Annotated in this window: 39 protein-coding genes, 2 tRNA genes and 1 pseudogene; 24 read left to right on the forward strand and 18 right to left on the reverse strand. The window is 71.4% G+C overall.

Annotated elements, in window-relative coordinates; all coding sequences use genetic code 11:
* The coding region (locus PPSIR1_RS28250; protein WP_006974619.1) for a serine/threonine-protein kinase at positions 1-1,455 on the reverse strand (1,455 nt) is incomplete at its 3' end.
* A gap of 167 nt (positions 1,456-1,622) precedes the next feature.
* On the opposite strand from PPSIR1_RS28250, the gene PPSIR1_RS48360 reads away from it, so the two are divergent.
* Both PPSIR1_RS48360 and PPSIR1_RS28260 read left to right on the forward strand, forming a co-directional pair.
* Positions 1,623-3,110 carry a sensor histidine kinase gene (locus PPSIR1_RS48360; protein ID WP_006974620.1) on the forward strand — a complete coding sequence of 496 codons (1,488 nt, stop codon included), beginning with the start codon at positions 1,623-1,625 and terminating at the stop codon, positions 3,108-3,110.
* 5 nt (positions 3,111-3,115) lie between these two features.
* A complete protein-coding gene (locus PPSIR1_RS28260; RefSeq protein ID WP_045116917.1) occupies positions 3,116-4,492 on the forward strand; it encodes a sigma-54-dependent transcriptional regulator in 1,377 nt (458 codons plus the stop codon).
* A gap of 4 nt (positions 4,493-4,496) precedes the next feature.
* Here the strand turns inward: PPSIR1_RS28260 and PPSIR1_RS49610 are convergent, their stop codons facing one another.
* From PPSIR1_RS49610 to PPSIR1_RS28280, 4 genes are all read right to left on the reverse strand, one after another.
* Positions 4,497-5,816, reverse strand: coding sequence for a hypothetical protein (locus PPSIR1_RS49610; RefSeq protein WP_006974622.1), 1,320 nt, complete (start codon positions 5,814-5,816; stop codon positions 4,497-4,499).
* Positions 5,817-5,855: 39 nt separating this feature from the next.
* Complete coding sequence (locus tag PPSIR1_RS44060; protein WP_053335437.1) at positions 5,856-6,644, reverse strand: STAS domain-containing protein; 789 nt, start codon at positions 6,642-6,644, stop codon at positions 5,856-5,858.
* Between the two features lie 57 nt (positions 6,645-6,701).
* Positions 6,702-7,220: a hypothetical protein gene (locus PPSIR1_RS28275; RefSeq protein WP_006974624.1), complete on the reverse strand. Its 519-nt coding sequence runs from the start codon at positions 7,218-7,220 to the stop codon at positions 6,702-6,704.
* A 112-nt stretch (positions 7,221-7,332) separates the two neighbouring features.
* Entirely contained in the window at positions 7,333-9,777 is a 2,445-nt protein-coding gene (locus PPSIR1_RS28280; protein ID WP_086001766.1) for a protein kinase domain-containing protein, read from the reverse strand.
* A 105-nt stretch (positions 9,778-9,882) separates the two neighbouring features.
* Between PPSIR1_RS28280 and PPSIR1_RS28285 the strand changes: the two genes are divergently transcribed.
* Positions 9,883-10,791, forward strand: a complete 909-nt coding sequence (locus PPSIR1_RS28285; RefSeq protein WP_006974626.1) for an Fpg/Nei family DNA glycosylase — start codon at positions 9,883-9,885, stop codon at positions 10,789-10,791.
* Positions 10,792-11,107: 316 nt separating this feature from the next.
* Positions 11,108-15,133, forward strand: a complete 4,026-nt coding sequence (locus tag PPSIR1_RS28290) for a thrombospondin type 3 repeat-containing protein (RefSeq protein ID WP_232296561.1) — start codon at positions 11,108-11,110, stop codon at positions 15,131-15,133.
* Between the two features lie 46 nt (positions 15,134-15,179).
* On the opposite strand, the gene PPSIR1_RS28295 is transcribed toward PPSIR1_RS28290, so the two are convergent.
* The 3 genes from PPSIR1_RS28295 to PPSIR1_RS28305 all read right to left on the reverse strand — a co-directional run bounded on the left by PPSIR1_RS28295 (position 15,180) and on the right by PPSIR1_RS28305 (position 16,689).
* Positions 15,180-15,252, reverse strand: a tRNA-Ala gene (locus tag PPSIR1_RS28295).
* A gap of 32 nt (positions 15,253-15,284) precedes the next feature.
* Positions 15,285-15,357: transfer RNA gene (locus PPSIR1_RS28300), tRNA-Met, on the reverse strand.
* A gap of 9 nt (positions 15,358-15,366) precedes the next feature.
* Positions 15,367-16,689, reverse strand: a complete 1,323-nt coding sequence (locus tag PPSIR1_RS28305; RefSeq protein WP_006974628.1) for an SDR family NAD(P)-dependent oxidoreductase — start codon at positions 16,687-16,689, stop codon at positions 15,367-15,369.
* 40 nt (positions 16,690-16,729) lie between these two features.
* Between PPSIR1_RS28305 and PPSIR1_RS28310 the strand changes: the two genes are divergently transcribed.
* On the forward strand, positions 16,730-17,884 hold the full coding sequence (locus tag PPSIR1_RS28310) for a hypothetical protein (protein WP_157596065.1): 1,155 nt from the start codon (positions 16,730-16,732) through the stop codon (positions 17,882-17,884).
* A gap of 4 nt (positions 17,885-17,888) precedes the next feature.
* Here the strand turns inward: PPSIR1_RS28310 and PPSIR1_RS28315 are convergent, their stop codons facing one another.
* Together PPSIR1_RS28315 and PPSIR1_RS44065 are read right to left on the reverse strand one after the other, a co-directional pair.
* Positions 17,889-18,473, reverse strand: coding sequence for a GNAT family N-acetyltransferase (locus PPSIR1_RS28315; protein ID WP_006974630.1), 585 nt, complete (start codon positions 18,471-18,473; stop codon positions 17,889-17,891).
* Between the two features lies 1 nt (position 18,474).
* On the reverse strand, positions 18,475-20,871 hold the full coding sequence (locus PPSIR1_RS44065) for a protein kinase domain-containing protein (protein ID WP_006974631.1): 2,397 nt from the start codon (positions 20,869-20,871) through the stop codon (positions 18,475-18,477).
* 60 nt (positions 20,872-20,931) lie between these two features.
* On the opposite strand from PPSIR1_RS44065, the gene PPSIR1_RS28325 reads away from it, so the two are divergent.
* Positions 20,932-21,615: a hypothetical protein gene (locus tag PPSIR1_RS28325; protein WP_157596066.1), complete on the forward strand. Its 684-nt coding sequence runs from the start codon at positions 20,932-20,934 to the stop codon at positions 21,613-21,615.
* 16 nt (positions 21,616-21,631) lie between these two features.
* On the opposite strand, the gene PPSIR1_RS44070 is transcribed toward PPSIR1_RS28325, so the two are convergent.
* The 3 genes from PPSIR1_RS44070 to PPSIR1_RS28340 are packed head-to-tail and all read right to left on the reverse strand — an operon-like array spanning position 21,632 to position 25,309.
* Positions 21,632-22,579, reverse strand: a complete 948-nt coding sequence (locus tag PPSIR1_RS44070; RefSeq protein WP_053335438.1) for a phosphatase domain-containing protein — start codon at positions 22,577-22,579, stop codon at positions 21,632-21,634.
* 26 nt (positions 22,580-22,605) lie between these two features.
* Positions 22,606-23,658, reverse strand: a complete 1,053-nt coding sequence (locus PPSIR1_RS28335; protein ID WP_006974634.1) for an NAD(P)H-dependent glycerol-3-phosphate dehydrogenase — start codon at positions 23,656-23,658, stop codon at positions 22,606-22,608.
* Positions 23,651-25,309 carry a 1-acyl-sn-glycerol-3-phosphate acyltransferase gene (locus PPSIR1_RS28340; protein ID WP_006974635.1) on the reverse strand — a complete coding sequence of 553 codons (1,659 nt, stop codon included), beginning with the start codon at positions 25,307-25,309 and terminating at the stop codon, positions 23,651-23,653. Before PPSIR1_RS28340 ends, PPSIR1_RS28335 begins: the two co-directional genes overlap by 8 nt.
* A gap of 363 nt (positions 25,310-25,672) precedes the next feature.
* Here PPSIR1_RS28340 and PPSIR1_RS28345 point away from each other — a divergent pair, with 363 nt between their 5' ends.
* Positions 25,673-26,167: a hypothetical protein gene (locus PPSIR1_RS28345; RefSeq protein WP_157596067.1), complete on the forward strand. Its 495-nt coding sequence runs from the start codon at positions 25,673-25,675 to the stop codon at positions 26,165-26,167.
* 65 nt (positions 26,168-26,232) lie between these two features.
* On the forward strand, positions 26,233-27,078 hold the full coding sequence (locus tag PPSIR1_RS28350) for a hypothetical protein (RefSeq protein WP_157596068.1): 846 nt from the start codon (positions 26,233-26,235) through the stop codon (positions 27,076-27,078).
* 61 nt (positions 27,079-27,139) lie between these two features.
* Here PPSIR1_RS28350 and PPSIR1_RS28355 read toward each other — a convergent pair whose 3' ends face one another.
* The gene (locus PPSIR1_RS28355) at positions 27,140-28,078 is read right to left on the reverse strand and encodes a hypothetical protein (RefSeq protein WP_006974638.1); all 939 of its coding nucleotides are present in this window, start codon (positions 28,076-28,078) and stop codon (positions 27,140-27,142) included.
* 118 nt (positions 28,079-28,196) lie between these two features.
* Here PPSIR1_RS28355 and PPSIR1_RS28360 point away from each other — a divergent pair, with 118 nt between their 5' ends.
* Positions 28,197-29,300 carry a hypothetical protein gene (locus PPSIR1_RS28360; protein ID WP_006974639.1) on the forward strand — a complete coding sequence of 368 codons (1,104 nt, stop codon included), beginning with the start codon at positions 28,197-28,199 and terminating at the stop codon, positions 29,298-29,300.
* Here the strand turns inward: PPSIR1_RS28360 and PPSIR1_RS44075 are convergent.
* The gene (locus tag PPSIR1_RS44075) at positions 29,287-29,943 is read right to left on the reverse strand and encodes an RNA polymerase sigma factor (protein WP_006974640.1); all 657 of its coding nucleotides are present in this window, start codon (positions 29,941-29,943) and stop codon (positions 29,287-29,289) included. The two genes, PPSIR1_RS28360 and PPSIR1_RS44075, sit on opposite strands and share 14 nt — an antisense overlap.
* 79 nt (positions 29,944-30,022) lie before the next feature.
* Between PPSIR1_RS44075 and PPSIR1_RS28370 the strand changes: the two genes are divergently transcribed.
* The 3 genes from PPSIR1_RS28370 to PPSIR1_RS44080 are packed head-to-tail and all read left to right on the forward strand — an operon-like array spanning position 30,023 to position 34,843.
* A complete protein-coding gene (locus tag PPSIR1_RS28370) occupies positions 30,023-32,905 on the forward strand; it encodes a serine/threonine-protein kinase (RefSeq protein ID WP_006974641.1) in 2,883 nt (960 codons plus the stop codon).
* A 34-nt stretch (positions 32,906-32,939) separates the two neighbouring features.
* Positions 32,940-34,268 carry a hypothetical protein gene (locus tag PPSIR1_RS28375; protein WP_006974642.1) on the forward strand — a complete coding sequence of 443 codons (1,329 nt, stop codon included), beginning with the start codon at positions 32,940-32,942 and terminating at the stop codon, positions 34,266-34,268.
* A 17-nt stretch (positions 34,269-34,285) separates the two neighbouring features.
* On the forward strand, positions 34,286-34,843 hold the full coding sequence (locus PPSIR1_RS44080; RefSeq protein WP_157596069.1) for a DUF3750 domain-containing protein: 558 nt from the start codon (positions 34,286-34,288) through the stop codon (positions 34,841-34,843).
* Here the strand turns inward: PPSIR1_RS44080 and PPSIR1_RS28390 are convergent.
* Positions 34,814-37,495, reverse strand: a complete 2,682-nt coding sequence (locus tag PPSIR1_RS28390) for an MMPL family transporter (RefSeq protein WP_006974644.1) — start codon at positions 37,493-37,495, stop codon at positions 34,814-34,816. The genes PPSIR1_RS44080 and PPSIR1_RS28390 overlap by 30 nt on opposite strands.
* A 113-nt stretch (positions 37,496-37,608) precedes the next feature.
* Complete coding sequence (locus tag PPSIR1_RS28395; RefSeq protein ID WP_006974645.1) at positions 37,609-38,061, reverse strand: J domain-containing protein; 453 nt, start codon at positions 38,059-38,061, stop codon at positions 37,609-37,611.
* A gap of 210 nt (positions 38,062-38,271) precedes the next feature.
* Between PPSIR1_RS28395 and PPSIR1_RS28400 the strand changes: the two genes are divergently transcribed.
* The 7 genes from PPSIR1_RS28400 to PPSIR1_RS44085 all read left to right on the forward strand — a co-directional run bounded on the left by PPSIR1_RS28400 (position 38,272) and on the right by PPSIR1_RS44085 (position 47,556).
* The gene (locus tag PPSIR1_RS28400; protein ID WP_157596070.1) at positions 38,272-39,474 is read left to right on the forward strand and encodes a fibrinogen-like YCDxxxxGGGW domain-containing protein; all 1,203 of its coding nucleotides are present in this window, start codon (positions 38,272-38,274) and stop codon (positions 39,472-39,474) included.
* A 58-nt stretch (positions 39,475-39,532) separates the two neighbouring features.
* Complete coding sequence (locus PPSIR1_RS28405; protein ID WP_086001770.1) at positions 39,533-40,792, forward strand: FG-GAP repeat domain-containing protein; 1,260 nt, start codon at positions 39,533-39,535, stop codon at positions 40,790-40,792.
* Positions 40,793-40,977: 185 nt separating this feature from the next.
* Positions 40,978-41,220: a hypothetical protein gene (locus PPSIR1_RS28410; RefSeq protein WP_006974648.1), complete on the forward strand. Its 243-nt coding sequence runs from the start codon at positions 40,978-40,980 to the stop codon at positions 41,218-41,220.
* 10 nt (positions 41,221-41,230) lie between these two features.
* Positions 41,231-42,358, forward strand: a complete 1,128-nt coding sequence (locus PPSIR1_RS28415; protein ID WP_006974649.1) for a hypothetical protein — start codon at positions 41,231-41,233, stop codon at positions 42,356-42,358.
* Between the two features lie 62 nt (positions 42,359-42,420).
* Positions 42,421-42,972 (forward strand): hypothetical protein, encoded by a 552-nt coding sequence (locus PPSIR1_RS28420; protein ID WP_006974650.1) that lies wholly within the window; start codon positions 42,421-42,423, stop codon positions 42,970-42,972.
* Between the two features lie 10 nt (positions 42,973-42,982).
* Positions 42,983-44,380 carry a TRM11 family SAM-dependent methyltransferase gene (locus PPSIR1_RS28425; RefSeq protein WP_006974651.1) on the forward strand — a complete coding sequence of 466 codons (1,398 nt, stop codon included), beginning with the start codon at positions 42,983-42,985 and terminating at the stop codon, positions 44,378-44,380.
* A 428-nt stretch (positions 44,381-44,808) separates the two neighbouring features.
* Positions 44,809-47,556: a serine/threonine-protein kinase gene (locus PPSIR1_RS44085; protein WP_157596071.1), complete on the forward strand. Its 2,748-nt coding sequence runs from the start codon at positions 44,809-44,811 to the stop codon at positions 47,554-47,556.
* Between the two features lie 228 nt (positions 47,557-47,784).
* On the opposite strand, the gene PPSIR1_RS28435 is transcribed toward PPSIR1_RS44085, so the two are convergent.
* Positions 47,785-49,170, reverse strand: coding sequence for a hypothetical protein (locus tag PPSIR1_RS28435; RefSeq protein ID WP_006974653.1), 1,386 nt, complete (start codon positions 49,168-49,170; stop codon positions 47,785-47,787).
* 198 nt (positions 49,171-49,368) lie between these two features.
* On the opposite strand from PPSIR1_RS28435, the gene PPSIR1_RS44090 reads away from it, so the two are divergent.
* The 5 genes and pseudogenes from PPSIR1_RS44090 to PPSIR1_RS28460 all read left to right on the forward strand — a co-directional run.
* On the forward strand, positions 49,369-50,112 hold the full coding sequence (locus PPSIR1_RS44090; RefSeq protein WP_006974654.1) for a TetR/AcrR family transcriptional regulator: 744 nt from the start codon (positions 49,369-49,371) through the stop codon (positions 50,110-50,112).
* Positions 50,109-50,912, forward strand: a complete 804-nt coding sequence (locus PPSIR1_RS28445) for an outer membrane lipoprotein-sorting protein (RefSeq protein WP_006974655.1) — start codon at positions 50,109-50,111, stop codon at positions 50,910-50,912. The genes PPSIR1_RS44090 and PPSIR1_RS28445 overlap by 4 nt, the downstream gene beginning before the upstream one ends.
* A gap of 30 nt (positions 50,913-50,942) precedes the next feature.
* Complete coding sequence (locus PPSIR1_RS28450; protein WP_006974656.1) at positions 50,943-52,208, forward strand: ABC transporter permease; 1,266 nt, start codon at positions 50,943-50,945, stop codon at positions 52,206-52,208.
* Between the two features lie 18 nt (positions 52,209-52,226).
* Entirely contained in the window at positions 52,227-53,486 is a 1,260-nt protein-coding gene (locus tag PPSIR1_RS28455; protein WP_045116915.1) for an ABC transporter permease, read from the forward strand.
* A 40-nt stretch (positions 53,487-53,526) separates the two neighbouring features.
* Positions 53,527-53,996: pseudogene (locus PPSIR1_RS28460) on the forward strand (ABC transporter permease); the annotation flags it as partial.

The following is a 53,996-nucleotide window of genomic DNA, read 5'->3' on the forward strand; positions in this document are numbered from 1 at the left end:
GTAGACCGCGAGGGCGTCGACGACGGCGTCGATGCCCTTGTAGGGCACGGACTCGCGCTCGAGGCAGCGGCCGCGCAGCACCGCGAGCCCCGGCGCCTCGGCGCGGGCTTGGTCCAAAAAGCGCAGCACCAGCGCCGACTTGCCCAGGCCGCTGTCGCCGCGGATGTGCACGGCCACTGGTTCGAGGCGAGAGCGGATCGTGGCCAGGGCATCGCGGAGCACGGCGAGCTCGGCCTCGCGTCCGACGAAGGGCGCCTGGTTGCCGCTCGCTGCCCGCGGCGCGCTGGCGCTCGCCGGGCTCGGCGAGCCCGCGACACCCAGGGCCGCGAGCCAGGCCTCGGCTTTGGGCCGCTCGCCGGGCGCCGGGCTCAGGGCGCGGCGGCACAGGTCTTCGAGGGCCTCGAAGGTCTTCGAGCTCGGCGCGCTCTCGTGCAGGCGCTCGCGCAAGCTGGGGACGCTGCCGTGGCGCTTGTCGATGAGGATGTCGAGGATCTGGCCGCGGAAGGGCAGGGTGCCCGTGAGGCACTCGAAGAGCATCACGCCGACGGCGTAGTAGTCGACGGGGGGCCCGTGGTTGGCCTCGCCCGCCTGCTCCGGGGCCATGTAGGCCGGGGTGCCCATGATCTGCCCGTCGCGGGTCATGCCCTCGTCGCTGGACGGGTGGCTGGGCTGGGCGAGCTCGGAGATCAGCCCAAAGTCGAGGATGACGACCCGGCCCTCCCGCGTGATCAGCACGTTCGAGGGCTTGAGGTCGCGGTGCACGAAGCCCGCGCGATGCAGATGTCGCACGCCCGTGATCAGCTGCCGCAGGGCCCGGTTCAGCCGGACCAGGTTGGGCAGCTGGCCGTTGCCCACGCCCTGGCGCACGTAGTCGACGAAGGCCACGCCCTCGACGACCTCCATGGTGAAGAAGGCGCGGCCGTCGGGCATGACCACGAGCTCCTCGAGGGCCACGAGGTTGTCGTGGCGGACGTCGGCGAGGGCCCGAAACTCGCGCTTGAAGCGGTACAGGCGCGCGGCGTGGGTCTGGGACAGGACCTTGAGGGCGAAGCGCCGCTGGTCGCTGAGGCGCTGAGCGAGGAACACCTCACCCATCCCGCCCGCGCCCAGGCGCCGATCGATCCGATAGCCCCCGAGGGTCGCGCCCGGGCCCACGCGCCGGGGTGGGCTGCCCATGAGCTCGATGCCCTCGATGGTGCTCTCGGGGGGGGCTTCGAGGGTCTCCTGGGAGTCGTAGCCCGCTGGCGGCCCGCCGTCGACGAAGTCCAAGCTGGCGCCGGGGGCCGGCTCTGCCTCGGCGTCGGGGTCCGCTCCCGGGTTGGCGTCGAGGGTCGAGCCCAGCGCACCCGATCCGTCACCCGGGGCCGCGTCGACGGTCTCCCCCGCGTCGTCAGCCTCACCGCGGGCCCTGGACGGCCTCGTCCGCGGGGAGAGCCTGTTCGAGGGCTCGGGCATCGGTGGACCAGTGTACCCGGCGCAGGTCGGCGACGGTGTAGTCGTGTGTGCGGAATAGTGAACTGCAGAAACTGCATGTCATCCTCGCAGGCGCCGCTAGAATGGGCTCTGTCGGCCCGGGAATGCCCATGTAGTCATGGCAAGCTTTTTGCTCTGTACATCCGTAGATGCGATCGGGTTCGGCCGACAGCGACGCCAGCGAGGCGAGGGAGGGCACCGGCGCACCGGGTGTCGAGCTCGAAGCGCCCTCGGCCCAGCGCGTTCGGGTCGGCTTCCTCGTCGCCAGCGTGGGCATGGCGGCCTTGCTCTTGTTCGTGGCCGTGTCGACGTGGATGAGCGCCCGGGAGCTCGGGGACGCCGTGAGCGTGGGCCAAGCTTCGATCATCCGCGCCGAGATCATGCGCGGGGTGCCGCCGGGGCAGGCCGTCGACGAGCAGCTGCTCGAGGACACGCTGCGCGATCACGCCGACCTCGGGGTGTCCCACGTCGGCCTCTACGCCCTCGGCGGCGAGCTGGAGATCGGCGTGGGTGAGCCGGTGGCGAGCATCGACCGGGACGCGATCCGTCGCGTGAGTCGGGACCGGCGGGAGACCTTTCAGCTCGGCCAGCGGACCGTCGTGCGCATGGCCTTTCCCTTGCCGCCGCACATGCGCAACCGTCAGGGCTCTCGCCCGGACCGAGCGGGCCCCGAGGACGGGCAAGGGCCCGGTCGACCTCCCGGAGCGGGAGGCCCTGGTCGTGGCGGTCCCGGTCGTGGCGGTCCTGGTCCGGGCCCTGGCTTTGGCGGGGGGCCGCCCTTTCAGGGGCCGGGCCCCGGGGGGCACCTGGTCATCGAGTTCGAGCCCCGCCTCGCCCACGTGCTCCGCGTCCGGGCCAACCGCAGCCTGGCCGTCGGCATCGCCGGCGCCCTGCTCATGTTGCTCGCCGCCGTCGGCCTGTGGCGACTGTCCCTGAGCGTCGAGCTGAGCGAGCGCCGCTCCGCCCAGCAGCGTCAGCTCGCGGCCCTCGGCGAGATGTCGGCCGTCATCGCCCACGAGCTGCGCAACCCGCTGGCCTCGCTCAAGGGCCACGCCCAGCTCCTCGAGGAGCGCCTCGATCGCCTCGAGGTCGACGAGCGCACGCGCAGGAAGGTCGCCCGGGTCATCCACGAGGCCCAGCGCCTCGAGGAGCTCAGCTCCGGCCTGCTGACCTTCGTGCGCCTCGGCGAGATCGAGCCCAGCTCGGTCGCGCTCGAGACCCTCGTGTCCGAGGCCCTCGCGGGCCTCGACGCGGCCCGCGTCGAGGTCGACCTGCGCCGCGCCCCCGAGCGCTGGCCCCTCGACGCCGGGCGCATGCAGCAGGTGCTCGGCAACATCATCGACAACGGCCTGCAGGCCAGCGCCGAGGACCAAGGACGCGTCGACGTCCGCGTGTTCGTCGAGCGCGGCCGCTGTGTGTTCGAGGTCCGCGACCGCGGACCGGGAGTTCCGCTCGATGCTCGCGAGCGTATTTTTGAGCCATTCCACACTACCCGTACGCGAGGCACCGGTCTCGGCCTGGCGGTCAGCCGACGCATCGTCGAACTCCACGGAGGCACGATCGGCGTCACTGACCACCCCGAGGGCGGGGCGGTGTTTCGCGTAGCCATCCCCAGGCACGTGCGAGAGGAGACGTGACGAACATGGCAAGGATACTGGTAACCGACGACGAAGAGGGCATCCGCGAGTTCATCGCCGAGGTGCTCGAGGACGAGGGCTACGATGTCGAGGTCGCAGGCGACGGCGAGGAGGCCCAGGGCAAGCTGCGGCGCTCGGGCTTCTCGCTGGTGCTCACGGACCTCAAGATGCCGCGCATGGACGGCATGGCCCTGGTCCGGTGGCTGCGCTCGGAGCAGCCCGAGGTCGAGATCGTGGTCATGACCGCCCACGGCAGCGTCGACAGTGCGGTCGAGGCGATGAAGCTGGGGGTCTACGACTACCTGCAAAAGCCGCTGTCGAGCCCGGCGGAGCTGCGGCTCATCGCCGAGCGGGCGCTCGAGCGTCGGCGCCTCCGGGCCCTGCGCGAGGTCGTGTCCGAGGGCGTCGACGAGACCTCCCTGAGCTTCGGGGCGCCGGCGATGCGCCCGGTGGTCGCGGCCCTCGACAAGGTCGCGGTGACCGACGCGACGGTGCTGCTGCACGGCGAGAGCGGGACCGGCAAGGAGGTCGCCGCGCGGGCCCTGCACGCGGCCAGCCGCCGCCGCTCCGGCCCCTTCGTCGCGGTCAACTGCGCCGCGCTCTCGCCCACGCTGCTCGAGAGCGAGCTCTTTGGCCACGAAAAGGGCGCGTTCACGGGGGCCGCGGCCCGGCGCCGCGGCAAGATCGAGCTCGCCGCCGGCGGGACCTTCTTCCTCGACGAGATCGGCGAGCTCGACCTCAACTTGCAGGCGAAGTTGCTCCGCGTCCTGCAAGAGCGGGAGTTCGAGCGCGTCGGCGGCAACCAGACCCTGCGCGCCGAGGTCCGCTGGGTCGCCGCGACCAACTGCGACCTGCAGCAGATGATGCGAGAGGGCCGCTTCCGCGAGGACCTCTACCACCGCCTCTCGGTCTTCCCCGTCCACCTGCCGCCGCTGCGCGAGCGCCGGGAGGACATCGTGCCGCTGGCCGAGCGCCTGCTCCTGCGCGTCGCCGGGGATCTCGGCCGCCCGGGCCTGCGCCTGGATCCGGCGTCCCACGCCGCGCTCATGAACGCCGACTGGCCCGGCAACGTGCGCGAGCTGGCCAACACCCTCGAGCGCGCGGCGATCCTCGCCGACGGCGACGTCGTCGGCTCGGACGTGCTGTTCACCCTCCCGGGTCAGACCACCAGCTCGGTGTCGAGCATGGGCGCCGGGGCGGTCGCGCCGACCAACGGCTCGATCGTGTCCCTCGACGAGACCCACTCGCTGACCGAGCTCGAGCGCCTGGCGATCATCGCGGCGCTGCGTCGCCACGACGGCAACCGGCGCAAGGCCGCGGAGGAGCTGGGCATCGGGCTGCGGACCCTCTACGACAAGATCAAGCGCTATTCTTTGAACTGAGGGTTCACAGGGAGAAGGCGGCCAGCCAGGGCTGTTGCTCGAAGCGGCCGCCGACGAACACCAGCCCCGAGCCCGCGCCCAGGGTGCTCGGGCTGGCCGCGTCGCCGGGCGCGGTCAGGTGGAAGAGCTCGGGCTCCGGCCCGCCCCCGCCCTCGCCGAGCTCGTACTTGGCGACGACGACGCCCGCGTAGCCGGGGATGGTCGCGAACAGGGCCCCGGCCCCGTCGAAGATCAGCGGCCGCGCGGTCAGGCTGGGGATCCCCGGCAGGTCGCTCCGGGTCCACAGCGGGGCCCCCTGGGCGTCGCACAGGCTGACCGCGAGGGTGTAGTCGTCGCTCTCGCCCTCGCTCAGGATGGCCGCGGCGACCCGGTCTCCCCGCGTCGAGATCCACGGGCCCATGGTGAAGCCGCTGCCCAGGCTCGTCTGGGTGGCGACCAGGCCCTGGTCGTCGAGGGCCAGCGCGTAGCCGGCAGAGTTCGGCTCGACCAGGGCGCTGCTCGTGGCCAGCAGCCCGCCCTGTCCGTCTTCCCCGACCAGGGCGATCGAGGTCAGCTGGGTCGGCGGGGTGTCCGGCGCTCCCCCGTGGACGTCCGCGACGAGGGCCAGCTCGGCGCCCTGTCCGTCGTAGCGCGCCCAAAAGCCGCGCTGGTCGACGCTCCGGCCCGAGACGTAGACCTCGTCTTGGCCAGGCGCGCACTCGATTCCGCCGATCTCGTCGAACTCGGCGAGGCCTGGGGCGATGGCCTCGGACCACAGCGTCTCGCCGTCGACGTCGAGCTTGGTCAAGCGGGGAAAGACCTCGCTCCCGGGGCCCTCGTAGGGGAAGCCCAGGAAGTAGGTCTGCCCGGCCTCGTTGACGCACACGCGCTGCGGGATGTCGACGACGTCGCGGGACCACAGCAGCTCCCCGGACGCGCTGACGCGGTGCACCCAGCCGTCGAGGCCGCCCTCTTCGCCGGCGTCGACCTGGGCGACGAGCAGGTCCGTGTTCGGGGCGACGTCGAGGTCGCGCACGCTTCCGCCCTCGTCGCTGGGGAGCTCGAGGACCCAGACCGCCTCTTCCAGGTCGGGGCCGCCGGTGTCGGTGGAGTCGGAGTCCGTGTCAGTGGAGTCGGAGTCGGAGTCGGTGGAGTCGGTGTCGGTGTCGGAGTCGGTGGAGTCGGTGTCGGTCGAGTGGGTGTCCGAGCTCGCCGCTTCGTCGGTGCCAGGCTCGCCGTCGACACAGGCGGTCATGCTCACGCTCGCGTTGAGGCAGAGCCCGAGGGCGATGAACCACGAGCGAGGAGTCGCGGCGGGGGCGAGGCGAGCGGGGCAGATGGGCACGTAGTGGTTGTGCCACGGAGGCGAGGGTCGATCATCCCGTCAGCGTCGCTGGGCGCGGGCGAGGCCCTCTTGGAGGTTCGCGCAGGTCGTCAGCTGGCCCAGGTCGACGTTCAGGCTGACGATGGCCCGGGCGTTTTGCGGCGAGATGCCGACGAGGATCACCTGGGCTCCGAGCAGCCGGGCGCAGCGGGTCAGGCGGATCACCAGCTCGGCGCCGTCGGTGTCGAACATGGGCACGCCGGCGATGTCGAGGATGACCGAGCGGGTCTTCGCGCGGGAAATCTCGGCGAGCAAGCGCTCGGTCAGCAGCTCGGCCCGGAAGCGATCGAAGGTCCCGACGAGGGGCACGAGCAGCACCCCGGGGGCGACGGGGGCGATGGGCGTCGAGACCTCGCGGATCCGCTCGAGCAGGGCGGTCTTGTCGGCGAGGGCGATCTTCAGCTCGGCGAGCTGGAACTCGGCCCGGGCGATGTCGCGTTGGGCGCTCTGGTGCTCGAGGTCGTGCTCGCGCTCGACGACGAAGCGGGTCGTGCACACGCCGAAGAACTCGAAGCACCATTGCTCCACGGACGCGCGGGCGGCGTCGCTGGCCGCGTCGAGCACGGCCTGGCGGAGCTTGGACACGAAAAAGCGCAGGTCCGAGAAGCTCATGTCCGCAGGCTCGATCTCGGTGAACACGGCCTCCACGGCCTCACGCATGGCGCTGCGTTGGTCGGCCTCGACGTCGCGCTCGAGGGCCTCGACGGTCGCTTCGACGAGGGCCTGGCAGGCCGCCTCTCCGGCGGAGGAAAAGGCGCTCGCGCGGCGCCTGGCGAGCCGGGCGCTCACGCTCCCGATCAGCTCCTCGCGGGCCGATGTCAAAAGCGGCGGCCGCTGCATGGGGGTTCACCAGCTCACGCGGTAGACGCAGGTGCTCGGGCGTCCGTCACCTGGATCCTGGCAGCCTCCGGCGGCGTGCTCGATGAGCGGCTTGACGCCGAAGCGCGAGCAGGCCCCGGCGATCACGCCGAGGTTGAGGGAGCAGGGGCCCCAGGCCGAGTTCTCGATGACCGCGGCGTGCTCGTCCTCGAATTCGCAGGTGAAGCCGCCGACGTCGGGGCCGCGGGCGTTGAGCTTGAACCACGCGTCGAGGGAGCCCAGCAGCACTTCCACGCTGTTGATCTGCGGGGGGAAGAGCGCGGACTCGATCATGCTCCGCCCGATCTCGGTGAGCGCAGCCTTCCCGAGCTCGCGCTCGATTCGATAGAAGAACGCCACCGCCCACTCGTAGTCGTACCAGGTCTCGGGATCGATGCTCTCGATGTTCGCGTCGGCGAGGATCTTGTCGACGATGCCCTGATTGTCGGCGAGGGCGACGATGAACGTTGCGAGAGCGGCTCCACTTTGCTCGTTTTTCTCACCCACGATTTCAATGTATCAAGAATCGCGGGACGGGTGCCGTGAACGCGCGGTGAAATTCAACCGTGCATGACCACGGAAGCGACTCGGGCCCTGACCGACCCCGAGTTTGGGGGCCTCAACCTGCGGCCGAGAGCGCGCCGTCGTCCTTGGCCTGGGCCTCGGCGAGGGTCTCGAGCACCCGGGCGGCCTCGCGGGCGCTCGGGCGGGCCTCGGGATCGAGGGCCAGGCAGCCTTCGATGAGCTGCGCGAGGGCCTCGTCGACGTCGCGGACGATCAGCGGGCTCATGTCGAGGAGGTCGGCGCTCTCGCCCCTGCGCAGGCTCAGGGCCACGGGCACGGCGAAGGGGCGGATGCCGGCGAGGGTCTCGAAGGCGACGACGCCGAAGCTGAACATGTCCGAGGCGAGGGTCGTGGTGGGCGCTCCGAGGGCCAGCTCCGGGGCGATGTAGTGCGGGGTCCCGGCGAGCACCCCCGTGCGGGTCAGGCTGAGGCTCGACGACAGGCTCCCCCCGCTGGAGGCGGGGCTCGAGGTCTCGCTCATCGTCGCTTCTTCGGACTCGTCCGCGGGCTCGCTCCCGTCCGCCGCCGCGTCAGGCTCGAGCGGATCGGGGTCCGCGAGCTCCCTGGCGGTGTCGGCATCTGGCGAGGACGTGCCCGCTGGCCGGCGCAGCTCGGGGAGCTCCGAGGTGCCCAGGCGAGAGATGCCAAAGTCTGCGATCTTGGCGTGGGCCTGCCCCCGCTCGGCGGACTCCTCGGTGGTGCGCAGGAGAATGTTCTCGGGCTTGAGGTCCCGGTGCGCGACGCTGGCGGCGTGCAGGGCGACGAGGCCCCGGGCGACCTGGGCCAGGACCGAGGTGGCCTCCTTGGCCGGGAGCACCCCCCGAGCCAGGCGCTTGCGCAGGCTCTCGCCCTCGACGAGCTCGAGGATCACGTACATGAAGCCCTGGGTCGACACGTCGATGTCGCGGACGCGGACCACGTTGGGGTCGACGATCTTGCTGGCGATGTGGGCCTCGCGGGCGAGGCGGGCGAGGGTCGTCCCGCTGCTCTCGCTGGCGATCTTCATCGCCCAGCGGGACTCGTCGCTGAGCCGGGCGACCTCGTAGACCATGCCCATGGCCCCGGACCCGAGCACCCGCTCGATGCGGTAGCGCTCGTTGACCTCGGTCCCCGGGAGCAGGATCTGGCGGCTGTTCTCGGCGCCCTCGACGAGGGCCAGGGCGGTGAACAGCTGGGCCGAGCGGTCGGCGATCTGGGCGCGCAGGTCCTCGTTGAGGGCGGCGGTCCGCGAGCGCTCGAGCTCCAGGGCCTCGAGCTGCTCGCCGAGCTCGACGTTGAGGGCGTCGGACTCGCGCAGCGAGCGGATGTGGCTGCGGCTGAGCAGCAGCGACAGGAACAGGGCGAAGGCGGCCAGGCCCAGGCCCGCCGGGCGCACGCCGCCGAGGGGGTCGACGAAGCCGAGCCAGCAGCTCAGGTCGGCCCAGGTGCCCAGGCTCAGCCCGACCCACGCGGCCAGCAGCAAGCCCACGTCGCCGTGGCGCTCGACCTCGCCGCGTCGCCACAGCCGGACGAGGATCACCATCTGGTAGACGCTGGTCACCGCGACCGCCACGACCACCGCCGGGGCGCTGATGGTCGTGGCCACGAAGGGCCCGGGGACGAGGACGGCCACGACCGCCGCGAGGGCGAGGAGGCCCAGCAGCCAGCGCGGCGGCTCGCTCAGCCCGGCGGTCCGCAGACAGCTCGGGTCGAAGTGGGTGTGGGTGAAGAACAGCGAGGCCGTCAGCGCGGCGAGCAGGCCGAGCTCGACGAGCACCGTGTCGAGGGGGCCCAGCCAGGTGGTCAGGCCGGAGGTGAAGGCCGGGTAGACGGTGGCGCTGAGGGCCTGGATGCCGAACCACATGTACGGGCGACGGCGGCGATCGAGGGAGTAGATCAGCAGGCAGGTCAGGCCGATCTGGGTGAGCAGCCCGACGGCGAGCCAGGAGCCGCGAATGTTGACGGCCTCGATGGTGCGCGCCCGCGGATCGGGGGCGCCCGCGGGGAGCAGCATGGGTTTGTTGGTCAGCCACGCGCTCTGGGACCAGCCATGCTCGATCCGCAGCGCGAGCTCGAGCTCGCCGTCTTCGCTGAGCCGCGCCGGCACGCGCCAGCGTCGGGGGTGGGCGACGCGGTAGCCCGCGTAGCGCTGGTCGGGGTGGAGGCGCTCGCCGTCGGCCTCGACCTCGAGCTGGGCCTGGAGCAGGGGGATGCTCAGATCGAGGGCCTGGCCGCGGAGCTCGGGGGGCAAGGACACGTGGGCGCGCAGGGTGTAGCGCGTCCGCGGCTCGACCTGGTCCTCGAACCACGCCGGGAGCTCGATCGTCTGGACTGATTGGACTGACTGGACTGATTGGCCCTGGCGCCCGGCGTCGAGTTCGAACGCGTCGATCGTCTGGCTGGGACCCTGCACGCATGCGGTGCCGAGCGCGAGCAGGATCAGCAGCCACGGCCACAACCATTGGCGCAGCCTCCGGGGGGACGCCAAGCGCGGCGCCGAGGAGGGTCCACCGCCAACCATCGAAGGATCAGCATATCACTGGCAACCATTGCCGACAGGCTCGATTGAGAGCCAAGGGGCGTGGTGTGCTCGATCCCTCTACTGACTCGAAGGTAGACTGGGCCCGTGCCGGAGCTCCCCGACATCACCCTCTACGTCGAGCACCTGCGTCGGCGCGTCGTGGGCGAGACCCTGAGCCGGCTCCAGATCCTGCACCCCTTCGTGCTCCGCTCCGTCGAGCCGAGCCTCGGCAGCCTCGCGGGCAAGCGCGCGACCGGGGTCTCGCGCCTCGGCAAGCGCGTGGTGCTCACGCTCGAGGGCGAGGTCCATGTCGTCATCCACCTGATGATCGCAGGACGCCTGCACTGGAAGGCGCCGGGGGCGAAGCTGGGGAGCAAGCGCACCCTGCTCGCGGCGCACTTTGACCACGGCGCGCTGACCCTGACCGAGGCGGGCAGCAAGCGACGGGCGTCGGTGCACCTCGCCCTCGGCGCGGAGGGGTTGGCCGCGCACGACCCGGGCGGCGTCGACGTGTTCGAGGCGAGCAGCTCGGAATTCGGCGCGGCGATCCAGGCCCGCAACCACACCCTCAAGCGCGCGCTCACGGATCCGCGCATCCTCGACGGCATCGGCAACGCCTACTCCGACGAGATTCTGCACGCGGCCAAGCTCTCGCCCATCAAGTGGACCTCGCGGCTGAGCGCGGCCGAGATCGAGGCCCTGCACGCGGCGTGCAAGTCCTGCCTCGAGGCCTCGACGGCGCGCTTGCGCGAGGACTTCGGCGAGGGCTTCCCGAGCAAGGTCACGGCCTTTCGCGCCGACATGGCGGTGCACGGCAAGTACGGCGAACCCTGCCCCGAGTGTGGGGATCCGGTGCAGCGAATCGTCTACGCCTCGCGCGAGACCAACTACTGCGCGACCTGCCAGACCGGGGGCAAGCTGCTCGCCGACCGCAGCCTGTCGCGCCTGCTGGCCAAGGACTGGCCCAAGAGCCTCGAAGCCCTCGAGGCCTTCAAGGACGAGCGCCGGCGCTAGAGCGCCGATCGGTGCGCTAGCAGTCGCCCACCCCGGCCACGCCGGGACCCATGATCCAGGAAAGCGTCGTCCACGGACTCAGCTGGCGTTGAACCCGTGGGCGGCTGCCTTTCTCGGTAGGACATCGGAGAAGTCCTCACGACACCTCGCTTGGTCTTTTCGCCGAGCTCTTTGTCGCCAAAACTTGCGGTGGGATCCACCACAGCGGCGCTTTGGCTCCGCGATCTCGACGAAAATCCACGGCGCGAGGAGCCGCGATGACTTCTCCGATGCCCTGCTAGCTGGCGCGAACACCCGAGTGTGCGACACTGGGGTCATGCGGCGGTGCTCGGGGGGGCGTCTGGGCTGGGGCAGAGCCGGCAACACTCGGCGCGGGTCCCTGGTCTACACGGCCCTGGGCCTGAGCGGGGTGGCGCTGTCCCTGGTCGGCTGCGTGTCCGACAGCCAGTGCGGCATCTGTGATCCCAAGCGCCTGGTGCTCCACAGCCTGTCCGGGCCCAACTACCGCGGCGAGCTGGTCCACTCGCTCAGCGAGGGCACGGGCGAGGTGCGCTACTTCGTCGACGACATCGGCGACTGCCTCGAGCGCCCCGAGGCCCTCGAGTCCGAGCGCGGGCCCGAGGAGTACTGCAAGCTCTCGCCGCTGATCACCGCCGAGGGCGTGCAGTTCGTGTTCAACAACCTCCTCGACGGCGACTCCGTCGAGTCGATCCGGCGGCGCCTCGACGACCCCGCGCAGCTCGAGGTCTACGACTGGAAGGTCGGCGTCGCCCACATCGAGGGGCCGATCACCCGCTACAACGGCGACTTCGACCCCGGCGACTCCGAGGGCTTTGCGAGCGTGCCTCGGGCGGTCAACCTCAGCTGCATCGACAACCTGCGCGCGGAGGGCATCGACTTCGACGCCCAGGTCCTGGCCGAGAACCCGGAGATCTGCGACGGCACCTTCGTCCACGGGGGTCGACGCCTGCCCCGGCGGGTCGAGCCCGAGGGCGTGATGGGCTCCTTCCGCGGGCAGACCGACTGGCGCGCGCAGGGCTGCGAGGCGCCCCTCGAGGGCCCCGACACCTGCTGCTCGCCCTGCGACTTTGCGACCTCCGTGGACGTCGCGCGCTACGGGGTCGATAGCCTGGGCCACGCGCGCACGCCCTACACGGCGATCGAGTGCGACACCGCGGCGGTGTTCCAGAGCTGCCGGAATTTCTCGCCCTCCGTCGACCGCAGCGCCGAGATCCAGCGCTACGCCTACGAGTGGCTCGGCGAGGCGCGGGTCTGGAACATGCCGCTGGCCGACGCCGTGCGCGAGACCCATCCGGACGACCGCCCCGAGGGGATGTTCGAGGGCCCGAGCTGCACCAGCTACGAGGACTGCCCGGCGGGGGAGGTCTGCGTGGGCGAGACGGAGGACGGCGAAGCCTGCGAGGTGCCGAACCCGAACTGCGGCGACAACGTGGGCCACTGCGAGCCCGAGTGGTTCGTGGACTGCGAGTACGCGTGGGACGACGCCGAGCTGCCGGTGTGCGTCGACACCCGCTTCGACGTCCGGGCCGCGGGCGCGTGCCGGGTCGTGAGCGCGGAGTTTTTGGCCTGTCCGCCCGACGCAGACTGCGAGAAGGTCGACGCGGGCTCGCGCCTGTCCCTGTGCGACGTCGATCCCTCCGACGGCTTCCTGAGCGTCGACGAGTGCTGCAAGGAGGAGCTGGGCCACGAGCCGGGGCTGCGCTGCGACCCGCTCATGCAGCCGGCGGTCGAGGCCGTGGCCCGCTACGACCGCCGCGCGGACCTGCCCCGGGAGGTGCGCGAGTGCTTTTGCGGGGAGCCCAGCGAGCAGCCCTCGATCTGCGCGGACGCGATCGAGGTCGGCTGCACCGCGCCCTGGGGGGCGCTCGAGCGCGCGGACGGGGACAGCAACGAGGGCCACTACCTCGGGCGCTTCGTGACCCGCGAGGGCGGGGTGGCCTACGACCCGGCGCTCAAGGCCGTGCTCTACGAGCCCGCGGATCTGGGCAACACCCGGCGGGCGCTCGTCGAGGCCTGCGCCGAGCAGCGCGGGGACGTGGGCCCGCTGACCGCCCTCGACGGCTGGCGCATGCACGACGAGGGGCCCGTCGAGACCGCGGAGAACTTCGACCGCGGGCTGTGCTCGGCCTCGGACTACGCCGTCGTGTTCGCCGCCGAGGGCGAGCAGATCGTCGACAAGCTCGGCAACACCCTGGCCAGCTCCGTGCCCGTGGGCGCCGACGGCCCGCGCCTGCGCTACCCCTTCTCGACCCCCGAGTTCCACGTCGTCCCCGACAGCGGGACGCCCGTGGACGAGCAGATCATCAGCGCGTGCGAGGACTTCAGCCTGCGCCTGTCCAACAAGTACGCCCTCGCGCCCCGGAACCTGCGCAAGCTGGCGATCGTGGCCCTCGAGCGCGACGCGACGCCGGGGGCCGTCGACGCCGAGGGCGTGCCCTGCTCGGTCAGCGAGTCGCCCGCGTGCTGGGTCGAGGGCCACGTGGTCGCGGGCGGGCAGGGGTGCAGCGACTCCCCGGAGCTCGTCGGCGAGGACGCGCCGCCGTGCCTGCGCGTCGACGTGTCGGGGCAGGGCGAGGGGGTGGTCCGGGTGAGCGCCGACCGGCCGGGCTTCCCGACCTGGCTCAGCGAGGCCAGCGAGGAGCCGGACCAGTTCGGCCGGCCGCGCACGGGTCGCTACCGCCTGCGCGTGCCGGGCCTCGAGGGCTTCGACTCCTGGGCCGAGCTCGCGGCGGTGCTCGACCAGGCCGACGCCAACCCAGACGCCGCGGCCGCGGCCGAGCTCGCCTACGCGTCCGCCTTTCACGACGTGTGCGGCATGCCGCTGATCGGCGCCGGGGCCTCGGGCTACCGGGACCACCGCATCGACTTCGTCATCGACCCGCCCAGCTGCGGCCGCGACCCGGACCAGGACGGCGTCGACCTGGCCTGCGACAACGCGAGCGGGCAGGCCAACGCCGACCAGCGCGACTCGGACGCGGACGGCATCGGCGACGTCGCGGATCCGTGCCCGCTGGGCGGGGGCTACGCCAACCCCGAGGGCAACGCCGACACCGACGACGACGGGATCGGCAACGCCTGCGACAGCTGCGGGCGGGCGACCACGCTCTACAACTACGGCGACTTCGAGCCGGCGGATCCGCGCCTGTTGGTGCGCGGGAACCCAAACCAGTCGGACTACGACGGCGACGGCATCGGCGACGTCTGTGACAACTGCCCGGCGGTCGCCAACTGCAGCGGCTTTGGCCCGGGCCAGCCCTACGTGTTCGGCGCGGCCATCAACGTGTTCGCCGACGACTGCCAGATCGACGCGAACGAGGACATGATCGGCGACGCCTGCCAAGTCGGCGTGGACGAGCCCGGCGTCGGCGCGCAGATCCTCGGCCACGCCGCGGGCCCGGTGGGCTTCGCCAACGACGACGACTTCGACCAGGACGGCCTGAGCAACCTCGTCGACCTGTGTCCGCGCCTGCCCGTGGACATCCAGCCGTGCTCCGACGCCGAGCCCTGCCCCCCGGGGCGCAGCTGCTCCGACCCCCTGGGCGGCGTCTGCAACCACCTCGACAGCGACGGCGACCAGAGCGGGGACGCCTGCGACACCTGCCCCTCGGTGTTCAACCCCGTGCAGGGGGTCCCCGGCGGCCCGGAGCTCGACGACCCCGACGAGGACTTCGTCGGTACGCCTTGCGAGCGCGGCGAGGACTGCCGCGAGGCCGACTCGCCGCGGGGCCTGGCGTTCATGGCCGTCGCGGTCGAGGGGACCTGCTGCACGACGACCTACCCGGGCGACGGCGTCTACGTCGAGCACGAGGACGGCAGCTGGGGCTGCGAGGGGCTGTGCGACCCCTACGGCTTCCCGGTGGTCCGCGGCTGCGCGGACGTGGCCAACCCCGACCTGGACGTGCCCGACGGGGTCCACTGCCGCCCGCTGCCCGACGCCCTCGAGTCGGCGCCCGGGGTGTTCGAGCTCCCGCCGGGCTGCGCCGAGGCCCTCGAATTCTACGGCATGTGCGACCCCGGCGACCCCGGCTGCGCCCCGGCCCAGGCCAACCCGCGCTTCGTGGTCGAGGCCGGCGACGACCCAGGCTCGGTGTGGCGCTACCTGTGCAGCCTGCCCACGCCCGACCAGGACTTCGACGGGATCGGGGACGCCTGCGACCTGTGCCCGCTGGCCTTCGACCCCGACAACCGCGTGGGCGAGAGCTTTGGCAACGTCGAGCTCGGCTACTACTGCTCCGGGGCGTTCGCGTGGGCGGAGCTGTGCGTGGACGAGAGCGAAGGGGAGACGGGCACGGACACCGACACGGATTCAGGGTCCGACTGAGCCGATTGATCTGATTGATCTGATTGATCTGATTGATCAGGACGAAGAGCGGGGACCGGAGTCGAACCGGCTTCCTCCGCCTTGCAGAGGCGGCGCATCGTCCGTTGTGCTACCCCGCTCGAGTGGGAGGAGTGTAGCGTAGCGGGTCGACAGGCGAGAGTCGGGTTCGAACCGACGTCCTCCGCAGGATGAGTGCGGCGCATCGTCCACTGTGCTACCTCGCCGCGTCGAGCTTACCAGGGGACCTCGGCGTAGTCCTTGAGCAGCACGCCCCAGATCGGGCGGCCGGCGAGGCCGCGGGCCACGGGGTCGAGGATGCGGGCGGCGGCGTCGTCCATGTCGAGGGGCGGGTGGAAGCCTTCGGCCTCGGCCTTGGCCCGGGCGGCGGCGGGCCCTTCGTGGCTGACCCAGCCAGGGTCGACGCTGACCATGTAGATGCCGCGCTCGGCGTAGTCGTGGGCCGAAGTCCGGGTGATCATGTTGAGCCCGGCCTTGGCCATGTTGGTGTGGGGGTGGCGGACGAGCTTGGTGGTCCGGCGAAACTGGCCCTCGACGGCGGTGACGTTGACGACGTAGCGGTCGGGGAAGGGCGAGCGCAGCAGGGCGGGCTCGAGGCGGCTGCACAGCAAGGCGGGGACGATGGCGTTGACGACCTGGGTCTCGACCATCTCGACGGGCGGGACCTCGGCCAGGCGCATGACCCAGCTGTGCTCGCGGCGTAGATCGATGGCCAGGTCGACGCCCTCGAGGCTGCGGCCGAGGGCAGGGCGGGAGCCGCTGTCCGGGGCCCCCCAGCGCTCGACGGCGAAGCCCGGCGTATCTGGAGGCCGCGGGCCAGGGAGCGCCGTCGCTGCGGCTCGGGCCTCCGCGGCGTACAGGGCCGCGTAGTGCTCGGGCCCGTGCCACACCGTCTGCGCAGCGTTGTTGATCAGCAGGTCGAGGTGCCCCGACGCGGGGTCGCGCCAGGCCTCGATGGCCCGCATCACGTCGTCGAGGCGGCGAAAGTCGAGGCCGTGGATGGTCAGCCGCTCGCCCCAGCTCGCGGCGTCGGGCTCGGCGGCATAGCGCTGGGCCGCGTCCGCGGGGAAGCGCGTGGTCACGGCGACCTCGGCTCCCGCCCGCAGGCAGCGCAGGGCGGTCGCGTAGCCGATCTTGACCCGCCCGCCGGTGATCAGCACGCGGCGCCCGGCGAGCGACACGGGCAGCTCGCGCATGGCCTGGGAGGCGTCGCCGCAGCGCGGACACAGCGAGCGGTAGTAGCCGTGGAGCTCGCGGTAGGGCTGCTTGCAGACGTAGCAGGCGCGCTCGCGCAGGGTCTGAGCGGGGGCCGGGGCCGGGGCCTCGCCCGCTCCGGCCTGGCCGGTCTGTTCGCGCAGCGCCCGATCGTGGGCGGCCGTCGCTCGGCGTCGGGCGGCCTTGCGTCGCTTCTTGGCGTGCTTGCGCAGGTGCGCCGCCGCGTTCTCGAGGGCGAGAAAGCGCGGGTCGTTGGGCTCGAGCTCGCGGCTGCGCTCGAGCAGCTCGAGGCAGGTGGCGAGCTCGTCGTCCGTCAGGCTCACCGCCCGATTGTATCCGAGCGCCGGCCCTCCATTGCGAGCGATGAGCCGTTTTGGCCCCCTCGGCGGACGTCGAGCTGTGCCCTCGACGACGCGCTCGCTCTTGCTCTCGTGCCTCGCCGTGGCGGCGTGCACGGCCCCGCCGCCCCAGCCGCTGTCGCTGTCGAGCGCCCCCGCGGTCGTCGACGACGCGCCGCGCTTCGACTACCGCCACACCCCCGAGGCCGCGCCGCAGCCCGAGCCACCCCTGGGCCACGTCGGCCCCAACGGCCAGTGCCCCCGGCTGCGGGTGTTCAGCGATGCCGAAGATCTGTGCCGGCGCGGGATCCTGGCCGACATCCCCCTGGGCCGCTGCGGGCGGCTGGGCGACGCGGCGACGGGCTCGGACGTGAGCGCGAGCAAGCGCAGCACCCGAGCCCTGGGTGGGCGGGCCGAGCTCTTCGTCCGCCACTGGGTGCGCTCGGACGACCGCGACGACGTCTACCTGGCCCTGCGCGGCGACAACGGCTACGTGCTGCTCGGGCAAGTCGCCGAGTTCTACTCGCAGTTCAACGACGCCCCCGAGTTCCGCCGCTTCCGCGGGGACGCAGACAGCCTCGAGATCGTCACGCGCCAGCTGTGGTGGTTCGCCGGGCCGGACGATGGCGAGGTGACCCTGGACAGGCGCCTGACCTTTGCCCGCGACGCCGAGGGGGCGATCCGCCGCGACCACGCGTGCCCGGACCTCGCCCTCGATCTGCCCCCGCCGCCCCTCGACTGCGAGGCCGTCCGCGCCTTCGACTGGAGCGCGCTGCCGCGGGCCGAGGCGGTCGAGTGGGACAGCACCTACGAGGGGGAGGCGCTCTTGGGCAGGGCCCTGGGCGAGCTCGGTCTGACCTGGCGGGACATCGACGAGTACGGGGACCCGCCGCGCGCGCGGGAGACCCGGGTCCAGTACCAATCGCTGACGGTGATCCAGCCGAAGCCCCGGGGTCGCTGGGTGCTGATGCGCGAGCAGCTGCCACTGCTGACCAGCTCGCGCGAGGTGCGGATCGGCGAGGGCCCGGGGGGCTACTACGCGCGCAGCTGGGAGGGGAAGCGCGAGCGGATCCACCGCCTGGATCTCACGACGGCCACGGCCGACCCCGTGCTCCCCGGGGCCTGCGGCGAGCTCGAGGATGAGGATGAGGATGAAGGGGAGGTCGAGGTGGTCGAGTAGGCGCTCAGGCGCGCTCCCACTCTGCCCGCAGCAGCCCAAACCAGTCGATGTCGACCGCGCGCCCGCGGATCACCACGAAGCGACGCAGCCGGCCCTCGTGCCGCATGCCCACGGCCTCGGCCAGCCGCCGCGAGGCCGCGTTGTCGGCGGTGCTGTGGCACTCGACCTTGGCCAGGCTCGGCCAGGTCTCGAAGGCGTGGTCGAGGGTCGCGCGCACGGCCTCGCGGGCGTAGCCCTGGCCCCAGCGGTCGGGGTCGAGGGCGTAGCCGAGGTCGGCCTTGTAGTTGGGCGCGTCGAGGCTCAGGCGCACGCTGCCGATGGGCGCGTCGCTGGGGTCGTTGGCGAGGCACAGGGCCCAGGTCGCGTCGACGCTCCAGTCGGCCAGGCGCAGCCGGGCGAGGCGCTCCTCGGCGTCGTCGCGGGTGTAGGCGCCTGTCTCGGGCAGGGGCAGGGGCAGGTGGCGGGCGAAGCCGGGCTTGCGCGAGTAGGCGAGCACGGCCTCGACGTCGCCGAGCCCAAAGGGCCGTAGGCGCAGCCGCGCGGTGCTCCGCTCGCGCTCGAGCTCGCTCGCAAACAGGGCCTCGCTCATCTCACTCGCTCGTCGTCATGGTCCGCACGAGGGTCGAGTAGACCTCGCGCCAGGCGAGCTCGACCTCGGGGGTGAAGTCCTCGCCGAGGTAGCGCTGCAGGGTCGCCAGCAGGGCGCCGCCGACGTGCTTGTAGTCGCTCAGGGTCGCACCGTAGTCGACGTGGCGCTGGCCGAGCTCGCGGACCGTGGCCTCGATGGCCGCGAAGTCGTCGAGGCCGCGGACGGCGAGGGCCAGGGTGTCCATGAGCATCTGCTGCTGCCGCGCCATGTCGGTGTGCTCGAACAGCTCGATGGCGGCGGGGTGGCGCTCGAACAGGTCGTCGTAGAAGTCCTGGGCGAAGGCCGGGGCCTTGCCGCCGAGGCGATCGAAGCTGCTCTGGACCAGGAACACGACGTCGCTCTTGGCGAAGTCGAGGACCTCGACGAAGGTCACGGACTTGGCCCCGATCTGGGCGTGGAGCTCGGCCCCGAGCTCGAGCTCGAGGCCCTCGATGGCGGCCACGGGCGCGAGCACCTGGCCGCGGTGGGCGAGGGTGCAGGCCTCCCGGGCCTGGCGCACGGCGGCGCCCATGAGCACGCGATCGCGGGTCGCGGGGTCGGCCGAGGCCTCGGGCGTGGTCGCCTCGAGCAAGGTGCCCGTGCCCACGCCCACGGTCACGCCGACCTGGGCGCCGAAGTGCTTGATGACGTAGGGGTTGAGGGCCCGGATCCGCGCCGGCGTGCGCAGGGCGACGCGGACGGCCCGGCGCATGCCCTCGAGGTCGGGCTCGAAGGCGGCGACGACGGTCGTGCCCTCGATGCCCGCGAGCCGCCCCCCGTTGATGGCCACGAGCTCCTGGAGCGGAGCGATGGCCCGCTCGAGCACGTGCACGGCGTCGTCGGGGAAGCCCTCGGCGAGGACCTCGTCGATGCCGTCGAGGCGCAGGGCGAGCACGTTCGCCGAGCACGAGCTGGCCACGCGGCTCTGGGTCGAGCGGCGCATGTCGGCCATGTTGGCCTCGTTGGGATCGCTGACCAGGCGCCGGACCATGCACGGCCCGAGGACCCGGGCCTGGCAGGCCAAGCGGGTGCTCGCCGGCCACTGCCGCCGCTCGGCGATGCGCTGCTCGAGGGGCGGGCGGGGGCTGAGGTTGTCGCGGCCCTGGAGCACGACCACGCGGCAGGTCGAGCAGCGCGCGTTGCCGCCGCAGGCGTGGAAGTGGGGGATGCCGGCGTTGAGCGAGACGTCGAGCAGGGTGTCGCCCTCGGGGGCCGAGGCGACCACGCGCTCGCCGGGCTCGCGGAAGCTGACCCGGTGGGTGAGCGCCGGGGTCTTGGGCGCGAGGCTGTTCGAGCCCTGGGCGGGCATGGTCGTCTGGGCCTGGGTGAAGCTCGGGACGTCGCGGGCCTCCGTCGAGGCCCCGCGCACGGGGGCGTGGGTCTCGAAGCCGTCCCAGTCGAGCTCGTCGCCGGTGTCGAGGGCGTCGGCGATGGCCTTGGACAGCTGGGCCGTGGGCGCGACGGTGTTCACGCCCGCGCGGCGCAGGACCTTGTCGAGGGCCCGCCCCGCGGCGCGTGCGTCGGGGAAGCGCAGCGAGGGCTCGCGCTCGACGCAGGCCGCGAACCAGTCGTCGAAGCCCTCGGGCAGCAACCCGCTGCGCCCAAACTCGCTCGCGCGCTCCGTGGCCGTGGGCAGGGGATCGACGAGCATCTCGCGCCACAGCCGAGGCATGCCCGAGCCCTCGACGGTGGCCAGCCAAAAGGGATAGCCGACGAGCATGCGGAACACGACCAGGCCCAGGGACCAGACGTCGGCGGCCGGGGTGATGTCGGCGCTCGACTGGCTCTGCTCCGGGGCCATGTAGCCTGGGGTGCCCACGGCCAAGGTCGCGGCGCGGATGCGCGTGCGCAGCTTGGCGATGCCGAAGTCGAGGATCTTGACCATGAAGGGCACCCCGACCACTCGCGAGCGCGACAGGAACACGTTCTCCGGCTTGACGTCGCGGTGAACGATGTTGACGTCGTGGGCGGCCGAGAGGGCGTGGACCACCTGCCCCGTGACTTGCGCGACGTCGCCGAGGGCCATGGCCCCGCGCTGTTGGACGTGGCGCTCGAGATCCTGGCCCTCGAGCAGCTCCATGGCCAGCCAGGGCGTGCGCGTGGGCCCGTCGATGCCGGCGGCGACGACCTGCACCACGTGATCGCTGTGGATGCGCGCACCAATTCGGGCTTCTTGTTCGAAGCGCTCTCGGGCCCGCGCGTCCATGGAGAAGGAGGCGTGCAAGATCTTGATCGCGCGCTCGTAGCCCGTGGGCAGGTGCGTGGCGGCGTAGACCGTGCCCATGCCCCCCTCGCCGATGCGCTGACCCAGGCGAAACTCTCCGCCGATCGTCGACCCTGGCTGAACCCCCCGATTCATTGCGCCTCACTGTAGCAGGCAGCGCCCGAGGGCGCGCCGACTCTGGCATACTCTGCAACCATGAAGTTGCGTCACTCGTGGGGATCGATGCTGGCCGGCCTGGCCACGACCTTCGTCGCCGGTCTGGCCGTCGGCTGCACCGTCGACAGCATCGGCGAATCGACGTCGGCCTCGGGCTGCATCAACGACGCGTCGTGTCCGGCGGGCCTGGTGTGCGTCAACGGGGCCTGCGTGCTGGACACCTCCAGCGATGACGACGACGACGACACCATCGGAGACGAGGTCGGGACCGACGCGGGCGAGAGCTCCAGCGAGGGCTCGGACGACACGACGACGACCACCGAGGGCGGCTGCGAGCCCGGGACCTTCGGCTGCCCCTGCTTGCCGGGCAACGAGTGCGGTCCGGGCCTCGAGTGCGTCGACGGAGTCTGCGGGCTCGAGGGCAGCGGCGAGTCGACGAGCACCGACGGCGGGACCACGGGCGGCGGCACGACCACGGGCGGGACCACGACCGGCGGCGGCTCCGACTTCGGGATGTGCGGCTGGAACGCGATGTCCGGCTACTACGACTGCATGCAAAGCGGCGCCGACCCGAGCATGCAAAACCCCATCGAGTGCCCCAACGTCGCCCTGATGGAGGGCGCGGCGTGTCCCCAGGGCCTGACCTTCGAGGGCTGCTGCGAGCCCGGCGGGGCGCTCTGGTACTGCGAGAACGGGGTCGCCACGACCCTCGACTGCGGCTGAGGGCGAAGCTCGCCGGTCAGCCGCGGCGGCGGTGCTCTGCGGGGGTCCACCAGCCCTCGGGGTCCGCCGGCGCCTGGCCGATGACCACGCGGCCCGTGCCCTCGACGCGGTCGCGGCCGTCCTCGCCGACGAGGCCGCGCTGCCACAGCAGCCGGGCGACCGCGCCCGCGCTGGGGTAGCCGACGACCCGCCCGTCGTAGGCGGCGACGCGGCTGCCCTCGGGCTCGCGGACGAGGTTGATGTAGATGCCGGCGACGCGCTCTTTGGGCTCGAGCTCGTCGGCGAGCACGCCCACGTCGTCGGCGTAGCTGGCCCGCGAGCCCATGCCGACCAAGGTCGCGCGCAGGTCGGCCCCGCGCAGGCGGCCGGCGCTGATGTCCGCGAACAGGCAGTAGATCAGCGCGTCCCGCTCGGCGTCGTCGCCGAACAGGTGGATCTGCGTCTTGGGCGGGAAGGCCCGGGCGAGCAGCAAGAGCGCGCCGAGCTTGAAGGGGGTGTGCTCGCGCAGGCTGTCGAAGTGGCGCCGGCGGAACACCTCGACCTGGTCCTTGTAGGTGATGCCGTCGAACTCGACGCCGTCGATGAGCATCTTGCGCTCGATGGCGCGGCGGATGAAGGGCGGGCTGGCGGTGATGAAGAACAGCGGGGCGTGGCCGCGCTCGCTCGGCCCGGCCCGGAGGGCGTGCAGCAGGGCGGTGGTCCCCGGCAGCGCCCGCTTGTCGACGGCGAACTCGAAGGGGATCTTGAGCATGCCCTTGACCTGGCTAAAGCGGGTGTCGAGCCAGGTCTTGTCGATGTCCCAGATGTAGGCGGGGCCGGCGTAGTCCTCGGGCAAGCTGCGCTGGAGCTTGCGGACCATGGGGAAGGGCGCGCGGATGATCTCGTACTCGGCGTCGGGATCGTCGAAGTCGTCGACGTCGCCGAGGCGCTCGCCGTGGTCGTCACCTTTGCGCTTGCGGGCCATGATCGGGGCTTCCGGGTGCTTCAATCCTAGCGCTTCTTGGTCGCCGCGGCCCGCGTCAGGCTGGGATCGATGTCCTCTTGAACCGCACCGGTCATCAGCTCGCGCAGACCCTCGGCCGGGGTCAGGCCGTCGTAGAGCACCCGATAGACGGCGTGCATCAAGGGCGCGCGCAGGCCCAGCTCGCCGGTGAGCTGCTCCGCGATCTTTGCGGCCTTGACCCCCTCGGCGACCATGCCCAGGGAGTCCACGGCTTCCTTGAGGCTCATCCCCCGGGCCAGGGCCGCGCCCACCCGGTGGTTGCGAGACAGGGGGCTGGCGCAGGTCACCATCAGGTCGCCGATGCCGGCGAGGCCCGAGAAGGTCATGGGGTCGGCGCCCAGGGCCACCCCCAAGCGGGCGATCTCGGACAGGCCGCGGGTGATCAGCAGGCTCTTGGCGTTTTCGCCCAGCTCCATCTGCGTGGCCATGCCGGCCGCGATCGCGATGATGTTCTTGAGCGTCCCGCCGAGCTCCACGCCGACGACGTCGGTGTTGCCGTAGACCCGCAGCTGGTGGCTCTTGAGCACCTCGCGGGACACCTCGATGACCCGGGGGAAGCGCGACGCGACCACGGTGCCGGCGGGCTTGCCCGCGCACATCTCCCGGGCGATGTTGGGCCCGGACAGCACGCCGATCTGACGCAGGCAGGTCTCGGCCCGAATGATCTCGGTCATCCGCCGGCCGGTCCCGAGCTCGAGGCCCTTGGTCGCGTGCACGGCCAGCTGGTTGGGGCGCACCAGATCGCCCAAGTCGGCGCACACGCTGCGGAAGGCCTGGGAGGGGATGACCAGGAAGAGCAGCTCGGCCTCCTCCACGGCCTTGGCGAGCTCGGTGGTCGCGGTGATGTGCTCGGACAGCTCCAGCCCCTTTAGGTAGCGAGAGTTGCGGCGCTGCTCGTTGATCTCGGCGCAGGACTCCTCGTTGCGGCCCCACAGCGTGACGGGGATGCCGTTTTGGCCGATGAGGTGGGCGACCGTGGTCCCCCAGTTGCCCGCTCCGAGGACGCTGACCCGGGTCGTTGCGGTGGTGTGCTCAGCCACGGAGGCCTCCCCGGTTGCTGGCGTGGACCAAGCTGGCCGCGCCGCGCAGGCCGTAGCCGTCGAGGCGGTTGCGGTAATAGAACATCAGGTTCGCGTCTCCGATGTGCAGGCGTACGCCCTTGCGCTGGACGACCGGGCGGGAGTGGTAGGTGCCGAAGCTGCGCAGGGCCGCGCGGATGAGTTCGCGGGTGTCGCCCGCGGCGACCTCGGGGCTCAGGCGCAGGCGGTCGGCCCGGGCCAGCTCGGCGAGCTCGGCCAGCAGGGCGTCGAGCTCGTCCTCGACCTCGGGCATGGCCAGGCTCTGCTCGGGGCCGATGGAGCCGAGGAAGCGGTAGAGGTCCCGGGGCCTGCGGTTGCGGTAGAGCAGCTCGAAGCAGGCGAAGGCCAGGACCGTGGTCGGGTGGACGAGGTTCTCGCGGAAGAACTCGTCGACGATGCGGCCCTCGAGGGCGCGGGTGTACTCGGCGTCGCGGACCGGGTCGGCGACCACCTCGCCGTCGACCTCGAGGTAGCCGCGGGGATCGATGGGCCGGCCCTTGGGGTCGTAGCTGACGCCCTCGCCGTCGACGACGTTGCCGAAGGGGTCGAGGGCCTTGCCAAAGCGCAGGTGGATCTTGAGGTCGAGGGAGAACAGCCCGCGCAGGAAGTCGAGCCAGCGCTCCCACCGGCTGAACTCGTCGTCGACGATGATGTAGCGGCTCTTGCCGGCCTCGGCGAGCCAGTCCTCGATCAGCGTCGAGGCCTCGAGCACCAGGGGGTAGCTGATGGTGCAGGGGACCACGAAGCACTTGGGCCGGTCGCGGCGGTGGACCAGCTTGTTGCGGTAGGCCGCCAGCGAGCAGCCCAAAAGGCCCTTCTTGAGCTGGTCCTCGACGCCCCCGGAGCGGCTGCGCGTGCCCCCGGGGAAGAACAGGTTGTCCTGGCCGAACTCCAGCGAGACCGTGGCGTACTCCTTGAGGGTCTGTTTGTAGAGCGGGTCGCGCTTGCGCCGATCGACGGTGTAGGCGCCCAGGTTGTACATGGACTTGCCGATGATCGGGTTGCGGAACAGGTTGAGCCCCGCGCCGTAGGTCAGCGGCGGCAGCCCCAGGTGGTAGATCGCAAAGCCGAGGATCAGCGAGTCGAGGTTGGAGCTGTGCGTGGGCGTGACCACCAAGGTGCCGTGCTCGCGCAGGCGGGCGAGGTTGGCGATGTCGCCCTCGACGATCACGTGCTTGTCGAGGCTGGGGATGGCCTGGCCGCCCATCAGCCGGCGCGGGGACAGCCCGGTCAGCAGGGCGCTGAGCATGGGCGGGGCGACCCGGGTGGCGACCTTGTAGAAGGTCGGGTTGAAGTTGCCGGCGATCTCGTTGGCGTAGCGGTGGACGACGCGCTCGAGCAGCCGGGCCTGCTCGGCCTCGGACACCCGGGGCAGCTCCCGGCGAATGCTGGCGTAAAAGGCCTTGTCGGCCCGGGCCTCCTCGTCGTCGCTGTCGGCCTTCTTGAGCCGGTCGAGCTCCCACCACAGGGTCTCGTTGATGAGCTCGGCGAGGGAGGGTGCGTCCGCCCCCGCGCCCAGATCACCGGCTCGCTGCGCCCGGGCGCTCATGCGCTCGATGATGCGGCCCGTGACCTCGGAGACGACCTTGGCGACCTCGTCTGCGGTCAACATGTGCCGAGAGTGTAGGCGAGCCGCGCGACTCGCGTCCATCTCGTTTTGTCGGCTTTGGCCTTCGTGGACGAGTCCTGGCCTCCTGCCCCAGAGCCGCGACTCGACGCTCGAGAATGAGAGCCGCGAGCTTCCTCGGCTTTCAACCCAGGCGGAGGAGCGGAGCGGTGAAGCGACCTGCTCCAAGGCGCTGGTGGTTTGAGGGACCGAGGTGTCCGTCTGTGGGGAGAGGGGGAGGGAGCTCGCGCTCTCCCGCTCTCCGATCATTCTTGGCACGAAGAGTCTCGAATGCGCCCTTGGAGTCCGGGGCTCTGTCGACGAACTCAGCCTTTGCCTGATGGATGCTCTGGTCGTAGGATTCCGGCCATGTCCAAACACAGCGACATTCCTAGATCCGGGAGCGGTGGATGGGTCCGAGCCCTGGGTGTGCTCAGCCTGCTCACCGCCCTCGTGGGGTGCTACGAAAAAGAGAGCTGCGAGCTCGGCTTTTCGATCAACTCCTCCGAGCTCATCGGCATCCACGACTGGGTCGACGAGAGCTGCGAATTCTCCGGCTACGACGGCACTCTCATCATCTCCGACGACGAGGGGCGAGAGTGGCGCCTGACCCCGAGCTCAGACTTCCAAAAGGGCTCGCAGTTCGTAGCCACCACCTACACCGAAGGGGAGGACTCGTGGTCTCGGACCTGCGACCTAAATCTGACCACGCTCGAGGATGAGGAGTGGACCACGGGCATCCGTACCCGGATCCAGGGCACGATGACTTGCGCGCCGTTGTATTGGAGCGGGGGCGCGTCCATCAGCCCCCTGACCCTCGAGCGCTTCGAGCTCTCCGCGTTCATCGAGGAGTTCGCTATATGAGCGGGATCGCGTCCATCGCTCGGCGTTCTCTCAGGTGTGTCTGCTGTTGGAGCCTGAGCGCGAGCTTGACCCTTGGCGCGCCTGCCTTCGCGCAGGCCGCTGGCTTCGCGGCCCCGGCGACCCCCACAGAAGCATCGCCGAACCGCTCCGACGAGGTCCTGCTCGAGTCTGGTGGCTTCTTGGTCGGCGAGGTCACTGAGTACATTCCCGGGGAGTACGTCGTGATCATCCCCCGCGGAAGCACCGAGCCCAAACGCTTTGAGTGGTCTGAGGTCAGCTCGGTCACCCGCGACAGCGCGCCTTCCTCAGCCGGCGAGCTCGAGCCCGAACCCGCTCCTCCACCAGACAGCTCGGCCTTGCCCGCCCCTGCAACGGTGCCGGGGGGCGTGGTGGCCGAGCCCACGTCGGAGTCGGAGTCGGAGTCGGAGGCCGAGGGCACGCATGTCAGCGTATCCCTGCCTCCCACGGCGAAGACCCCGATCTACCTGTACCGCGTCGAGGGCGAGGCCTACGGCTCGAGTGCTGCGGGTACCATCCACGCCCTCGCCTACTCGGAGGTCTGTGAGTCTCCCTGCTTTGGGACCCTCTCGGACACCCGCGGAGAGTTCTTCGTGGGCGGCGGCAAGTACCAGGGCTCCAAGCGCTTTCGGCTCATGGGCAACGCGCCGGGCTACGACATCAAAGTCACCCCCAAGCCCAAATGGTACAGATACTTGGGCTACGGCCTCGCGGCCGGATCTGCCCTGGTCACGGGGCTCATGCTCATCGCCCCGTTCGAGGTGTCCATGCCCAAGTCCGCCGCCAAGGGCTGGTACGCGGGAGCGGGCATTCTCGGTGGCGGCATGCTGATCGGTGGTCTGACGCTGTCCTTTAGCCGAAGCAAGGTCGAGGTCGAGCGCAAGTTCAGATGAGCAGCGGAGCGTCGGGTGCTCTGGCTGGGCCGCGCTCCGCTTTGTGGGGCCCGGCCCGGGATCAGATGCCGTAGCGCTCGCGCAGCACCTCGAGGGGCTGGTCGACGACGGCCCACATGTCCCAGCCGTCGAACAGATCGACGCGCATGCCGGCTCCGCGGGCGAAGGCCTCGAGGAAGGCCTCGGCGTCGAGGTTGCCGAGCTCGGGCTCGGCGACGGGGACCATGGCGACGCCGAGATCGAACTGCGCCAGCGCAAAGAGCAGGATCGATAGGGTCTGCTCGCGCTTGCGAAAGCCGGCCGTGAACGCGGCGACCCGCAGCTCGCCAGCGGCGTCGGTCCCGTAGTCGCCGAGCACGTGGGCCATGTCGTGGACGGCGATGGCCTCGGGGGCGCCGTAGCGCTCGCCTGGGAAGGCGAAGCCGCCCTCGCGGCAGTGGTCGAAGTAGGCGCGACCCAAGGTGCCCTCGGGGAGCTCTCCGAGGGCGAGGTAGCGGGCCGCGAGCTCGGGCTCCTCGCGCCAGCCGCGGAACCTGGCCAGGCGGTCGACGAGGCCGCGGACCCCCTCGGAGCGCCAGATCTCACCGAGGGCCTCGCCGATGTACATGCGCCGGAGCACGTCGAAGCGCAGCAGGGTCAGGCGGCCCTCGATGAGCAGGCGCAGGTCCGCGAGCTCGGGCAGGTCGACGTCGAGGGCCGCCCGGAAGGCCTCGATGGCCTCGACCTGGCGCGGCCGCGCGTCGCCGCTGGTGAAGGCCGCGACGATCATCCCGGTCATCAGCTGCTCGCGGACCCCAGAGCGGGTGACGAGGGCGGCGAGCTCGGCGGGCTCGATGGGCGCGAGGGCGTCGACGTCGACCTGGCTGCGGAGCACGTGGCGCTGGGCGGCGGCGATGAGCTTGGCCTCGATGGGGTTGATGGGCGCCTCGAGGGTCAGCACGGTCTTGATCGCGCGCAGGCCCGCGCGGGCCTCGGACTCGGTCGGTCGGGTCAGCTCCATGGCTTGGATCTACCACCGCGGCGGCGGGCCGCGGGTCTCGAACTTTTTGTGATCGAAAAGCGGGGGAGCTCGACAGGTAGGGCGTGCTGGCGAGAGCCGCCGGCCAGGAGACACCAAGATGACCGCTCACGACCGCATCCAATCCCCCCTCCTCTCGATCTCGCGCCGCGCCGCCGCAGTGGCGTGCGGTGCCCTGGCGACGGCCATGATCCTTGCGCCGAGCTCCGCCCACGCGGGCGACCTGCTGTTCCGGGTGGGTCAGTACGACGACCTCGACGCCCAGGCGAGCGAAGCCTCCAACGAGTTCGCCCAGGGCGAGGGCCACAGCCCGAGCTCGCTCCTCGACCTCGGCGTGGTCTCGGCCGCCAGCCCCAAGAAGAAGGGCAGCCCCGCGGTCGCGGGCTACCTCTACGACGACCTCAACTGCAGCTCGTGCACGGAGAGCCTCGAGCTCGACTTCGAGCTCGACCAGGCCTACGCCGCCGGTGACCTGCGCCTGAGCCTCGCCCGCTACGGCAGCGAGGCGAACGTCGTGTCCCTCGACGGCACGGAGCTCGCCCAGGTCCGGGTCAGCGAAAACAACGGCGCGAGGTTCAAGATCACCTTGCCGGCCATGAGCGCGGGCTCGCACACCGTGGCCATCGACTACGCCGGGGCTGGGGCGGACAACGGCAACCACCTCGATTACATCTTGCTCGAGGACGTCAGCGGCTCGGGCTCGGGCTCCGGCGGAGGCGGCAGCGAGCTGTGGCGCCTCGGGACCTTCGACGGTCAGTACTCGACGTCCGCGGCGGGCAGCGACGAGTTCGCGTGGACCGGCGCGTGGAGCGACGAGCGCATCTACGACGTGCGCGACGCGGACCACGACGCGAACAACCCCGACGCGCCGAAGGCCCTGTCGCGGGCGACCCAGGCCCTGGCTAACTCCGTCGCCCAGCTCAAGGTCGAGTTCGACCTCGAGCGAAGCTACGACCGCGGGGAGCTCCTGCTCAGCTACGCCCGCTACGGCGCCGAGATGGATCAGGTCAAGTTCAACGGCGTCGAGATCGGCCGCTTCCAGGGGCAGGAGACGGTGTGGATCCGCGCCGAGTTCCTGCTGCCGGCGGTGACCGTCGACCCCCAAGACCCGAGCTCGAAGGCGCAAGAGGTCGCCGTGCGGGTCGTGGGGGAGCGCGGCGACGGCTACCACTTCATCGACATGCTCAAGCTCAGCGAGCTGTAGGCGACGGCAGGACCTGGGCGGCGATGTCGGCCGCCCAGGTCTCGAGGCCCTGGAGCGTCGAGGCGAGCTCTTCGCCCGTGCGCGTCAGGGCGTCGAGCTCGGCCTCGAGCAGGACCTTGGCCTTGCGGATGCGCCCGCGCACCGTGCCCTCGGGGATGGCAAAGACCCCGGCGATCTCCCGGGCGCGCAGCCCCTCCCAGTAGTAGAGCTCGAGGATGACCTGAGCGTCGATGGGCAGGCGCTGGAGTCCGGCGACGAGCAGCTTTTGCTCCCGGGCCTGGCGAAAGGCCGTGCTCACCCCGACGCCGAGATCGGCGACGGAGACCTCGCCCAGGCCCTCCTCGCGGGTGCGCTTGCGCTTGCGCTCCCAAGCCCACTGGCGCAGGACGTTGCGGGCGATGGCCAGCAGCCAGGTCTTGACCGCGGCCTCGCCCCGGTAGCGCTCGAGGCCCTCGACAGCGCCGGTGAAGGTGCGCTGGATGAGGTCGTCGACCTCGCCGCCGTGGCCGACCTTGGTCACGAAGAACAGGTAGAGGCTGCGAAAGTGGCGCTCGAGGAGCTGCCCGCCGGCTTCGCGGCTGCCCTCGCGCCACGCCGCGAGCAGCTCGGCGTCGTCGCGCGGGATCAGCTGGTCGTCACGCATTGCGCTAGCATCGCAGAGTTATCCGAGGAACACCAAGGATCGCGCCGCCCCAGTCCGACGCCCGCCCGAGAGCCCGCGCATGCCTCCCATTGACCACGACGACACCCTCAGCGCCAGCGAGGGCATGGGCGGGACGCCGAGCCTGGGCCTGGGCCTGGGCCTGGAGCTGGCGCGGCGTCGGGCCATGGAGCGCTTTTTTGGCGCCCCAGCCGAGCCCTTGAAGATCGGCCGCTACCTCGTCGAGGCCGAGCTGGGCAGCGGGGGGATGGGGACGGTGTGGCGAGCCTTCGACGGGGTGCTGCACCGGCCCGTGGCGCTGAAGTTCCTGCGTGGCGGCGGCGGGGCGGGGCTCGAGGGGGGCGGGCGCCTGGTCGAGGAGGCCCAGGCCCTCGCGCGCCTGTCTCACCCCAACGTGGTCCCGGTCTACGACGTGGGCGAGCACGAGGGGCGGGTGTGGCTGGCCATGGAGCTGGTCGAGGGCCAGACCCTGCTGGCGTGGGTGACGAGCGAAGGGCCGAGCGTGCGCCAGCGGCTGCGCGCGTGGATCGACGCCGGGCGCGGGCTGGCGGCGGTCCACGAGGTGGGGTTGGTCCACCGCGACGTCAAGCCCGACAACGTGCTCATGGGCGCGGACGGCCGGGTCCGTCTCCTCGACTTTGGCCTGGTCCGCAGCCGCGGGCGCAGCCTCGAAGGCGCGTCCACGCGGGATGGCTCGGAGCGCAGGGCCAGCCTCCCGGCCCAGGACCAGCGCGCACCGACGCAGGAGCACGCCTTCGTGGGGACCCCGCGCTACGCCGCGCCGGAGCAGCGCCACACCGCCTGGGTCGGGGCCGAGGCAGACCAGTACGCCTTTTGCGTGGCGCTCTACGAGGCGCTGTTTGGGGTGCTGCCCCAGGGCGCGCCCCTCGACGCGGGGGCGTCTCTACCCCTTCCGCCCGGTGCGGGGCGAGGGGTGCCTCGGCGGGTCCGAGCCGCGCTGGCTCGGGGGCTGTGCCGCGACCCCGGGGGCCGACACCCGGACATGGGGGCGCTCTTGGTCGCGCTCGAGGGCCGCCCGGTGCGGACGCTCGTGGGGTGGACCATGGTCGGAGCGCTGGCCGTGGGCGCCCTGGCCGGGCTGGTGGGGGCGCGCAGCCTGGGGCCCGTCGCTAGCGAGGCGACGCCCTGTGTCGAGGCCGCGCGCGCCGTAGAAGGCTGGCCCGCGCGGCGAGCAGCCCTGGTGGAGGTCTTGGACGGCCCCCGGGCCGCGCCTGCGCTGGCTTTCCTCGACAGCTGGGTCGAAGCCTGGGCCGCGACGGCGCAGCGCAGCTGCGAGGAGGTCCACGTCGAGGGCCTGCGTTCGGAGGACAGCCTGGACCGTCGCCGCGCCTGCCTCGACGCGAGCCTGGGCGAGTTCGACGTGGTCGTGTCGGGGCTGGAGGGCGACCCGAGCCGGCTCGCGCTGATCTGGGACTGGACGCGGGATCTGTCCCTGCCCGAGTCCTGCCTGAGCGAAGCCGTCCTCGCCAAGGCGCCGCTGAGCCCCGAGCAGGCGCGCCGGGTGGACGCCCTGCGCCGCGAGCTCTTCAGCCTGGGCCTCGACGTCCAGGGGCAGCCCCTCGCCGAACGTCGAGCTCGGGTGGAGGCGATCCTCGAGCAGGGCGAGGCCGCCGAGTTCGGCGAGGTCCGGGCGCGGGCCCTCGAGCTGCGCGTCGTGCTCGCGCGCATCGCCGGCGACGAGGCGGCCGCCCGACGGGGAATTGGCCGGCTCTTCGACGAAAGGGAGGGGCCGTGGTCGGCCCAGCTGCAGGCGCGGGCCTGGCTCGAGCTGACGCGGCTCGAGCTCGAGCTCGAGCCGAGCGTTGACGCCGACGAAGCCGAATGGACGGCGGCGCGTTACCAGGGCAGCTTGGCCGATCTGTCCTGGCCGACGCGGGAGCAGGCTCGGGCGCGCATGCTCTCGGCTCGAGTCGCCTTTGCCCGCGGGCGGCCGCGCGAGGCGGTGGTGGAGCTGCGGGCGGCCGTCGAGGGCTACGCGGAGCTGGGCGCGGCGGGCGAGGCCGAGAAGCTCGACGCCTTGCGCAACCTGGCGGTGGTGCTCGGGGCGCTCGACAGCCCGGAGCTTCCTCGGGTTCGCAGGCGCATCGAGGCCCTGGCGAGGGAGCTGGGTGAGGGGGAGAGCAGCGATCGGTGCACCGACGCGGCGCTGGACGCCACGACGAGCGTCGAGGCGGGAGAGCTCGAGCGCGGCCGCGCGCAGGCGGAGGCGGCGCTCGGGGTGTGCCGCGAAGCCGACGGCGGGCGCTCGCTGAACGCCGCGTACCTTCACGCCTTGCTGGCCCTGGTCGGGCTCTACGAGGGCAAGCTCGACGACGCGCTGGGCCACGCCCTCGCGGCGGACCAGGGCTACCGCGAGGTGTGGCTCGAAGACGCCGACGCGCACGCGCTGTCGCTGTCAACCCTGGCGACGGTGCGCTTTCATCGAGATGGCCCCGCCGCCGCGGTCGACGACTACCGGCGCGCCTTGGCCCTGGCCGAAGCCAGCGCGGGCTTCGAGCCGTCGGAGCGCGAGCTGCTCCGGGCCAACCTCGCCGAGGCCCTGTTCGCCTCGGGGCAGGCCGCGGCGGCTCGGCCCATGCTGCGCCGCGCGCTCCGGGAGCTCGGGCCGGACGAGCCCAGGGGGGCGGTCCCGCGCAAGGTCTACTCCGCGGTGTTGCTCGAGCTCGGCGAGGTCGAATCCGCTTGGGAACAGATTGAGCCCGCGTTGGCGCAGTTGGCCGAGGATGCGAACGCCGTCGAGCTCGCGGACGCGCGCTTCATCGCCGCTCGGATCGCTGGGGAGGAGGGGAGGAAGGGGGAGGCGCGGGCCTTTGGGGAGGCCGCCCTGGAGGACTACCGAAAGCTGGGGGCGGACTTCGAGGAGCAGCGCAGCATCGTCGAGGCGTGGCTCGACGGGGGCGGCAGCGATCTAGAAAAAGAGTGATCGAAGCCGGAGGCTCATCGACAGTGAGGCTGTCATGAACATGCGAACGATCAACCTCCCACTCTCCTTGTTCACGCTCGCGCTCGGCCTCGGAGGCTGCGCCCTCGACGAGTCGGAAGGGCCCGTCAGCTGCGCGTCGGGCTTTGGCGCCCGGGAGTGCGCGTCGGCGGTCGTCGACCTGACTGCCCGAGCGCACCTGGGGACCATCTCGAAGGACATGCAGGGGAACTACGTGTTCACCCCCAATCCGGGCGTGGATCCGCGCTACGGCGCCGTGTTCGTGACCAACGGGACGGAGGAGGACCTGGGGATCAGGCTGGAGCTGACGCGCTACGACCTGAGTGACGACACCATCGGCCACACCGACCGAAAGGGGCAGCCCTGCGAGGATTCGGGTGATCTGACGACCTGCGACCGGCGGTGGATCGACTTTGACGAGAACGACACCGAGGTTCGGGTGATCGTCCACGAGCTCGACTCAGAGGGGGATCCGATGGGGGTTCCGGTGCTGGAGGAGGAGGTCTCGCTGTTCGGGACCTCCGAGGAGGAGGTCTCGCTGTTCGGGGACTCCGTGCCCGGAAACGTCGTCCAGCTCAACTGCTCTGGGGTGCGCCTGCTCGACGGCGACGATGACGGGCACTTTCGCCAGTACGTCTCCCTACTCTCCGTCGACGAACAAACCGGCAAGGGCGACATCGTGGTCTCGAACATCTCGGATCCGAGCACGGGCGAGGGACCAACGATCTGTGGGTGGCTGGGGGCCCACAAACAGGCCGGCGAGAATTGTCCGAACTGGCGCGACACCGAGCAGTGGACCTGGAAGCAGGTGACCTGGAATTCTGACGAGCGCGAGCTGGAGAGCCTCCCCATGGGGAAGAGCATTCGCGTGAGCGTCGACCCGAGCAGGCACCATGGGATGCTCTTCTTGCCGACCTACGATGGGAGCTGCCCCGATCTGGACGACGAGCGCCTCGACCTCAGCCCCTCGGGGCGGATGTTCCTGCGCATCGCGGACACCACCAGCAACCGCGTGACCTTCAACGACCTCGTCAGCTGCGACGTCGCCCACGTCCCGGTGGCGGTGCCGTTCACGGCGACGGGGCTGGTGGAGGAGGAGGGGGCAGACGCGAAGTTCGAGTTCGTCAATTGCGGTCCCCACGATGTCAGCGTGTGCAACTCGAGCTTCGACGGCGCGTGCGACCCGACCGACCCCACGGCCTCGGGATTCTTCACGATCGCGGCCAACGGCGAGGAGATTGTGGAGCGGTTCTACGGCGTCAACACCATCCGTGACCTGAGCTGGGTCGACAGCGACGACCCCACCGTGATCCTGCGCAAGCGGACCAAGAGCGGGGGCAACTGAGCTGTTACCGTGCGGGCGTGGCAGACTCCAAGGGAGCGCGGCGGGTCGCCCAGGTGGCCTTGGGCACGATGTTGCTCTTCGGTGTCGCCGCCACCGCAGGCGCGTGGGCTATCTGGGCCGACCTGCCGCCGCCGTTGAGCCCCGAGCAGTCCCTGCTCTCGTCCCCCTGGCCCGCGGCCCCGTGGGTGCGCATCTACGTGGCGGGCGTCCCGTACACCACCGAGCTCGCTACCCACCCGCGGATCGTGGCCCAGGCCGACGAGCACGCCGGCGTCCACACCTACGAGGTCTGGCAGTCGGTCCGGGGCCCCCACGCGCACTTGTTCATCGATCAGCTCCACGCCGAGGCGCATGTCGGCGGAGGCCCGACGCGGCTGTGGGTCGAGTTCCGCGGCGAGGAGGCCGAGCGCATCCTCGAGGTGCTGGAGACCATCGAGGACTACCCCTGCAAGGACCGCTATCGCCTGTGGCCGGGGCCCAACAGCAACGGCTTCGCGCAGTGGGTGCTCGACGAGGCAGACATCGAGCACCGCCTACCGCGGAGCTCATTCGGCGCGGGTTTTGGCTGCCGCTGAGGGCTTGCGGCCCAGGGGGTAGAGCGCCAGGAAGGCCACGCCCACGCACACGATGATCGCGACCACGCCGACCTCGCCAATGCTGCGCAGCCCGGCGTGCTCGGCCGCGAGCAGCCCGGAGAAGCCGGCCACAGTGGTCAGCGCGGCGATCAGCGAGGCCTTGCCCGTGGCCGCCAGGGTGCTGCGCTCGCGGGCGTGCCACAGGTGGATGCTCGCGTCGATGCCCAGGCCGACGACGGCGGGCATGACCACGAGGTTGAAGAAGTTCAGCCGCAGCGGCCACAGGCCCATGACCGCGATGACCAGGACCAGGCCCAGGCCCAGGGTCGCAAAGCAGGCGACCGTCGACTTGAGGTCGCGCAGGTCGAAGGCGATGAACAGCAAGATGACCAGGAGCGCGATGACGGGCAAGCGCTGGGCGTCGTCCTCGACGAGGACCATCAGGTCGGCGAACACCAGCCGACTGTCGGCGGGCTGGGCCGTGGTGCCCTCGACGATGTCGTCGACCCGGCCGCGCACGGCGATGAGCTCGTCGATGTGGTAGCCGGCGATGTTGAGGCAGGCGTGGGCGATGCGATCGGCCCGGCCGTCCTGCTCGCGGAAGGGCTCGACGGCCCAGCTGGGCAGCTCGTCCTGGCGCAGGGGGTCGGACTTGGCCAGGCGCTCGAGGGCCTCGAGGTGGGTGGTGTGGCGCTGGGCCTCCTCGTCGAGGTCGGGGAGCTCGGCGAGGAAGTCGTTGGTCCGCGAGCCCACCTCGGCGATGACCTTGGCCTTGGCGGCCTGCTCGATGGGCATGAGCGTGCGCAGGCTGTAGACGTCGCGGACCCAGGGCTCGCGGCTCTGGCCGGTGTCGATGGCCCCGGGCAGGAGCTCGTGGCGCTCGTCGAGCATGCGGTCGACGACGGTGTCGAGGTCCTCGGGGGTGTCGGCGACGAAGGCGAGGGTCTTGGAGCAGCGCCCGCCGGTGGACCCGTAGGCGATGGACGCCTTTTGCTTTTGGGCCTGGGACTTGAGCGCGCGGGTGTCCTTCTCCATGCGCAGCTGGGGCGCGCCGATGACGGCCACGACGGCGCAGGCGGCCAAGAGCACGGCGCGCCCGCGGACCAGCCAGCGGCGGCGGCGCTCGAGCTTGGCGCTCGGCTCGGCCTTGGCCGCCGCCTCGGCCCTGGCCAGGGAGCGGGCGCGCAGGGGGCCGGCGAGGGTGTCGACGGCGGGCACGAGGATCAGCGCGGCGACGAAGCAGATGGCCACGCCGACCGCCGAGATCAGCCCGAACTCCCGGAAGGCCTTGAACTCGGCCAGGGCCAGCACGGCGAGGCTGCCCGAGGTCGTGGCCATGGTCGAGGCCAGGGGGCGCAGGTGCTCGGCGATGACCGACTCCCAGTCGGCCTCCTTGCCCTGGCGCTGGCGCAGGGCGAACAGGTGCACCGAAAAGTCCACGCCCATGCCGAACAGCACGGCGAACAGGAACACGGTCAGGGCGTTGAGCTCCCCGAAGGCCAGCTTGGCGACGGCCAGGGTCAGGCCCATGGCGACGGCCATGGGCACGCCGACCAGGGAGATGGCCCGGAAGCTGCGAAAGCCCAGGAGCAGGACCGCGAGCACGGACAGGGCGGAGATCCACGTGGCCCGCCTGGCGTCGCGCAAGATGGTGTCGACCTCGCCGGACACGTTGTAGGCCGCGACGACCTCGGCGCGGGTCTGGGCGCTGACGCCCTCGGCGACGAGCTCGGCGGCGCGGGCCTGGACCCGGCCGACGACGTCCTGGGCGAAGCGCACGTCGGTGGCCGGCTTGGACAAGCTGGCCTGGATGGTGCGCACGGTGCCGTCGTCGTTGGAGTAGCTGCGCCCGACCTCCTCCTCCCACTCGATCTCGCCCTGCTCGTTCTCCTTGGGCCAGATGACGTCGACCTCGGCGGCCTCGAGCCCGCTCTGGTCGATGAGGGTCTGGCGCTGCTCGTCGAGGAAGCGCTCGAGGTCGAAGGGCTCGACATCGGCGGCCCCAGCCACGCCCTCGGGGGAGGGGCCGGGCTTGGGCGGGTCTTCGCCGGCCTCGCCCTCGTCGCCGCCGGTGTCGTCCCACTCGAGCTCCTGGTCCCAGCCCGGGTCGTCCCACCCGCCAGTGACGCTCACGGCGTTGACGTCGATGTCTCCGCCATCGTCGCCGCCGAGGCCCAAAGACATGCTCCGGGCCACGGCCTGCTTGCGCTCGGCGTCGAGCTCGTCGCGCAGCTCCTCGAGCTGGTCGAGCTCCAAAAAGTAGAGCGAGTGGTTGCGCAGCGAGGTGTAGTCGCGGACGACGGTCAGCTCTTCGGTCTCGGGCCAGGCCTCGATGGTCTCGGCCAGGCCGGTGACCATGCGCTCGGCGTCCTCGGCCGTGGGCGCCTCGATCGCGACGATGAAGCGCTCGGCGCTGCCCTTGCGCGCCTCGAGGGTGTCGAGGGCGGCGACGCTCGGGGCGGTCTTGGGCAAGAGCGCGCGCAGGTCCGTGTTGACGGCGACGCTCGAGCCGTACCAAAAGGCGAGGGCGGCGATGAGCACCGCGACGAGCACCGTCACGGCCGCGCGCTGACGGGTCGCGCTCGCGGCCGCCACCATCGCGGCGACGCGACGCGTGAGCCCGCCGGGGCTGCGCTCGGGCACCTCGCTCATGGCCGCGGAGCCTAACAGCCGACCCTGGGAAGCACCCAATGGCTGAGGTCGAAAAGTGCGGGGCCCCTGGTGCGCTCTGGCACGGGCTCCCAAGCTGCAGGAGTTCGCTGGAGTCAGCGAAAGGCGCTGCCGCGACGGCGCGGGCGTCCGCGTCGACTCGCCCGATCTGCGACCTTCTTGGCGGCGAAGGCCAGGCCGCCGACGACCACCGCCACCCCGGCGCCGACGAGGATCTTGCCGATGGAGACGTCGCGGAGGTCGATCTGAACGGGCTGGTTGGCGTCTGGGGCCTTGCCGCCCTCCCACCGCGGGGGCGCGGCGCCGAAGGCCGAGGCGGCATGCCACGCGGAGCGCTCCTGGTCGTAGCGGCGGCGCTTGGAGTCGTCGAGGAGCACGTCCTTTGCCCGACTCAGCAGGATCATGCGTTCTCCGGCGTCGTCCTGCTCCGGGTTTTGGTCGGCGTGATCACGGAGCATGCAGGTCCTGTAGGCCGCCTTGATCTCGCGGGTGCTGGCTTGGGGCTGGACCTCGAGGAGTTCGTAGTAGTCGACGAAGACCGCAGGCACGGGTCCACCTTGGCATGGGCGCTGCGCCTTGGCGAGGGCGGCCGAGGAGGGGAGCCGGGCGGGCACTGCGCTGGCTCGCGCGCCATCGAGCGCGCAGAGGTCGAGAGCGCGCATCTAGCGGGATTTTTTGAGGAATGAGGCGTGATCCCCACCTCCCGGTCGTTGAGCGCGAAGCCCGTGGCCCGTGATGGTGGGTGCCGAGGATCCACCGTGAATCGCACTGCCTTTTTCGCTTTCCCCCTCCTGTCTCTCGCAGCCTGCGCGCTGCTCTTGCCCGTGATGGCGTGCGGTGACGACTCGCCCGGAGACGCCGGCGACGAGGTCGGCGCGACGGACACGAGCGACGGGGGCAACGACGAGGTCGACACCAGCACCGACGGCGAGTCGAGCTCCGACGGCTCCACGGAGACGGAGTCCACCACGGACACGAGCGAGGAGACGACGGAGACCACGACGGAGGAGAGCACCGACGAGACCGCCACCGAGGACACGACCGACGAGAGCACCGACGAGAGCACCGACGAGACCACGGGCGACACGACCGGCGACACGACCGACGGCGGCGCCGAGTGTGGCGACGGCGTGGTCGAGGGCGACGAGGTCTGCGACGACGGCGTCAACGACGGCAGCTACGGCGGCTGCGAGCCGGACTGCTCGGCGCTCGCGGCTTACTGCGGCGACGCCATGGTCAACGGCCCCGAGCAGTGCGACGACCAAAACGACGACAGCAGCGACGGCTGCCTGGCGGACTGCCTCGTGCCCCAGAGCTGCCTCGAGATCCTCGACTTCGACGACACCGCGGCCACGGGCACCTATCTAATCGGCCCCAACGACCCGGACTCGACCTTCGCCGTCGAGTGCGACATGGACACGGACGGCGGCGGGTGGACGGGCTTCGCCGTCGAGAACACCTGCAACGGCGACCTCGACTCGCAGCTCACGGCCGTCGAGGCCGCGCCCACCGAGGGCGTCGACGTCAACTGCCGCCCCTTCACCACGGACGGCGGCGGCAACCACACCTATACCTGGGACATCACCTTCGCCCCGGGCTTCGACGAGTTCTACCTGGCCGACTTCGTGTCCCGGGCCGCGGGCGGGAACGGGGGCACCACCGAGGTCTACCCGGGGACCTACACCCAGTCCGACTGGAGCATCGCGCACAGCAACTGCGCCGGGGCGTGCGTGGGCGACGTGGGCTTTGGCTCCGCGGACGACCCGGGTCCGTCTGCGACCTTGGGCGAGACCATGATCTCCAACCTCAGCTGCGAGTCCTGCGACTTCCCCTACATGGACAACGGGACGCCGTATATGGTCGGCGCGACGAGCTCGACCTTCCGCGTGGGCTGGGGGGAGTCCGGGGGCCAGGAAGAGGGCTGGTACCCGTGGTGGAGCGGGTCGGTCTACCTGCGCTGATTCTCGCAGAGAGAAGGTGGTGTAAACGCCGCACTGGCGTCTGAGCCCGGCTCCGGTCATGCTCGGCGCAGTGAAACTAACTTTCCTAAAGCTTCCGTTCCTGACCTGCGTCGGCCTCGGCCTCGCGCTCGCGGGCTGCACCGGCGCGGGGGCGGAGGGGGACGACGAGCTCGGCTCGGACGAGACCGAGACCGAAGCTGAAGCGACGGACACCGACGCCGACTCGGAGGCGTCCGAGGGGACGGACACCGAGCCCGACCCCTGCGACGATCCCCAGCCGGGTCAGGTCTGCTTTCTGGACGGCGGCTTCTTGAGCCTGGGCCTCCAGCCGACCACGGTCGTGGCCGCCGACCTGAGCGGCGACGGCGAGGTCGATCTGGTCGCGTCGTCGATCTCGGCGTCGTTCACCCGCGTGCTCCTCGGGCAGGGCGGCGGGGCCTTCTCGGAGCCGGTGTCGAGCACCCTGGGCACGGGCGTGCGCCACCTCGCCGCGGGCGACATCAACCTGGACGGGCACGCCGATCTGGTCGTCGCCAAGGTCCTCGGGGCCACGGGCACGGGCGTCGCCCCGGGGGACGGCACGGGCAGCTTCGGCGCGGCGCCCATCGCCAACACCGGGAACACGCCGCGGGCCGTGGTCATCGGTGATCTCGACGGCGACGGGTGGCTCGACGTGGTCACGGCCGACGAGACCGGCGCGACCCTCTACGTGCTGCTCAGCGACGGGGCCGGGGCCATCCCCACCATCACGCCGCTGGCGGTCGGGGTCGAGCCCTACGACCTGGCCCTCGACGACTTCGACGACGACGGGGCCCTCGACATCGCCGTCGTCGAGCGCACGCCCTCGACGGTCAGCCTGCTGTGGGGCGCGGGCGACGGGAGCTTCGCGGCGCCCGAGCCCTTCGGCGTGGGCGACAAGCCCCGCGGCCTCGGGGCCGGAGACGTCGACGGCGACGGCGACACGGACCTGCTCTCGGCCGACCACGACGCCGGCACGGTCACCTTGTTGCGCAACCTCGGCGATCGCAGCTTCGCCGCGGGCGAGAGCTTCCCCGTTGGGGTCGCGCCTTACTCGGCGGTGATCGCCGACGTCAGCGGCGACGGCCTGGGCGATCTGGTCAGCGCCGACTCGGGCTCGGCCAGCCTCACCATCTACCCCTCCATCGACGGCGCGGGCTTCGGCGAGCCGCTGACCTTCTACGCCGGCGAGCAGCCCTTCGACCTGGCCGCGGCCGAGCTCGACGGCGACGGACGCATGGACCTGGTGGTCGCGGATTTTGCGGGCGGCAGCGTGGCCGTGCTGATCACCGGGACCTGAGCTCTACTTTGCCCCCACGAGCGTTTCGAGACCGGGGGCGCTTCGTCGCTCCGCTCCTCCGCTTTGGCTTGGTGGGCAATGGAGTTCGTGCCTTCGCATGGGCATCGGGCCGCCCCCTGGAGGGGGCGATTGGACTCACAGCTCTGAGCGCCGAGCTGTCTGGTCCGCGATACACTGCGCCTGCCATGGCGCGGGACTACGACAGCATCCTCCAGCAGGCCCTCGAGCTCGACGCGGTGGACCGGGCCAAGCTCGTGCACGCGCTGGCGCAGTCCCTCGCCGAGGAGGCGGGCCTCGACCCCGAGGAGGCCCTGGATCTGCGCGAGGAGACCCGCGATCGGCTCGACGAGAACCTCGCGAAGTCTCGGGCGATCACGGACGCTCGGATCGAGGCGGCCCTCGAGCGGGCGCGAAAGCGACGGGGCTAGGAGTCCCGACATGATCGGGAGCAAAGGAGGACTCGCTGGCCGGGCGCTCGGCCTGGTGGCCTTCACGGCGCTCGCGGCCTGCGTCCACGGGCACGCCTGGGTCCAGCCCGCGCGCTCCGGCGTGGACTGGGGCCTCCACGAGGTGTCCGCCGGCCGCGAGGGGACGACGAACACCGAGGGGCTCGAGGCCCGGGCCCGCCGCGAGGCCGAGGCCTACTGCGCCGAGCGGGGCATGGCCGTCGAGCGCTTCTCCGTCGAGTTCGAGGGGGGCAGGGGCGAGCACGACATCCGCGGCCTCGCGCCGGGCAGCCGCGTCCAGGTGCCGGACAAGGCCTACTTTCAAGGGCGCTTTCGCTGCATGTCCGAGGATCGCGTGCTCGCGCCGCCGGCCGACGCTCCGCGTTGTCCGGGTCCGCCCGGAGCCGAGCTCGTGTGGGCCTCGCGGAGCCCCTTGGGCGTCGAGGCGCTGTTCGCCGACTCCTCCCGGTTGACGCTCACCTCGCTCGAGCGCGAGCCGGGTCCCCATCCGCTCCACGCGATCGATGGGGCTTACCTGACCATCGAGGACTCCGAGTTTGGGATCCACCGGGCTCTGTCTGGGCGCTACTCCCTCGACGGTCAGCGCCTCGTCCTCGACGGGCTGCGCCTGTTCCACGACGGCCAGTACAGCGCGCTCGACACCTGCTGGTCCGAGCTCGACCACCTCGAGGTCGAGCTGCTCGAGCCCGACTGGGTCGACGCGGACCTGCCGCTGTGCGAGGGCATCGATCTGCGCCAGCCCGGGGGCTTGGGGCCGGAGCTGAGGATGAAGCGCGACGACGCCCCCGGGGCCTGGATCGACGCGGCCAGCGGACCGACCCTCGACTCGCCCGAGTACCGGCGGGACCTGCAACTCCACGTCGAGCTGAAGGTCCCGCCGCGCACGGGTCGCTACCCCGTGGGTGAGGCCCTCGCCGTCGAGCTGGTCATCGACGGGCGGCGGCTGCGGGCCTACGGGGGGATCTTGGAGCTCTCGGTCCGCCGTGATGGGGCGCTCTCGGGGCGCTTCGACGAGCTGTGGCTCGTCGCCGAGGGGGACGAGCCTTGCCTCGAGTCGCTGAGTCTCTACGCGCCTTCATGGACGGCGGAGGCTCGGTGAGTCGTCCACGACGACCCTCTGAGCGTTTTGCGCCGCGCGCGAGTGGGGGTACATTCGCGGCCATGCGCTGGCTCTCGTGTGCGTTCGTGCCCGCCCTGATCCTCTCCCTCGCCGCCTGCGACTCGGGCCCCGAGCCCGACGCCAAGCAGGACGACGCGGCCGCCAAGGCCAAGGCCGAAGAGGACGCCAAGAAGGCCGAGGAGGAGGAGGCGCTGCGCAAGGGCCTCGAGAAGAAGCAAGCGGCCGAGGCCGCGGAGAAGGCCAAGTACGACGCGATCGCCGACGTCGTGGTCAAGGCGCCGGAGAAGCTGCCCAAGGACCTCGACACGGCCTGCACCGAGCTCATCTACATCTACTCGGACTGGGTCAAGGCCATCTACTTCGACGACGACAAGTACCAGATCACCTTCTTCGACTCGAAGAAGGAGAACCTGGGCAAGGTCAAGGGGAGCTGCGCCAAGCTCGACAGCGTCGAGGCGGCGGCGTGCATGACCGAGGTCATCAAGGCCGTGACCGCCGAGGGGGCCTACACCGAAGCGCAGTTCAAGCTGCTCCAGGCCAAGCCGGACTACTTGTTCGACGCCTGCGTCGACAAGTACGCCCCGGGCAAGTAGACCCGGGGGCGTGAGCGGAGACGAGGACACGCGGGCAGACACCGAGGCGCCCTCCGAGCAAGAGCGCTCGGCCAAGAACGAGCCCGGACACGAGCCGGCGGGGAAGAAGCCCGAGGGGAAGAAGCCCAAGAAGGGCAAGGCGCCGCGCCGAGGTGCGCGTCGCGAGGCCCTGTCCAACCTCGGCGGCCCCGTCGACAGCCGCGGCGATCGAGCCTTCGCCTTCGCGCTCGCCTCGGCCATGGAGGCCCAGGCCGAGGAGGCCGACGTGCTCACCCACGGCTTCCACACCTACCCCGCGCGCATGCACCCGGCCCTGGCCCGGGTCGTGCTGCGCGAGTTCGACCTCGGCCCCGGCTCGGAGGTCCTCGATCCCTTCTGCGGCGGGGGCACCGTGGCCGTCGAGGCCATGGTCGCGGGCTGGCGCTGCCTCGGCAGCGACCTCGACCCCCTGGCGCTGCGGCTGTCGCGGGTCAAGGTCGAGCGCCGCCGCGAGCCCCAGCGCGCGCGCTTCACGGAGGTGCTCGAGGCCGTCGCGGCCGCGTCCGAGCGCCGGGTCCGGGGCCGGGTGGAGGTCCGCGCCGCGCTCTCGCCCGAGGAGCGCAGCTGGTACGATGTCCACGTCCTCAAGGAGCTCGCCGGTCTGCTCGAGGAGATCCGCGCGGTCCGGGACAAGCGGGATCGCCAAGCCCTGGAGATGGTGTTTTCGGCGATCGTGGTCAAGTTCTCGCGTCAGCGCTCGGAGACCGCGGACCGCGACGCCCCCCGGCGCTTGCGCAAGGGCCTGGTCACGGAGTTCTTCCTGCGCAAAGGCCGTGAACTCGTCGAGCGGTGGGCGGCGCTGAGCGAGGCCCTGCCCGAGCGATCCCACGAGCCGCGCTTTGTCCAGTCCGACGCCCGGCGCCTGCCGACCACGCTCTCGGGGGAGTACCGCTGCGACCTCGTCCTGACCTCGCCGCCCTACGGGGGCACCTACGACTACGCGCGGCATCACGCCCGCCGCCACGCGTGGTTGGGGATCAACGCGAAGCACCTGCGCGAGGGCGAGATCGGTGCGCGCCGGGACCTCTCGCAGCCGCACTCGAAGTCGGGAAGTGCGCGGCGAGGAGAGCGGCGTAGCGGTCGGGTCGAAGCGGGCAAGGACGCCCAAGCGCGCTGGGATCAGCAGGTGCTCGACACCCTGCGCACCCTCCACGAGCTGCTCTCGCCGGACGCCGTGGCCGTGTTGCTCATGGGGGACGCCCAGCTCGGGCGGGTCGCGGTACCGGCGGACCGGCAGCTCGAGGCGCTCGCGCCCGTGGCCGAGCTCGAGTTCCTCGCGGCGGCTTCGCAGCCGCGCCCCGAGTGGTGGACCGGCGGACACGGCCAGGAGCGACGGGAGCACCTCGTCGCGCTTCGCCGGCCGGCCTGATGGGCTGAGAATGAAGTTCTGAATCGCGCATGGCGAGCGCGTTTCAGTGCCCTCCGGAAGTTTCGCGGTTGAGACGCGGCCTGCGAGAAACTCGACGGGTGCGGGCGACGTCTACTCGTCGCGTCGGCGCGCCCTCGTGGGTGCAGACCGTGCGCCCATCGGGCCCGCCTGGGTGCCCCTCCGTCGTGCCTGCGCGGGCGGTTCGGGTGGGCGTGGGCGGACTTTGCACAGGGATCGAGGCGCGCCGCGTCTGTCGCGTTTTGACCCAAGCGCGCGCGCGATGGTTTTGGCGGAGTTCGCGGGACGACGAACTCGCGGACGTACTATGATTTGTCACCACCACCACCCTCGGGGCTGCGGCCTTGCAAAAAGAAGAACTCATCTGGACCGAACCCGGCGATGAAGAGCCGGAAGGGGAAGGCACAGTCGTGGCTTCCGGGAAGGATGGTGCGAGCAGCGGCGACTACGACTTCGCCCCCGGTTCGCGGGTTGGTGAGTCGCGCTACGTGGTGCTCTCGCGCATCGGCTCCGGCGGCATGGGGGTGGTGTACGCGGCCTACGATCCGGACCTCGATCGTCGCGTCGCCCTCAAGCTGATGCACCAGCAGGCCGAGGGCTCGGACGAGGAGATCGAGCGCGCGTCTCGACGCCTCCAGTCCGAGGCCAAGGCGATGGCCCAGCTGAGCCACCCCAACGTGATCACGGTCCACGACGTGGGCACGATCAAAGATCGGGTGTTCATCGCCATGGAGTTCGTCGAGGGCAAGGAGCTCTCGAACTGGATGCGCGAGCCGGGCCGGGACTGGCACGAGATCCTCGAGGTGTTCATGCGCGCGGGCGAGGGCCTGGTCGCCGCCCACGAGGCCGGCCTGGTCCACCGCGACTTCAAGCCCGACAACGTGCTCGTCGGCGACGACGGCCGGGTGCGCGTGCTGGACTTCGGCCTCGCGCGGCGCTTCGGCGCGAGCCGTGACCTGGCCGAGCGCAAGACGGCGGTCGACCGGGAGGCCGGCACGCCGGCCTACATGTCTCCAGAGCAGCACCTGGGCAAGAAGCTCGATCACCGCTCCGACCAGTTCTCGTTTTGCGTCGCGCTCTACGAGGCCCTCTACGGCGAGCTGCCGTTTTCGGCCAAGACCCGCATCGAGATCGCCATCGCGGTGACCGACGGCCAGATCGCGCCGGCGCCCCGGGGCTCGACGGTGCCCGGGTGGATCCGCTCGGCCCTCGTCCGCGGCCTCAACCCCGACCCCGACCAGCGCCACGAGAGCATGGCCGAGGTGCTCGAGGCCCTGACCCGCGACCCCTACCGGGTGTGGCGGCTCGGCGCCATCTGGGGCATGGCCGGCCTGCTCGTCGTGACCTTCGCGGTGCTCGTCGCCCAGGCTACGCTGGCGTCCAACGAGGGCGACGAGGGCGAGACCACCGAGGGCGCCGAGGAGCCGCTGTGCGCCGACGGGAGCGAGCGCATGGCCAAGGTCTGGGGGTCGACGCAGCGCGACTCCCTCGACAGCGCCTTCGATGCCGTCGACAAGCCCTGGGCCGAGGAGCAGGGCCCGGCGGTGGTCACCGGCTTCGACCAGTGGGCGAAGGGGTGGGAGAGCGCGCACCGGGAGGCTTGCGAGGCCACGCTCAACGGCCAGCAGAGCGAGGAGGTCATGAACCGGCGCATGCTGTGTCTCGACAACGGTCTGGCGGTGTTCGGCGAGCTGGTCGGCACGCTGACCTCGGGCGAGAGCGGGCTGGCCAGCGCCCTCGAGCTCCTCAACGAGCTGCCGGTCCTCGAAGACTGCTCGGCCGAAGGCGTCGAGTCGAGCCAGGAAGACGGCGGCGCCCTGGCGGGGACGGACGAGCACGGCGAGATCGCGGTGCTGCTCGTCCGGGCGCGCCAGCGCGGCGTCGCCCGGGACATCCCCGGCGCCCTCGAGGTCGTCGCGGAGGCCATCGACGCCGCGCGCAAGGACAACGCCCGCGCCATGTTGGCCAAGGCCCTGTTGCTCCGCGCCGAGCTCGTGCTGTCCACGGGCGACGTCGAGTCGGCGGTCGCCGACCTCGAGGAGGCCGAGCTCAAGGCCGAGGCCCTGGGCGCCGATGAGATTCGGGCCTCGGCGCTCGTCAGCCTCGCGCGCACCGACGCCATCGCGGGGCGCCACGCGGAAGGCCTGCGAAAGATCGCCCGGGCCCGCGCCATCTTTGGGCGCCTGGGCACCCCCGAGTACCAGCGCGCCGAGCTCGAGCTCGTGTACATCGACATCCTCGACGCCGTGGGCCAGCGGGAGAAGGGCGAGGCGCTGGCCAAGGACGTGATCGGGCGGCTGTCGAGCGGGGGCACGGCCGACAGGGCCGCAGGTTCCATCGCCGGCCTGCGCCAGCTCCGGGGTCGCCTGCTGACCACCCTGGGCCGCTACGACGACGCGCGCGTCGAGCTCGAGCTCGCCCGCGACTACTGGATCGACAACTTCGGCGCGCAAAACCCCAACGTCGCGTCGGTGCGCGTGGACCTGTCCGTGCTCGCGGAGGTCCACGGAGACGTGGCCCTCGCGCTGCGCGAGCGCGAGGCCGTCGAGAGCATCTACGTCGACGCCCATGGCCCCAACTCGCCCGAGGCCGGAGAGGCCGTCGAGGCCCTCGCTCAGCTCCAGCGTCGCCTGGGCAAGCTCGACGAGGCCCTGGCCAACCAGCGCCGGGCCCAGACCATCTACGCCAAGGGCGGCGACCGCCAGCGGCTCGCGCTCGCGCGGGCGCTCATGGGGGAGGGCGTGCTGCTGCGCGAGCTCGACGAGCTCGAGGAGGCGGGGACCGTCTACGCCCGCGCCCGCGAGACCTGGGGGGAGGCCATCGAGGCCCAGCCGGAGGGGCTGCGCGATGCCTTCCGCGCCCGCTACGGCGTCGAGATTGCGACCCTCGAGTGCGAGCAGGGCGAGGTGTCCGTGGCCCTCGGCGCCCCCGTGGCCGCCCGCGGCGTGCTCGAGCGCGCCCTCGGGACTGCCCTCGACGCGGACGCCCGCGCTCTCGTCGCGCGGATCCGCTTCGCCCTCGCCGGTGCCTGGGTCGCTGGCGAGGACGCGAACTGGGAGCGAGCCCTCGAGCGCGCCAACGCGGCCCGGCGCGGCTTCGAGACCCTGGGCGACGTCGAGTCCGTGGCCCGCGTGGACAACTGGCTCACCGCGCAGTGAACTTTTTTGCCCCCGCGGGCGCTCTCGAGCCGGGGGCGCTTCGTCGCTCCGCTCCTCCGCTTTGGCGTGGTGGGCAATGGGAGGGCATGTCGCCCCCGCTCGCGGGGGCGTGGTTTGGCGGGGGTGCGGGGAGCGTGTCGAGGCGCGGGGGCGAGTTCGGCGTGGTTTGGCGGGGCTGAGGGAGCGTGTCGAGGCTCGGGTCGGAGACGAAGCTGCCGACCGCCTGGTTCAGGGCAGGGCCATGCCGCGCTGGCAGTCCTCGACGGCGTCGAGGCTCAGGCTCGCCAGCTGTCGCTGCTGGGTTCGCGCGAGGGCTCGCGTGTTGACGAGGGCTCGGCCGCGGCTGCGCAGGGCGAGCTCCATGGCTTGGACGTGGCGCCAGCGGGCGGGTCCAGCGGTGAGGGCGTCGCGGAGTCCGGCGGCGTCGAGGGGGCGGCCGGCGTGGTGGCGGAGGCTCGGGTTGTCGTCGAGAGTGGCCCGCGCGTTGGCCCACCAGGCTCGGATCGCGGCGGGGTCGGGGAGGGGGAGCTGGGCCTCGGCGTCGGGGACGAGGTCTTCGTCGAGGTCGTCGGCGTCGAGGGGCGGGAGGCTCTCGGCGGCGGTCTCGGGCGGGGGGTCGCGCCACAGCTCGTCTCGGTCCACGGGCAGGCCCGCGACCGCGCACGGCAGCTCGGCGGCGAGGGGGCCAAACTCGGGGTCGTCGAGGAGGGGGAGGGCGGCCTCGACGGCGTCGGGGCGCCCGGCGTGGGCGCAGGCCCAGGCGCTCGTTCGACGCAGCTCGGGGTCGTCGAGGTCGGCGAGCAGGCGGGCGTGGGCGCTGGCGTCACCGAGCACGGCCACCCAGGTCGCCGCGGCCCGACGCATCGCGGGCTCGGGAGCGGCGAAGGCCCAGTAGGCCGCGGACGCCCACGCCCCCTGGACGCCGAGGAGCAGCGCCGTGGTGATCGTCGCCTCGCGCAGCTCGGGGTCTTCGGCGCGGCCGAGGCGGTCCCAGATCCCCGGCGGGGGGTCGAGGCGCCGGAGCCCCTCGGGGCCGCCAAAGCGCGCCAGGGTCACCGCGGCCCGGGCCGTGGCCACGTCCGCGCTGTCGAGGTGGGGCCGCAGCCAGGGCCCGGGGACGTGCTGGCGCCCGGCGAGGACCTCGAGGCGCGCCGAGACGCCGAGGGTGCTCGCGCCCTCGAGGTCCGCGAGCAAGCGCCGCTCGGCCGCGGCGGGGTTCGAGCTCATCGAATCGGCGTCGAGGTCGAGGCCGAGCTGCAGCCCGCGGACCAGACCTCTACGCCGCTCGTCCTGGGCCTCGTCGAGGAGGCCCAGCAGGCGGGCCCAGCCCTCGGCGTCGAGGCCGACGGTCAGCGCCATGGTCGCCGCGGCGCAGCGCTCCTCGCTGCTCACCGGGCTGTCGAGCGCGGGCCACAGCAGCTCGCGGGCCACGGCTCGCCCGCCGATCACCAGGCCATCGACGTGGGCGAGCAGCCGCGCCTCCGGCCCCTCGGCGATCTCCTCGAGGGTGTAGTTCGGCGCGTCGAGGGTGGACGCCCACACCTCGAAGCAGAACTCGGCCTCGTCGAGGTGCTGCTCGACGAGCTCCCAGAGGATGTGGTCTTCGTCCGCCATTGCGAGGGTCCCGCGCGGGCACCTTACTGCGAGGGGTGTCGAGCTCGGAAGGGGCGGCCTGGCGAAGCCCGCAGGTTGTGCGCATGGGTGGCGGTCAGTCGGCAAAAATGACCCATTTTCGGTCGGTGGTCATTTTTCTGGGCTCGATCGTCGAGTTTCGCTTGCAAAAATGACTCATCGGACCAGTATGGTCAGTACGTGAGCGTGCCCGTAGACCGCCTCACCGAGCAGCTCCACGGCTACATCGGTGACATCGACCCGAGCAGCCGAAAAGGCCGCCGCCGCCTCGCCATCATCGAAGCCGCCACGGCCCGCTTCAAGGCCGAGGGCTACCGGGCGACGAGCATGGACGACATCGCCGCGGACGTGGGCGTCGCCAAGGGCACGCTCTACCTCTACTTCCCCAAGAAGATCGACCTGCTCATCGCCTGCTCGGCGCGGGAGAAGCTCGAGTGGATCCCGCGCTTCACCGCGGTCTTCGACCCGTCCACGGGCTCGGCCGCGGTCCGCCTCAAGCGCTGGCTGACCCTGCTCCTGACCCTCCCGGGCGAGTCGCTGAACATGCGCCTGCTCGAGGACGGGGTCGAGGAGATCCTCGCCGAGATGCCCCAAGAGCTCGTCGCTCAGGGCAACGCCAACGTCGCCGAATACATCGCGCCGATGCTCGACGAGGTCGCGGGGCACCACCGCTGGAGCCTGGTCGAGCTCGTCGATCGGGCCAACGTGCTCCGGGCTCTGGCCCACCTCGGCCCCGTGCTGCGCCACGAGCACAACCACCCCGGCATGAGCACCCAGCGCTTCGCCGCCATCTTGGCCGATCTGGTCGTCGATGGCCTGCGCCCGCGCCCGCCCGGCGACGTGCCGGCGGACGTGAACGATCCCCCAAGTCCATCGTCGGTCTCTGCCGACAAAGACTCCACCGAGTCAGGAGAAGCACCATGAGCATGTCCCGCCGCAACGCGCTGACCGCCCTCGCGGGCCTGTCGGCCCTGTCCGTCGCCGCCTTCACCCTCGGCCTGCCCGCGCCGGCCCTCGCCGCGCCCCAGCCCGGCGACCCCGAGTTCCCGCGCTACCTCCTCGACCAGGTCGACGACCAGTACCGCGGCCGGTCCAGCCACGGGACCATGACCATGGCGGTCAAGACCAAGCACTGGGAGCGCTCGATGAAGCTCGAGAGCTGGTCGCTGGGCGAGGACTACTCGCTGATCCGCATCCTCGAGCCCAAGAAGGAGCGGGGCACGGCGACCCTCAAGGCCAACGGCGACCTGTTCACCTACCTGAGCAAGACCGGCCGGACCATCAAGATCTCCGGGGCGTCCATGGGCGGCTCGTGGATGGGCAGCCACTTCACCAACGACGACCTCATCAAGGACAGCCGCCTGGCCAACGACTTCGACTACGCGCTGCGCGAGGGGCCGACCATCGAGGGCGAGGCGACCTGGGCGGTGATTCTAAAGCCCAAGCCCGACGCCGTCGTCGTGTGGGGGCAGATCGACGTCATGGTCCGCAAGTCGGACCTGCTGCCCGCGGGCCAGCTGTTCTACGACGAGGACCTCAACCCCATCCGCAAGCTCGAGTTCTTCGAGTACCGCGAGCAGGCCGGGCGCAAGCTGGCCGGGCGCATGCGCATGACCCCCCTCGACAAGCCCGGGGAGTTCACCGAGATGCGCTACGAGCACATCGACTTCGACGTCGACCTCGAGCCCTCCTTCTTCAGCGTGCAGCAGCTCAAGGCCATCTAGGCCGCACTCACATTCGCGGGAGCCAGCGTCATGTTCGACGACTTCAAGCTCGCCTGGCGCAACGTCTGGCGCAACACCCGGCGCAGCGTGGTGACCATGGCCGCGGCAGCGATCGCGCTGTTCGTCATGATCCTCTACACGGGCCTGGCGAACGGCTACCTCGAGCGCCTCGAGGGCACGATCCTCGACCTCGAGGTCGGCGACGCCCAGGTCTTCGCCGAGGGCTACCGCGAGAAGCCGTCGCTGTACACGGCGATCCGGGCGGGCGAGGGCCAGGACGAGGGGGCCCTCGACGCCGCCTTCGCCAAGCTCGAGGCCGAGGGCTTCGAGGCCGCGCCGCGCCTGCTGGGCGTGGGCCTGGGCGCGAGCGAGGACAACTCGGCCGGCATCCAGATGATCGGCATCGACGTCGCCGCGGACAAGGACGTGGGCAAGATCCACGAGCGCGTGTTCGAGGGCGAGTGGCTGTCTGCGGACGAGCCGGGCGTGGTGATCGGCCATCGCCTGGCCGACAGCCTCGGCCTCGAGGTCGGCGGCGAGCTGGTCGTCCTGTCCCAGGGCGCCGACGGGTCCATGGCCAACGACCTCTACCCGGTCCGCGGCATCCTCGGCGGCGTGTCCGAGCGCGTCGACCGGGCCGGCGTGTTCATGCGCGGCGAGGACTTCCGCGAGCTCATGGTCTTCTACGAGGGCGTGCACCAGGTCATCCTGCGCGTGCCCGAGCAGCCCGACGCCCCCGACAAGGGCCTGAAGGCGGGCGCCGAGCGGGCCCAGGCCATCCTCGACGAGGCCGGCGTCGAGCAGGCCCAGGTGTCGACGTGGCGCGAGCTCCAGCCCGGTCTGGCGTCCATGCTCGAGACCTCCGCCGCGGGCCTGGCCGTGATGATGGCGATCATCTACGTCGCCGTCGGCATCGTGGTGCTCAACGCCATGCTCATGGCGGTGTTCGAGCGGACCCGGGAGTTCGGGGTGCTCAAGGCCATCGGCTTCGGGCCCATGAAGGTGCTGCGGCTGATCCTGATCGAGACCGCCATCCAGGGCGTGTTCGCGGTCTCGGCCGGCGTCCTCCTGGCCATCCCAGCCAACTACTACATGGTCCACACCGGCCTGGACATGAGCGGCGACGGGAACCTCTCGGTGATGGGCATGAGCATCGACCCCATCTGGCATTCGGTGGTCACCCTCGACACCTACCTGACCCCCGCGATCGCGCTGATCGTCATCATCGCGCTCTCGGTGCTCTACCCGGCGCTGCGGGCCGCCTTCATCCAGCCGCTGTCGGCCTTGCGGGACTGACCAGAGGAGCGAACGATCATGGCAGGACCTCGGCTTCCCCTGTTGGCGTGGCGCAACCTGTGGCGCAACGGCCGACGCACGGCGATCACCTTGTTCAGCATCGCCTTCGGCGTGCTCTTGGCGGTGGTGTCCACGGGCATCGGCGACTCCTCCTACACCGAGATGATCGACTACGCCGCGCGCCTCGGCGGCGGCCACGTGGTCGTCCAGCACCCCGACTACGTCGACCAGCCCTCGCTCGAGAACTCGATCCGCGTGAGCCCGGAGGCGCTCGAGGCCGAGCTCGACACCCTCGACAAGGGCCGCGCGCGGGTCGTCGGCGTGGCCCCGCGGATCACCGGCGGGATCATGCTGGCGACCTCGTCCAACAACGTCGGGGCCGGCGTCGTCGCCATCGATCCGCGGGCCGAGAGCGAGACCACCCTCGGCCTGGTCGAGGCCCTGAGCGAGGGCGAGATGTTCGCGGGCCCCGACGACAAGGGCATCATCCTCGGGGCCGTGCTCGCCGAGAACCTCGACGTCGAGCTGGGCAAGAAGGTCGTCTATACGGTCACGGACAAGAACGGCGAGATCGCCAACGGGCTCGCGCGGGTCAGCGGGATCATCGAGACCGGCGCCCCCGAGATCGACGGCGCGACCTGCCTGATGCCCATCGGGGCCATGCGCGAGGTGCTCGGCTACGAGGACGACGAGCTGACCCAGCTGGCGGTGTTCATCGACGACCACCACCACGCCGACGCCCTGGCGACCCAGCTCGACGCGGCGCTGGGCGAGTCGGTCTCGGCCCTGCCGTGGTCCGGCGCGCTCCCGGACCTGGCGGCCTTCGTGTCCGTCAAGGAGGGAGGCAACGTGGTGATGCAGGCGATCATCACCGTGCTCATCGCCGCGGGCATCTTCAACACCATGTTCGTGTCGGTGATGGAGCGGATGCGCGAGTTCGGGATCCTCGCGGCGATCGGCTTTTCGCGGGTGCAGCTGTTCGCGCTGATCGTGTGGGAGAGCCTGTGGGTGGCCCTGTGCGGGCTGATCGCGGGCGTCGTGCTGACGGCCTATCCCTACTACTACCTGGCGACGACGGGCATCGACACCGCGGAGCTCGCGGGCCAGGGGGCGCAGGTCTCCGGCGTGACCATGCCGGCGGTGATGTACGTCGGCCTCTACCCGCCCCACGCCGTGGTGATCGCCGGCGCCATCGTATTTGCGACCCTCGCGGCCGGGCTCTACCCGGCCTACCGCGCCGGGCGAGTCTCGCCCGTCGAGGTCATCCGCATCGTCTAGAGCTCTGGCTCTGGCTCTTCCTCCTTCTCCCGAGATCGTCATGGCAGGACCTCGACTCCCCTCGTTGGCGTGGCGCAACCTGTGGCGCAACCGTCGACGCACGGCCATCACCGCGTTCAGCATCGCCTTCGGCGTGCTCTTGGCGGTGGTGTCCACGGGCATCGGAGACTCGGCCTACGGCTCGATGATCAACTTCGCCGCGCGCCTGGGCGGGGGCCACGTGGTCGCGCAGCACCCCGACTACCTCGACGAGCCGGGCCTCGACCACTCCGTGCGCTTCGACGAGGACCTGCGCGGGCGCCTCGAGGCCCTGGAGTCCGAGGGCGCCATCGTCGGCTTCGCGCCGCGCGTCAGCGGCGGGGTGATGCTGGGCACGGCGTCCAACAACGTCGGCGCTGGCGTGGTCGCCATCGACGCGCGCTACGAGGACCAGACCACCCTCGGCCTCGTCGACGCCATCGTCGAGGGCGAGATGTTCGCGGGCCCCGACGACAAGGGCATCATCCTCGG

The sequence above is a fragment of the Plesiocystis pacifica SIR-1 genome (assembly GCF_000170895.1).
Classification (GTDB): Bacteria; Myxococcota_A; Polyangia; order Nannocystales; family Nannocystaceae; genus Plesiocystis; species Plesiocystis pacifica.

Excerpts from the sequence above, each read along its gene's own strand:
- PPSIR1_RS28340 (WP_006974635.1), bottom strand. The coding sequence starts at position 25,309 with ATGTTGACCGCAGACGAGGTCGCCAAGGTCGTCTCCGAGGTCACGGGC.
- PPSIR1_RS28360 (WP_006974639.1), top strand. The coding sequence starts at position 28,197 with ATGACCGCTCACGACCGCATCCAATCCCCCCTCCTCTCGATCTCGCGC.
- PPSIR1_RS28455 (WP_045116915.1), top strand. The coding sequence starts at position 52,227 with ATGGCAGGACCTCGGCTTCCCCTGTTGGCGTGGCGCAACCTGTGGCGC.
- PPSIR1_RS28450 (WP_006974656.1), top strand. The coding sequence starts at position 50,943 with ATGTTCGACGACTTCAAGCTCGCCTGGCGCAACGTCTGGCGCAACACC.
- PPSIR1_RS28345 (WP_157596067.1), top strand. The coding sequence starts at position 25,673 with ATGTCCAAACACAGCGACATTCCTAGATCCGGGAGCGGTGGATGGGTC.
- PPSIR1_RS28435 (WP_006974653.1), bottom strand. The coding sequence starts at position 49,170 with ATGGCGGACGAAGACCACATCCTCTGGGAGCTCGTCGAGCAGCACCTC.
- PPSIR1_RS28355 (WP_006974638.1), bottom strand. The coding sequence starts at position 28,078 with ATGGAGCTGACCCGACCGACCGAGTCCGAGGCCCGCGCGGGCCTGCGC.
- PPSIR1_RS28280 (WP_086001766.1), bottom strand. The coding sequence starts at position 9,777 with ATGGTTGGCGGTGGACCCTCCTCGGCGCCGCGCTTGGCGTCCCCCCGG.
- PPSIR1_RS44065 (WP_006974631.1), bottom strand. The coding sequence starts at position 20,871 with ATGAATCGGGGGGTTCAGCCAGGGTCGACGATCGGCGGAGAGTTTCGC.
- PPSIR1_RS28260 (WP_045116917.1), top strand. The coding sequence starts at position 3,116 with ATGGCAAGGATACTGGTAACCGACGACGAAGAGGGCATCCGCGAGTTC.
- PPSIR1_RS28375 (WP_006974642.1), top strand. The coding sequence starts at position 32,940 with ATGAACATGCGAACGATCAACCTCCCACTCTCCTTGTTCACGCTCGCG.
- PPSIR1_RS28445 (WP_006974655.1), top strand. The coding sequence starts at position 50,109 with ATGAGCATGTCCCGCCGCAACGCGCTGACCGCCCTCGCGGGCCTGTCG.
- PPSIR1_RS28405 (WP_086001770.1), top strand. The coding sequence starts at position 39,533 with ATGCTCGGCGCAGTGAAACTAACTTTCCTAAAGCTTCCGTTCCTGACC.
- PPSIR1_RS48360 (WP_006974620.1), top strand. The coding sequence starts at position 1,623 with ATGCGATCGGGTTCGGCCGACAGCGACGCCAGCGAGGCGAGGGAGGGC.
- PPSIR1_RS28420 (WP_006974650.1), top strand. The coding sequence starts at position 42,421 with ATGCGCTGGCTCTCGTGTGCGTTCGTGCCCGCCCTGATCCTCTCCCTC.
- PPSIR1_RS28315 (WP_006974630.1), bottom strand. The coding sequence starts at position 18,473 with ATGAGCGAGGCCCTGTTTGCGAGCGAGCTCGAGCGCGAGCGGAGCACC.
- PPSIR1_RS28325 (WP_157596066.1), top strand. The coding sequence starts at position 20,932 with ATGAAGTTGCGTCACTCGTGGGGATCGATGCTGGCCGGCCTGGCCACG.
- PPSIR1_RS28370 (WP_006974641.1), top strand. The coding sequence starts at position 30,023 with ATGCCTCCCATTGACCACGACGACACCCTCAGCGCCAGCGAGGGCATG.
- PPSIR1_RS28390 (WP_006974644.1), bottom strand. The coding sequence starts at position 37,495 with ATGAGCGAGGTGCCCGAGCGCAGCCCCGGCGGGCTCACGCGTCGCGTC.
- PPSIR1_RS28410 (WP_006974648.1), top strand. The coding sequence starts at position 40,978 with ATGGCGCGGGACTACGACAGCATCCTCCAGCAGGCCCTCGAGCTCGAC.
- PPSIR1_RS28290 (WP_232296561.1), top strand. The coding sequence starts at position 11,108 with ATGCGGCGGTGCTCGGGGGGGCGTCTGGGCTGGGGCAGAGCCGGCAAC.
- PPSIR1_RS28415 (WP_006974649.1), top strand. The coding sequence starts at position 41,231 with ATGATCGGGAGCAAAGGAGGACTCGCTGGCCGGGCGCTCGGCCTGGTG.
- PPSIR1_RS28310 (WP_157596065.1), top strand. The coding sequence starts at position 16,730 with ATGAGCCGTTTTGGCCCCCTCGGCGGACGTCGAGCTGTGCCCTCGACG.
- PPSIR1_RS44075 (WP_006974640.1), bottom strand. The coding sequence starts at position 29,943 with ATGCGTGACGACCAGCTGATCCCGCGCGACGACGCCGAGCTGCTCGCG.
- PPSIR1_RS44070 (WP_053335438.1), bottom strand. The coding sequence starts at position 22,579 with ATGGCCCGCAAGCGCAAAGGTGACGACCACGGCGAGCGCCTCGGCGAC.